The organism is Alteriqipengyuania sp. (assembly GCF_964222115.1).
Taxonomy (GTDB): Bacteria; Pseudomonadota; Alphaproteobacteria; order Sphingomonadales; family Sphingomonadaceae; genus Alteriqipengyuania.
Window position 1 is genome coordinate 1 of the sequence record NZ_CAXQBM010000081.1, and the last position, 56988, is coordinate 56988.

The window sequence follows — 56988 nt, forward strand, 5'->3', positions numbered from 1 at the left end:
CTACACGACGCTCTTCCGATCTGCTGGCGGCTGGTGACCGAGCTCGGCGCAGCAGACAAGGCACGCGACGCCTGCGATGCGGCGGTACTCGCCAATCCCCTCAACTGGGCCGTGTGGGACAGTCACGGCGCTATGAACCTTGCCCTGGGGGAGAACGGCAAGGCATGGCAGTCATACGAATTGGCGGTTCGGCTGGACGAGAAGGCAGCCAGTGCACTTTATGGTCGGGGTCTGGCGTGGGAGCGATATGGCAATCCCGAAAAGGCGCGGGAAGACAAGGCTGCGGCGCTGGCGATCGACCCGGATGTCGCGAAGGATTACGAGGGATACGGTATCTGACCGGATTGGCCGGCCAATTGCAGCTGCCTTCCCGGTTTGCCAACACGACCACCGCTCAGGATCCAGGCCCCGCCGACACCGAAAAAATCACGTGCTCGCCATGAACCGGAGAAGCGCTGGTTCCGAGCGTAAACCGGACCCACAAAAAAGGCCGCCGCGTCGCGAGACGCAGCGGCCTTTGTTTCATGCAATCGCGCGATGCGCGAAGGCTTATTCGCCCTTGGCTTCGACCTCGTCCGAGCTCGTTTCCGGCTCGGTCGCTTCGATCAGCGATTCTGTGGTCGACTGGTCTTCCGGGGTCGCCACACCTTCTTCCAGCAGCTCGGCGGGGATTTCACCCGGTTCGAGCGTCGGGTCGATCTTGTTCGCGGCGGCCGCTTCCTCGATTTCCTTCTGCTCGTCTTCGAACAGCTGGGCGAGGACGTCGACACCCTGCGACTGCAGCTCGGCTTCGTCGTCCGAACGGGCGACGTTGGCCTTCACCGTCACGTGCACCTCGGGGTGCAGGGCAACGGTCACATCGTGCATGCCGATCGACTTGATCGGGCCGCCCATGATGATCTGCTTCTTGTCGATGTCGTGGCCCTGTTCGGCCAGGCCCGCAGCGATATCGCGCACGTTGACCGAACCGTACAGCTGGCCCGCGTTCGACGAGGCGCGGATCAGGACGATCTCTGCACCGTCGACCTTCGAACCGGCCTTTTCGGCTTCGCCGCGACGTTCCGCGTTTTCCTTTTCAAGGCGTTCGCGGTTGGCTTCGAAGACCTTCTTGTTCGCGGCGTTGGCGCGCAGCGCCTTCTTCTGCGGCAGCAGGAAGTTGCGGGCGTAACCGTCTTTCACGGAAACGACGTCGCCGATGCTGCCCAGGTTGCCGATACGTTCGAGGAGGATGATATCCATGGTGTCTGCTCCTCTTACTTCACGACGTAGGGAAGAAGGCCGATGTGGCGGGCACGCTTGATCGCCTTGGCGAGTTCACGCTGCTTCTTCGCGCTCACGGCGGTGATGCGGCTGGGTACGATCTTGCCACGTTCGGACATGAAGCCCTGCAGCAGGCGCACGTCCTTGTAGTCGATGACCGGTGCATTCTTGCCCGAGAAGGGGCAGGTTTTGCGGCGGCGGAAAAACGGGCGGGCCATCAGTCGTCTCCACGATCCGAGCGCTCGCGGCGCTTCTTGCTGTCACGTTCGTTCTTGCGCATCATCGCCGAGGGGCCTTCCTCGTGCTCGTCCACGCGGATGGTCATGTAGCGGATGATGTCTTCGTTGATGCGGATCTGGCGCTCCAGCTCGGCAACCATGCTGCCGGGGCCTTCCACGTTCAGCATCACGAAGTGTGCCTTGCGGTTGCGGTCGATCTTGTAGGCGAGGTTCTTCAGCCCCCAGGTCTCCGTCTTGGTGACCTTGCCTTCGTTCGATTCGATGATTTCGGTAGCTTGCGCTGCCAGAGCGTCGACTTGCGACTGGCTCAAATCCTGGCGCGCAAGGAACACGTGCTCGTAAAGAGCCATGCCTTGTCCTTTCACGTTGCTGCCGATCGCTGGCTTGTCCGCACCGAATGCGCGGGGCCCCTCCGGCTTTCTTGTTTCCGGTTGTGGCTCACACCGCGCGCGGAAGCGGGCCACATAGCGGGATCGCCGGGGAATGCAAGGGGATTAGAGGCGCGGATCGCCGTCGGAGAGGTCTAGGCCGCACTTGGGGCAGGTCTTCCTCGGCCACATCCATGGCCAGCGAGACCACTCGTAATACCGAAAAATTGGGTGACCGCAGTCGGGGCATTTGAAACGATCATATAACCAGTAAAGTGGCGGCAATGCGATCCAAACAAGGAATAGCGAATACCCACCGAACGGGAAGCGCCCGATAAGAAAGAAAGTCGCGAGGATATATGCGATCGCCGCGATCGCGAAGACCAAGGCGGACACATACACCTTCACTCCAACCGCTCCAGCACTTCTATATTAGGGGTTATCGCCATCAGGAGCCCTGTGCAGCCGACTGGTCGAGTGCGTCGAGATCGGCCTTCAATATCACGCAGTCCTGTTGCGGTTGCCCTCGCATCCCCAGTGTCGTCCCATCGAAATCGATCATGCGCTGCTCGCTGGTCAACCGGGCTGCGACCTGGTCCAGCACGCGGCAACTGACGCCACCGAAATAGGTCTGCGTGCGCGGACTATCGACCACCGCCTGGTAGGCTGCCGAGTACCGCACATGCGCGTCCCTGAAATCCTCCGGCAGCTCGACAAAGCCTTGCGCGGTGCAGCCGTCCCAGTCGACCTGCCCGTCAACCGCCGGCCTGCCATAGGCGCACATCACCGCCTCGATGGCTTGCGGGTCCGTGCCCGCACTGAACAGCGCATCGATATCATCCTGGGAGAGTGCATCTGCGATCTGGCGATGGGCATACTCGGTGATCTGGAGCGAGTAGGGTGCGTAACCCCTACGGATCAGCGTATCCGATTCCTCTACGGTAAAGCCCGCATCGGCAATGGCATCGAGTGGTCCATCGGGTGCCATGACCATATCGGTAACGGTCCGCTGGGAGAGCTGCTCGAGCATGCGGGCCAGCGAGCTGTCGGACACTGCGCGTTCGAAATGCTGGGTCTTCTGCCAGTTCTCCAGCGGTTCCTGCGCGGTGCAGCCGGTCGCGCAGAGCATCGCGATCCCCGATACAAGCAAGATAACCGAATTGCGCATTTTTACTCCTAGACCGTCCGAATTCTGGAAGCTTGAGCGATCAGGGCAGCATTGTCGATGGCGAGGCCATGACAATTGCGGTTAGGGATTTCGCTTAGCCCAACCGCCCCAGCACATCGCGGGCAAACACGCTCAGCGTATCGTCGCGCGCGCCCATGATTGCGATGCGGTCGCCGGGCTTGGCGTTCGCCACCAGCCAGTCGCCGCAACCTTCGCGTGTGTTCATGCAGAGTGCTTTCCCGCCATGCTTCGCGATCAGGTCGACGATCCGCTCACTGCCCTCGCTACGATCGACTGTACCGCCGAAATAGACCGGGTCGCACAGCAGGGTCACATCCTTCGGGCCGAGTTCGCGGGCGAAGGTTTCGGCCAGCTCGGCGCCCATTTGCTTCAACGGCCCGTAGCCATGCGGCTGGAAGAACGCGAGCACGCGGCCCGGGTGCGCCTTCAGCGTGCGCAGCGTCGCTGCCGCCTTCTCCGGGTTGTGTCCGAAATCGTCGATCACGGTGACGCCTGAGGACGAAGTGCCGACGATATCGAACCGGCGTGCGAGCCCGGCAAACTCGCCCAGCGCCGCAACCCCATCGGCTACCGGCACGCCCGCCGCATTCGACCCGGCAATCGCGGCGAGCGCATTTGAGAGGTTGTGCCGCCCCGGCAGGTTAAGCGTCAGTGCGTGGTGCGAATCGTCGCGCTTGTCGTGGACCATGGCGGCCTGCCGCGTCGGCCCCTCGGCAATCGAGCCCTCGACGATGCCGAGCGCGGCGCAGGTATTCGTCACCCCGAAGGTCAGCGGTGCATTGGCCTGCGCGACCAGCCGGAAAGCCTCCTCGTCATCCGCATTCACCACGCCGCGTTCCGACGCCGCAAGGAAGTCTCCAAACAGCTGGCGCAACTCGTCCATGCTTTTGTGGTCGAGGCTGACGTTCAGCAGGATGCCGACCGCAGGCGTATATTGCGCGATCGATCCGTCGCTTTCGTCCACTTCGGACACATAGAGGTCCGCATCGCCGACCACCGCGCTGGCGAAGGGGCGGTCGTCGGACACGAAGTTCTTCATCACCGCGCCGTTCATGATCGTCGGCTGCTTCCCTGCATGATGCAGGATCCAGCCGAGCATGCCGGTGACGGTCGATTTGCCGCTGGTGCCCGCCACCGCGACGCCTGTCTCTGCCGCGTTAAAGAGTGCTGCGTTGAGGTCCGCGCGGGTCAGGCGGGGCACGCCCAGCTCCTTCGCGCGGACGACTTCGGGCACGGTGTCCTCAACGGCCGCGCTCGCCACCAGCACCTGTTCGGCGCGGTCGATCCCGCTGCCATCCTGCGGGAAGAGCCGGAAGCCCTGCCGCTCCAGCGCGGCGAATTTTTCGGGCGTGCGGCCCTGGTCGAAGCTGCGATCCGATCCGGCAACTTTCGCTCCGCGCCCCTTCAGGATCGCGGCAAGCGGCTGCATCCCCGATCCGCCGATCCCGCAAAAGAACCATGGGCGGGCGGTGAGATTGGCGGTGGGATCAGGAAGTTCACTCATAGGACACGCGAGTTACGCAGGCAGTGGCGCTTTGTGAAGCGGCTGAGTACACTCGCGGCATGACACGCATCGCCATCTGTGCCCCCGCGACCGCGATCACACCCGATCATGCCGAGGCGATCGAGCGCCTTGTCGCGGACGAATTCCCCGAACACAGCGTGTGGGTCCACCCCCAGTGCTTCGAGACTTATGGGCATTTCGCCGGTGACGACCTCACCCGGCTGACTGCGCTGCTCGATTGCGCGAACGATCCGCAATACGACGCGGTGTGGTTCGCCAAGGGCGGCTACGGGTCGAACCGGATCGCGCAGGCAGCAATTGCCCGGATGAACGATGCTGCGCGGCAGAAGACCTATGTGGGCTTCTCGGACATGGGATACATGCTCGCCGCGCTCTATCGCGCCGGGATCGGCCAGCCGGTGCATGGCTCGATGCCGGTCAGCGCGAGAAGCGAGCGCGGGCGCGAGGCGGTGCGCCGCGTGCTGCGTTGGTTTTCCGGCGATGGCAGCGGACTGGAGCCCAGCCTCGACGGAAAGACGCCCACGGTTGCGTTCAACCTCATCACCCTGGCGATGTTGGTCGATACTCCGCTTCTCCCCGATCTTTCCGGTCATGTCGTGATGGTGGAGGAGGTGAGCGAGCATCTCTACGCCGTGGATCGGCTGTTCTTCAGCCTTTCCAATACCTTGCCGCGGGTTGCGGGCCTGCGACTTGGCGCGGTGAACAACGTGCCGGAGAATGATCGCGAGTTCGGCCAGACGGCGGAAGAAATCGCGCAGTTCTGGTGCGCGCGCGCCGGAATTCCCTATCTCGGTCGCGCCGAGATCGGGCACACGGCCAGCAACCGGATCGTCCCCTTCGGCCTTGCCAGTCCTGCTCGCGGTTCCTAGGCCGCGGGCCGACAAGGAGAAATTATGCGAGCTTTCATCTTCCCCGGGCAGGGGAGCCAGAAGGTCGGCATGGGTGCCGATCTCGCCGAAGCCAGCGCCGCTGCGCGCGAGACTTTCCAGGAAGTCGACGATGCGCTGAACCAGAAGCTTTCCGCGCTGATGCGCGACGGGCCGGATGCCGAACTGACACTCACGTCTAACGCGCAGCCCGCGATCATGGCCAACGCCATCGCCACCCTTCGCGTGCTGGAAAAGGACTTCGGCGTGAAGCTGAAGGATGCCGCCAGCTGCGTCGCAGGCCACTCGCTTGGCGAATATACCGCGTTGTGTGCGGTCAATGCTTTCGCGCTGGGCGACACGGCCAAGCTGCTACGCCTGCGTGGGATCGCGATGCAGGATGCCGTGCCCATCGGCGTCGGCGGCATGGCGGCGCTGCTTGGCTCCGATATCGAAACCGCACAAAAGCTGGCCGATGCGGCGGCGCAGGGGCAGGTGTGCGAGATCGCGAACGACAATGATCCGTCGCAAGTCGTGCTCTCCGGTCACCTCGAAGCGATCGACCGGGCGATAGACATGGCCAAGGATCATGGCGTAAAACGCGCGGTGAAGATCCAGGTGTCCGCGCCGTTTCATTGTTCGCTGATGCAGCCGGCCGCGCAGCGCATGAAGCTGGCACTCGAAAATACGCCGCCTTCCGCGATGGACCTGCCGCTCTATGCCAATGTCACGGCAGCCAAGGTGGCCGACTCCGACGAAGAGAAGGGCTTGCTGGTCGACCAGATTACCGGCCGCGTGCGCTGGCGAGAGAGCGTGCTGGCCATGCGCGAGGACGGGGTGGAGCATTTCGTCGAACTGGGCGGTAAGGTGCTGGGCCCGATGGTCGGCCGCACCGACAAGGAAGCGAAGGTGGCGAGCTGCATCACGATGGAAGACCTGGAAGCGCTGGCCAAAGATATCGGCTGATGTGGGACGAGCGCTATGCCGCGGATGTCCCGGCCTATGGCGAGGAGCCGAACGGCTTCCTCGTGGAAGCGGCAGCGCGCCTTAAGCCGGGCAAGGTCCTCTGCCTCGCAGAAGGGCAGGGGCGCAACGCGGTATGGCTGGCAGGCCAGGGCTTCACGGTCACCGCGATGGATCAGTCGCCGGTCGGGCTGGGTTATGCCCGCGAGCTTGCTGCAAGGCGTGGGGTAGAACTCGAAACGCAAGTTGGCGATCTGGCCGACTACGATCTGAGCGAGGCGCAGTGGGACAATATCGTTTCGATCTTCGGCCATCTGCCGCCAGAATTACGCCGATCGGTCCATCAGCGCGTCGTTCGCGCGCTCAAGCCAGGCGGGATGTTCCTGCTCGAAGCCTATCGGCCTGCACAACTGGAAGCGGACGGCGTCGGCGGCCCGCCCGATGCCGCAATGATGCTCGATCTGCAGATCATTGCGCAGGAGCTACCAGAGCTTGAACCGGTCATCGCCCGCAAGGTATCGCGCGAGGTCGACGAGGGCGTTTATCACCACGGACTGAGCGAGACCGTGCAATATGTCGGGCGCAAGCCGGAATTAGAGAGAGGCAAGAAAACCGATGTTTTCACTTGAAGGAAAAACGGCACTGGTGACGGGCGCAAGCGGCGGCATCGGTTCGTCGATTGCGAAGGCGCTGGCAGCGCAGGGTGCTCGCCTCGCCCTGTCGGGCTCGAACGGCGACAAGCTGCGTGCCTTTCGCGACCAGCTCAACGACGAATACGCGCATGATAGCGGCGCGCATGTCGAGATTACGTGCGACCTGTCGAACCCCGAAAGCGTCGAGGAACTGGTGCCCGCCACGATCGACACGCTGGGCCGGATCGACATCCTGGTGAACAATGCGGGCATCACGCGCGACAATCTGGCGATGCGGATGAAGGACGAGGAGTGGGATCAGGTGATCCGCATTAACCTCGAAGCCGCATTCCGTCTGATGCGTGCCGCCGCGCGGCCGATGATGAAGGCACGGGGCGGGCGGATCATCTCCATCACCAGCGTGGTCGGTGCGACCGGCAACCCGGGCCAGATGAACTATTGCGCGGCCAAGGCCGGGCTGACGGGCATGTCCAAGAGCCTTGCGCAGGAACTCGCGAGCCGGGGCATCACCGTCAATTGCGTGGCACCCGGCTTCATCCGCACCGCGATGACCGACGCGCTGGACGACAAGCAGAAAGAAGCGATTAATGGCCGCATTCCGGCAGGCCGGATGGGCGAGGGCGAAGAGATCGGCGCTGCCGTGGCCTATCTCGCCAGCGACGAGGCGGCGTATGTCACGGGCCAAACCTTGCACGTGAATGGTGGGATGGCGATGCTGAGCTGATTCGACGTTTCGGGGGGTAGAACAATGCGATTCGGATTTCTCGCAGCTGCGGCAATCGCAGTGGCATCCTGTCCGACGGTTGCTGCTGCGCAGGCGGCATCGGGTGTCACCATCGATCAGTTGGCCGCCACGCTTGAAGCCCAAGGGCTAGAGGCAAAGCGCGACACCAATAATGATGGCGAGGTTTTCTTCACCACGCAGATGACCGCCACCGATGGCGCGCAGTATGGGGTAGTGATCGCACCGCGCGAATGCACCGGGTCGACGCCGCGCTGTTCAATCGTCACCCTGTATGCGAATTTCAGCTGGAACGGGGAACCTGACGCGGCCACGCTGGCCAAGCTCATCAATTACAACGACCGCCACTTCCGCGGCCGTGCCTATGCGTTTGGCGACAGCGTGGGCGTCGACCATCAGGTGCTCCTCGGGGATGGGGCCGGGGAAAGCTACCTCGCGGCACGCATCAGGGAATTCCCGCAGATACTGGCCGACTTCGTCGTGCAGATGAGGAATTGACCTCTTCGTGTTCGCCCGTCCTCCCCACGCAGGCCCGCGTAGTGCCCGGGCGGATGCGGCAAGACGGGACGGACTGGCGATGTCGGGCTAGCTTCGGCCATCTAAACTCCTTATCCCCAGCAATCCGGGCAGACTCGTGCTTGTCGCTTGCCCCCAAGTGCAGGCGCGATAAGGAAACCGGGTAAGATTTTCTCGCGCGAGGGCAGGCCCAAAGGGGGAGCCTTGCCGTTTCCACCGCGCACACGAGACGAGAGAAGGACCGATGAAGGCCACCATCGAACGCGCCACGCTGCTCCGCTGCCTGTCCCACGTGCAGTCGGTGGTGGAACGCCGCAACACCATCCCGATCCTCAGCAATGTGCTGATCGACGCCGACGAGGGTGGCGGGGTGAAGGTGATGGCGACCGACCTCGACCTGCAGGTTGTCGAGACCATGACCGCAGCGAATGTCGAAAGCGGCGGGGCGATCACAGTTTCCGCGCACCTGCTGTTCGATATTGCCCGCAAGCTGCCCGATGGCAGCCAGGTCAGCCTGGAAACCGCCGACAACCGGATGACGGTGAAGGCCGGTCGCAGCCGCTTCCAGCTGCCGACGCTGCCGAAGGACGATTTCCCGGTGATCGTCGAAGGCGAATTGCCGACCAGTTTCGAACTGCCCGCGCGCGAGCTAGCCGAACTGATCGACCGCACCCGTTTCGCGATCAGCACCGAGGAAACGCGGTATTACCTCAACGGCATCTTCCTGCACGTGTCGGACGAATCGCGCCCCGTGCTGAAAGCTGCTGCGACCGATGGCCACCGGCTGGCGCGCTACACGATCGACCGGCCCGAAGGCGCAGCGGGCATGCCCGATGTCATCGTGCCGCGAAAAGCCGTTGCCGAGCTGCGCAAGCTGCTGGAAGAGGCGCTTGATTCGAATGTCCAGATCGACCTGTCGGCTAGCAAGATCCGCTTCGCGCTGGGTGGCGAGGGCGGCGTGGTGCTGACCAGCAAGCTGATCGATGGGACTTTCCCCGATTACAGCCGCGTGATTCCTACGGGCAACGACAAGCTGCTCAAGCTCGATCCGAAAAGCTTCTACGAGGGCGTCGACCGTGTGGCGACCATCGCCACGGAGAAGACCCGCGCGGTGAAGATGGGCCTCGACGCAGACAAGGTGACACTGTCGGTGACCAGCCCGGACAACGGCACTGCGGCGGAAGAGATCGCGGCCGAATACAAGTCCGACGGGTTCGAGATCGGCTTCAACGCCAACTACCTGAAGGACATTCTCAGCCAGATCGATTCGGACATGGTTGAGCTGCACCTTGCCGATGCAGGGGCGCCCACGCTGATCCGCAAGGACGAGAACAGCCCGGCACTTTATGTCCTGATGCCGATGCGAGTGTGATATCGGCGCGGGCATGATGCTCGCTCGAATCGCTACCCTAGCAGTCGCCACGCTTGCGCTGGCGCACCAGCCTCTCGCCGCTCAACCCAAAGCTCCCGCGTGGTCGCTCGACACGCGCGGCGATCTGTCCGCCTTCCTCGATTGCATGGAGGCGGAGAAGCACACGATCATTTCCGCGCATCGCGGCGGCCCGACGCCCGGCTTGCCGGAAAATGCGATCGAAACGATGGATGCGCTGCTCCACGCCGCTCCCGCGATCATGGAGGTGGATGTCGCGCAAAGCAGCGATGGCGTGCTGTTCCTGTTGCACGACGACACGCTCGACCGGACCACGACGGGCACGGGCGAAGCTGCGGCGCAAGCATGGAAAGAACTCGAAGCGCTTCATCTGCGCGACCCGGCTGGCTGGACCACACCCTATCGCATTCCCACGCTCGATGCGGCTCTGGAGTGGGCGAAGGGCCGCACCATGCTGCAGATCGATTTCAAGCGTTCGGCTTCCTACGAGAAGACTGTCGCGGCCATCCGCGAAGCCGACATGGCGCACAGCGTGATTCTCATTGCCTATTCGCTCGACGGCGCGCGTCAACTGCACGCGCTGGCGCCGGAAATGATGATTTCGCTATCGATGGACAGCTTGGCTTCGCTGGAAGAGGCGGTCTCGGCCGGCATTCCGTCCGACCGGCTGGTCGCATTCACCGGCATACGCATGCCCCGCCCGGAACTCTACGCCGCGCTCGACGAGGCCGATGTCGAGGTCATTTTCGGCACGCTCGGCGGCAGGGATTCGATCGACAGCCTGATCGCCGATTTTGGGATGGAAGAGCGTTACGTCGAACTGGGCGCAGCGGGGGTCGATATCATCGCTACCGATCGCCCGCGCGAGGCTGCCGTGGCCTTGGCGCGGGCCGAGCGCCTGCCCGAGGATGGTACCTGCGGATTTACCCGGAGATCGCGCTAGCGCGTCTGCTCATCCAGGAAATCGCGCAGCAAGCGGATCGACTGGTCGGGGTGCGTCATCAGGAACAGGTGGCCTGCCCCCTCGAACACTTCCAGCTTTGCGCCCGGGATGACGCTCGCCAGCAGCTTGCCATTCGAGAGCGGCACGATGGGATCGTTCTCGCCCATCATGACCAGCACCGGCTTGTCGAGAAACGGCAGTGCCGGGAGCGATGTCCACCCGGCGATGGCCATCAGCTGATAGAAATAGCCGGTGCTGCTGGGCGGGGTGATGTTGCCAATGGAATTGCGCGCGCGCTTGCTTTCGTCGGCATTGTCCATCGCGGTCAAATATTCGCGCAGCAGCATCTCGTTGATCGCCGAATAGGGATCGGCCATCTGCGCCAGCATCTTGGGGTCGCCCGGGATCATCAGCATGCCGGGCGAGGTGGCCGCCAGCACCACGCGGCGGACATGGCCGGAATGCTGCAGGGCGAAGTGCTGCGCCATCGTGCCGCCCCAGCTCATCCCCATCACATCGACCTCTTCGAGCCCGAACCTTTCGAGCAGGGCAAGCGCGGTCCAGCTCATGGTGAAAGGATTATAGGGCAACACCGGGTCCGGGGATTCTCCAGTCCCCGGCATGTCGAACATGATGAACCCGCGCTCGGTCAGCGCTTCTGCGAGCGGGGCAACCGCCTCTATATTCGCGCCGATACCGTTAAAGAACAGCAGCGGCGGGTGCTCGGACGGCTCATCGAGTCGCCAGCGCGCTACGCGTAATTCGATCCCGTCGACATTTTCGAACGAAACCTCCGCGCTCAACGGTCCGCCGGGCTCGCCGCTACGAGGCTGGGCCACCCGATCTTCTCGCATTGCGCTGCCGAACAGGCCCCAGCCGGGCATGCGCAGGTCGAGATCGCCGAACCGGATCACTTGGCTTTGCTCCTGAAACTCATGGCTTTTCTGAAAAGCTGCAAGGTCTGCGCCGGGTTGTATCCATAGCCAGACACAGCGAGTTCGGTATCGTCCCCGTCCATCGCGCCCTGATGGACGCAGGCAGAGATGGACTCAAGTGGCGTGCCAAATCTTGATCATGAACACGGCTTTGCCCTAGGCCTTAACGCAGCGCTAACCACGTCATTTCATCAATTCCCATTCGTAGTTTGCCATAGGGCGTGGCATGGGCGTGAGTGGGCAGGTATCGAAACAGGCGGTGGCACAGCCATGCCTCGACGGGTCGCAAGACCCGGTGCGAGAGCGTCGCCGCGTGGCGAAGGCCACATCGAGCGTCCAGACTGGCAAGCCAGCACGCACCACCGGCAGGGACCCGGTAGAGGGTACGCCGGCACTTCCGTTGCAATGGCCCATGCTCGCGGCAGCGGCTCTCTTGGCGGCGGTAACCTGCGGAGTGATTGCGCAGTCATATCCCACAATCCCGGCCCTGATGGCCTTCCTTGCTGCCGGATTGCTTTTCTCGCTCTCGCGCACGGTAAGGAACGCGAGATCGATACCGCACTTATTGGTCACCACTGCCTTCGGGCTGGTTCCGCATTTGCTGGTCGGCTTCGGGTTTGCCGAATGGATGTATTCGGGGGGGCTCCCCGCCGGCCTTGGCTTCGCCGCGATCATCGCCGCTGGAAGCATGGCGGCGGTGTTCTTGGCTGGACGCCCCTTCCCGATGATGTTCACAAATCTCGGCCTTTGGTCGCCGATGGCGGCCTATTCGGCGTGGCAGGGCGATATGACTGTCTTGTATGCATTCGTGGCTGCGGTGCTCGCCGGCATCGGCATCGCGCTATTCCAAGCCCATTACGAACGCGATAACGAGGAAGATCGGCAAGCCGAGGAACGGCTGCGCAATCGCTCCATGGACATCATGCAGGATTACGAAGCGACCGGGCAGGGCTGGTTCTGGGAGACCGACCGCGAAGGGCGCATCGTTTATATCTCGCAGGAATTCGCCAATCGTTACGGGCTCGACCACGATGATCTGATCGGGCAGGTCTTCACGCAGGTTTTCGAGGTGGACCCTGACGAGCGCGATGCCGAGCGCACGATCAAGTTCCACTTTACCGCGCAGTCCGCCTTTCACGATATGCCCGTGCGTGGTTCGGATCGGGATGGTGAAGGGTCGTCGTGGTGGTCGGTCAATGGCCGCCCCATCTTCGACGGTTTCGACAATTTCTGTGGGTTCAGGGGTTCGGGCACGGACCTGACCGAGCGCCGCCGGTCGACCGAACGTGCATCGCGCCTCGCGATGTTCGATTCGCTCACCGGGCTCGCCAATCGCCACTCGCTGTCGCAAACCCTGTCCAAGCTGCTGACCAATCCCGACCAGAGCCGGCGCCAATGCGCGATCCTGATGCTCGATCTCGATCGGTTCAAGCACGTCAACGATACTTTCGGCCATCCCACGGGCGATGCCCTGCTGGTGCAGGTTGCCCGGCGTATCGAAAAGGTTGTCGGCGGGGCAGGCGTCGTGGGGCGTCTGGGCGGGGACGAATTCAAGATCATCATTCCGCGGGCGTGCGAAAAGCAGCAGTTGGAGCAGTTGTCCAGCGACATCATCCATGCCGTTTCGCAACCCTATTCCCTGGATGGCAAGCGGATGGTGATCGGCGTGTCGATCGGGATCGCGCTGGCACCGGAGCATGGGAGCTGCAGCGAACGCGTGATCCGCAGCGCCGACCTCGCGCTCTACGCAGCCAAGGATGCCGGGCGTGGGCGCTATCACCTTTTCAGCCCCGATCTCCATGCCGCCGCGCAGGAACGCAACCAGCTGGAAGAAGAGCTGCGGCATGCCATCGACAACGGTAGCCTGCAGCTGCACTACCAGCCCGTGGTCGATACCGTGAGCGAACAGATCAGCGGTTTCGAGGCGCTGCTGCGCTGGAATCACCCGACCCATGGATGGATCAGCCCGGAAAAATTCGTTCCGGTTGCAGAGGATGCGGGACTGATCGTCGCCATCGGTGAATGGGCGATCCGGCAGGCATGCTCGGACCTGGCGCGCTGGCCCGAGAAAGTGCGCTGCGCGGTCAATGTTTCACCGCTCCAGTTTGCCGATCCCAACCTGCCGGACATGATTGCAAAAACCATCGCGGCAGCTGGCATCAAGCCTTCGCGACTTGAGCTGGAAATCACCGAAAGCGTGTTCCTGGACGACGACGAAGGCACAGATGCTACCTTCGCCGCGCTCAAGAAAGTCGGCGTGCGGCTGGCCCTGGACGATTTCGGAACCGGGTACTCCTCGCTCGGCTATCTCAAGAACGCGCCGTTCGACAAGATCAAGATCGATCAGGGCTTCGTGCGTGGCGCGACCCTGCCGGGCAGTCGCAATGGCGCGATCATCGCCGCGATCAGCAGCCTTGCTACTGCCTTGGGCATGGATACCACCGCCGAGGGGGTCGAGAACCTCGACGAGCTGGATTTGATCCGCCGCCACGGGTGCAGCCATATCCAGGGCTATATCTATTCCAAGCCGCTCTCGCCCGACCAGGCCGACGCGCGGCTCGCCCAGGGTCTGGCGATCGAGCCTACGGGGCCGCGCATGTCGCGCGAACCGCGCCGGGCGATGCTGCGCCGGGTGGTGCTGCAGCATGGCGAGGATTTCTACAACGGGACGATCCGCAACATGTCCGCGCAGGGCGCGCTGGTCGAAGGGCTCTGGAACGTGCCCGAAGGCACCCGTTTCCGCATTGCCTTGTCCGACCAGCTGGCGGTGAATGCCGAAGTGCGCTGGTGCTGTGAAAACCGCGTGGGAGTGCGGTTCGATCAGAAACTGTGGCGAGACAAGAATGGGCAATTCGATCTTCCGGCGCCGCCTGTCGGCCGCAAGCGCCAGAACGGGGACTCGTCGCACCGTCGCACTGCCTGAGGTCGGGCAGGATCGCCACGCCGGAAACTATCGCGCAAAACTGCTGACAGCGCCGCCGAGCGTGTCTAATGCGGCGCGGCAATGACCGACCTTTCCAAGATCCGCAATTTTTCGATAATCGCCCATATCGATCACGGCAAGTCCACGCTCGCCGACCGGCTGATCCAGCTCACCGGCGGCCTGACCGAGCGCGAGATGAAAGAGCAACTGCTCGACAACATGGATATCGAGCGCGAGCGGGGCATCACCATCAAGGCGCAGACAGTGCGCCTCAACTACACCGCATCCGATGGCGAGACGTACCAGCTCAACCTGATGGACACGCCCGGCCACGTCGATTTCGCCTACGAAGTCAGCCGCAGCCTCGCCGCGTGCGAGGGCGCGCTGCTGGTGGTCGACGCGGCGCAGGGGGTGGAGGCGCAGACGCTCGCCAATGTCTACCAGTCGATCGAGCACGACCACGAAATCGTGCCCGTCATCAACAAGATCGACCTCCCCGCCGCGGAGCCGGACAAGGTCAAGGCGGAGATCGAGGACATCATCGGCCTCGACGCGTCGGACGCGGTGCTCACCTCCGCCAAGTCCGGCATCGGCGTCGAAGGCGTGCTTGAAGCAATCGTCGCGCGTATCCCCGCGCCCAGCGGAGACCGCACCGCGCCCCTGAAAGCCTCCCTCGTCGATTCCTGGTACGACCCCTATCTCGGCGTCGTCATCCTCGTGCGCGTGATCGACGGCGTCATCACCAAGGGGCTGAACGTCAGGTTCATGCAGGGCGGCACGCAGCACCTGATCGACCGGGTGGGCGCTTTCACCCCCAAGCGCGTCGACCTGCCGGAAATCGGCCCGGGCGAGATCGGCTTCATCACCGCGCAGATCAAGGAGGTGGAGCAGGCCCGCGTGGGTGACACGATCACCACAGTGAAGAACGGCGCGACCGAGCCACTCAAGGGCTACAAGGAAGTGCAGCCGGTGGTGTTCTGCGGGCTGTTCCCGGTCGACGCCGCCGATTTCGAGAAGCTGCGCGAATCCATCGGCAAGCTGCGCCTCAACGACGCCTCATTCTCCTACGAGATGGAAAGCTCCGCCGCGCTCGGCTTCGGCTTCCGCTGCGGCTTCCTCGGCCTGTTGCACCTCGAGATCATCCAGGAACGGCTCAGCCGCGAATACGACCTCGACCTGATCACCACCGCGCCATCGGTCGTCTACCGCATCCACCTCGGCAAATCGCGCAACGAGGATGCCAAGGTGATCGAGCTGCACAATCCCGCCGACTATCCCGACCCCAACCGGATCGAGGTGATCGAGGAACCGTGGCTCAAGGCGGTGATCTACACGCCCGACGAATATCTGGGCTCCATCCTCAAGCTGTGCCAGGACCGGCGCGGCATCCAGACCGACCTGACCTACGTGGGCGGACGCGCGCAGGTGACCTACGAGCTGCCGCTGAACGAGGTGGTGTTCGATTTCTACGACCGGCTGAAGAGCATCAGCCGCGGCTATGCCAGCTTCGATTACGAGCAGATCGGCCTGCGCGAAGGCGACCTCGTGAAGATGAACATCCTCGTCAACAACGAGCCGGTCGATGCGCTATCGCTGATCGTCCACCGCGGCGTGGCGGAGGAGCGCGGTCGCGGCATGTGCGAGCGGCTGAAAGACCTGATCCCGCGCCACCTGTTCAAGATCCCGATCCAGGCCGCGATCGGCGGCAAGGTGATCGCCCGCGAAACCATCGCCGCGCTGCGCAAGGACGTGACCGCTAAATGCTATGGCGGCGACATCACGCGCAAGAAGAAGCTGCTGGAGAAGCAGAAGAAGGGGAAGGCGCGGATGCGGGAGTATGGCAATGTGAGCATTCCACAGGAGGCGTTTATTGCCGCGCTGCGGATGGGGGAGGAGTAGACCTCACGGTATGGCGAGAAATCAAACACAATCGAATCAGAAATTGAGAGTTGGGGGCTGAATCCTCTCGTGGTACAAACAACACAAAGATTTGCCCCAGAATCTCCGCCGGTTCATTTCCTGATCGAGGAGATCGATCATGGAACACTTGGCCTGCCTGACTTGCAGCGACCATTCGTTTGGAAGCGATCGCGGATCAGGGACTTATTCGATTCTCTCTATCAAGGTTTCCCGGTCGGCTACCTCCTGTTCTGGAGCACGCCAAAGCAGGTGGACAGCCACTCGATTGGCACCAAGACTGACGCTCGCGAGAACCAGAAGATGATCGTCGACGGCCAACAGCGGCTGACCAGCCTCTATGCGGTGATGAAAGGCAAGCCGATCCTCAATGAATCGAACGAAGAACAGTTCATCCGCATTGCCTTCAACCCGCTGACTGAGGAATTCACGGTTGCCAACGCCTCGTCCGACAATAACCCCGCTTTTATTCCTAACATCTCGAAAATCTGGAACAGCCAGAAGGGGGCCTTCTTCTTCATCAACGAATTTATCGAGCAGTTAAAGGCACATCAGCAACTGGATGCCGAACTGGAACGCAAGGTGGCGCAGAACATCCAGCAGCTGGAGAACATTCGCAACTACCAGTTTTCGGTGCTGGTGCTGTCGGCAGACCTCGACGTCGATACGGTTGCCGAGGTTTTCCAGCGGATCAATGCCGGAGGCATCCCGCTCAATTCCGCGGACTTCATCCTGACCTTGATGTCGGTGCACTGGGTCGAGGGCCGCCACAGGTTGGAGGACTTTGCGCGGCTGGCGAAGGTGCCTTCGGCAAACCGCGAAGCCTCTCCCTACAACGTGTTTCACGCTCCATCGCCTGACCAGTTGCTTCGCGTGGCGGTCGGCCTGGGACTGAAGCGAGGTGTGCTCCAGAACGCCTACCAGATTCTGCGCGGGCGCGACCCGGTGGACAAAAAGGTGAAGGAAGGTCTGCGCGATGCTCGCTTCGACGAGCTCAAGCTGGCGCAGGCCAAGGTACTCGACCTCAACTCGTGGCACGAATTCATTAATTGCGTCAAAGGTGCCGGTTTCCGCTCAGGGGCGATGCTGACTTCGGCAAACAACTTCCTCTATGGCTACCTGTTCTTCCTGATCGGTAAGCACGAATTCGGTGTTGAACGACGCTCCTTGCGTGAAGTGATGAGTCGCTGGTTCTTCATGAGTGCACTGACCGGTCGCTATACCGGCAGCCCGGAAACCGTGCTGGAGGCCGACCTGCGACGGCTCGACCAAGTCGAAAAGACAGGCGAGGGCTTCGTCCAGCTCCTCAACACGCTGATCTCGCACCAATTGACCGACGACTACTGGAAGGTGACGCTGCCTGAAAAGCTGGACTCCTCCTCAGCCTACAGCCCTTACCTGTTCGGCTACTACGCGGCTTTGAATTTGCTCGGGGCGACGGCGCTGTTCTCGTCGATCCGCGTCAGCGAACTGCTAGATCCGGGCGTCGTCGGTAACAGGGCGTCGATCGAACGGCACCACCTGTTTCCCAAGGGATACCTGCGGGCACTCGGCATCACGGGGACTTATCGGCTCAATCAAATCGCCAATTATGCTTTCGTCGAGTGGGCCGACAATATGGACATCTCCGACGATCCGCCCGCGGAATATTTCCCGCCGCTGTTTGCCGGCCTCTCCGAGCAGGAGAAAGCCAATGCCAGCTATTGGCATGCACTCCCGCAGGACTGGCACGCGCTCGACTACACAGAATTCACCAAGGAGCGGCGGCAGTTGATCGCGGGCGTTATCCGCGACGGCTACGGCGTGCTGGTGGGCGACATCCCGCCGCAGCTTGCGCAGGGCAAGCCCGAGCCCTCGGTCGTTGAGCTGTTGACGGTGATGGAAACGCTGAAGGTCGAATTCAAGGCGACAGCCAGGGTGCCGCTGAGCTCCGATGTGCCAGAGAAAGTCATCAACGAAGGCGTGATTAAGACGGTCGCCGCCTTTATGAATACGGCTGGCGGGACGTTGGGCATCGGGATTTCAGACGAGGGAGACATCCTCGGCATCCAGCCCGATCTGGATTTCAAGAAGCAGGACCTAGATGGCTACATCAACTGGCTTTCGACGTTGCTTATCAACGCCCTAGGCAGCGCATTCGTCGCCAAGCTGGTAAGTATCAGGCCTGAACTTGTTGAGGATCAGGTGGTGTGTCTGGTCGACGTTTTGCCCGCAGCACGCCCGGTATATGCCGATACCGTCAAAGGCAATGAGACCTTCTACGTTCGAGTTGGCAATACTACCCGCATTCTATCAGGCGCGGAGCTGGTCGACTACGTCAACGATCACTTCTGAGAGGAAGCATTGATCCAACATGACCTTCGGCGTTTTCATGCACAAGGATGGGTCGATCTACGACGACATTCCTGAGGTGCATTACCAATTTCCGAAAAGGTATCTTAGCCGCGCTCAGCAGATGGTCGGCGACTGGATTGTATATCGTGAGCCGGTCAAACCCGCAGGTTCGAAGGGCTTCTTTGCGGTCGCCAAGGTCGAGCGGATCATACCCGACCCGGACGAGCCGGAGCGTTACCGCGCACTCATCGAAGAAGGTAGCTACCTGCCGTTCGAGCCAACCGTTCCACACATTGTAAACGGCCAACAGGTCGAGCGTGGTGTTCTCAACGAGGCAGGCAATGTATCCGGCCGGGCTCAGGCTGCGATCCGCCCGCTGTGGCCTTCGGACTTTGCGCGCATCATCGCGCTGGGCCTGCCCGACGAAGATTATCTGCCGCGTGTTGACGAACCCGGCGCAGGCGAAAACACTCTGCGCGAAGAAAGGATGCCGTTCGCGATCGAACGGCCTCTCGTCCAAACGCTTGTTTCAAAGCCCTTCCGGGAGCGCGCGTTTCGGCGCGCGGTGATGCATGCCTATGACGGGCGTTGCGCTGTGACCGGGTGGAAACTTATCAACGGCGGCGGTCGGCTCGAAGCGCAAGCAGCACATATCCGGCCGGTCGAACATGGCGGGCCGGACAGTGTGCGCAATGGGCTCGCGCTATCGGGCACGGCACACTGGATGTTTGACCGCGGGCTGATCTGCCTCTCGGACGATCACGACATCATGATCCATCGCAAGGTCAACGACCGCGACGGTGTGGCCGCGATCATCAATCCGAGCGGCAAGCTTATCCTACCGAAGCGCGAGGCGGATCGACCACATCCGAAGTTTCTCGGCTGGCACCGCGAGTTTCATTCCTACGCAGCTTAGATCGGCGCTGTCCTACACGCCTCACACCCGCTAACATCACAACCGCTTTTTCAATGCGTCGATCCTGCGCCTGCCGTCTCCATCGCGCGCGCAAGAAAAGGGGCGAGCCATGGCGGCCCGCCCCTGTTTGCCGTGTGCCCGAACCTCATTCCAAGAGGGCACGGTTTTTGGCCTTAAGACACTGTGTCAGGTGTGTCAGGGCCGCGTCTGGCCGCTGCCATGCACGAGGTACTTGAAGCTGGTCAGCTGTTCGAGGCCGACCGGCCCGCGCGCGTGCATCTTGCCGGTCGCGATGCCGATCTCTGCGCCCATGCCGAACTCGCCGCCGTCGGCGAACTGGGTGGAGGCGTTGTGCATCAGGATCGCGCTGTCGATCGCGGTCATGAACCTGGCGGCAGCGGCGTCATCCTCGGTGATGATCGCGTCGGTATGGTGACTGGAATAGGTGTCGACCCACGCGATCGCCTCGTCCAGCCCGTCGACCACCTTCACCGATGCGATGGGGTCGAGATATTCGGTGCCCCAGTCCTCGTCCGTGGCGGGCTTGATGCTGGGCGCGATGGAGAGGGCGGTCTCGTCGCCGCGCAGTTCGCAATCCTCGCCCATGATCGCGGCGATCTTGGGGATGGCCTGTTCGGCCACCGCGCGGTCGACTACGATGCTCTCGGTTGCCCCGCACACGCCGGTGCGGCGCAGCTTGGCATTGCGGATGACCTCGGCGGCCTTGTCCAAATCAGCCTTTTCATGGACGTAGGTGTGGCAGTTGCCATCGAGGTGGAGGAGCGTGGGGACCGACGCCTGGTCGCGCACCAGCTCGACGAGGCCTCGCCCGCCGCGCGGGATGACGAGGTCGACGAACTCGTCCGCCTTGAGCAGTTCGGCCACGGCGGCGCGGTCGGTCGTGCCGACGGTCTGCACCGCATGTTCGGGCAGGCCCGCAGCTTTCAGGCCGGCCTGCATGCAGCGGACAATGACCCGGGTTGAATGGCGGCTCTCGCTGCCGCCGCGCAAGATCACTGCATTGCCGCTCTTGAGGCACAGCGCCGATGCGTCCGCGCCGACATTGGGCCGCGATTCGTAGATCATGCCGATCACGCCGATGGGCACGGCCACGCGTTCGATCTTCAGCCCGTTGGGTCTGTCGAAAGTGGCGAGCTGGCGGCCCACAGGATCGGGCAGCTGCGCAATCTGTTCGAGCGCATCTGCCATGCCCTCAATCCGGTCGGGCGTGAGTTTCAGGCGGTCGATGAAACTGTCCGGCTTCTTGCCCGCGACGCTTTCGACATCCTTGGCATTGGCTTCGAGGATCTCGTCCTCGGCATCGCGCAGCGCCTTGGCGGCGGCGCGCAGCGCTTCGTTCTTCGCATCGGTGCTGGCGGTCAGCAGCCCCTTGGCCGCGGCGCGCGCATTCGAACCGAGTTCGTGGATATGGATTGCGGGGTCCAGTGTCTGGTCGTTCATGGTGGTCCTCTTCGGATCGTTGTTTTGGATGTCCTACTCAATAGACGGGTCGGGTGGGGCAGGGTTCCGAGCGTACGCTACCTCAGTTCGACAGCACGCTTGTACGCAGCCTCCAGCGTCGCCTCGAACTTGCGCGACATCGCCCCGTCGCCGTTCAGTGCATCGAGACCGGCGGCCGTGGTGCCACCCTTGCTGGTGACCGAATTGCGCAGGTCCTCCAGCGACTGGTCATCCTGGTCGATCGCCATGGCGATCGTGCCTTCCAGCGTACCGAGCACCAGTGCGCGGGCCTGTTGGTGCGAAAAGCCGATACCTTCGGCTGCCGCGACATAGGCGCGGGCGAGTTCGAACACATAGCCCGGGCCCGAGCCTGCGACGGCGGTGACGCGGTCGAGCTGGTCTTCATCGTCGACCTGCACCACCGTGCCGGTGCGCTCCATCATCGCGGTGGCGTGCTGGCGCTGCTCGTCGGTGACACCGGGACCGGCGACCAGCCCGTTGGTCGCCTTGCCCACGAAAGCGGGCAGGTTGGGCATGATGCGGATCACGGGCGCATCGTTCATAACCGAGGAAAGGCGCGCGATGGAGGCCCCCGCAGCCATCGATATCACATAGCCGTTGTCAGCCAGCATCGGTGCGTAGTCTGGAAGGATTTCGTCGATCATCTGCGGCTTGATCGCGACAATGACGACATCGAACTGGCGGTCTCCCAGTTCGGTCCTGTCCTTGCAGAGCTGCACACCATCGGGCGCGTTTTCAAGAAAAGGATCGACAATAGAAAACTGTTCGCCGCCACGCTTCCAGTATTCGAGTAGCGCGCCGCCCATTTTTCCACAGCCAATGAGAAGTACGTTCTGAAAAATAGTCTTCCTCCGTATCAAGTCGAATAAATCGGTCGACCTATGAAGGGCGTTAATGCCCCTCAATCGATCTAGACCGCTGTTTATTCTTTTATAACACAGCTGTGCAATTTTTTCCAGTGGGTTGTGCGTTGCAGCACCGCTCCCTATGTCGCACGCACTGTTTGAGTTGATATACGGGTAGAATATGTCGCAATCACAAACTGTTGTCGTCAAAATCGGCTCCACCCTGGTTGCGAATTCCGAACGCCTCACCCCCCGCTTCGGCTTCATCCAGCGCCTGCTGGAGGATGTCGCCAAGCTTCGCGAGCGGGGCATGAACGTAATCCTGTGTAGCTCCGGCGCGGTCGCGCTTGGGCTCAAGATCGTGGGCGAAAGGCCGGAGACTGCGGGTGTGAGCGACAAGCAGGCTGCTGCTGCGTGCGGCATGCCTCTGCTCACCAATGCCTACAAGCAGATCGGCCACGAATTCGATTTCGAAATTGCGCAGGTCCTGCTGACGCTGGGCGATTTCGAAGACCACCGGCGTTTCCTCAACACGCGCAATACGGTGTTCCGCCTGCTCGAGGCGGGTGTCGTGCCGATCGTCAACGAGAACGATTCGATCACAACCGAGGAAATCCGCGTGGGCGACAACGACCGGCTGGCAGCCAAGGTGGCGCAGATGGTCGATGCGGAGGATTTCATCATCCTGACCGAGGTCGATGGCCTGTACGATCGCCACCCGGACGAGGATGGCGCGGAATTCATCCACGAGGTCACCGATGTCGCGCCGTTCATGGAGGCGACAAAGGGCAAGAGCACGCTGGGCACCGGCGGGATGACGACCAAGCTGATGGCCGCCAACATCGCGCAGGAAGCGGGTTGCACCACCTATATCGCGCATGGCGAGGTCGATAATCCGCTCAGCACCGTGCTCGATGCAGAGCGACGCTGCACGCGCTTCCCCGCGCATGAATCGGCGGTGTCGGGCTGGAAGAGCTGGATCGCCAACCGCCTGCAGATGGCAGGCAGCATCGGCATATCGGATGAGTTGGCGGACGAGATTGCCAATGGAGACCGATCGATCCGGCGCGAGGATATTCTCTCGATCGACGGGGACTTCACGCGCGGCGATGTGCTGCACGTGTATGACCAGAACGGGCAGGAGCGGGCCCGGGGCCTCTCCGATTTCACATCCGAAGAACTGCGCGTGCTGGCGGTAAACCCGCATCTCGATGCCGAACAGCTGCTGGGCTACACGACCAAGGGCGAGGTTATCCGCGCCAAAAACCTTGTCAGTCTGGAAGGCAGGCACCTGCTGTGGGATGCGCCTGAGGGGAGCGAAGTGGCAGGCCATGGAGAGCGGCCGACCGCGTGATCGTGCCCGTCTCGTAACCTGTTCCGTTTCACTTGGCGTTCATGGCGCCCGGCGCTATACCGCCGCCCCATGACCAAGTTTCGCAAGCCCCTAGTCGCCGCAGCCATTCTCGGCACCCTTGCCACGCTGACCTCGGCATGTGCCGGAAGTGGGGGCAAGCCGTCCGATACCGCCTACGTCGCGCGCGACGTGGAGACGCTCTATGCGAGCGCAAAGGAACGGCTCGACCGCGGCAATGCGACTCTCGCTGCGCAGCTGTTCGATGAAGTGGAGCGCCAGCATCCTTATTCGCCGTGGGCGCGCCGCGCACAGTTGATGAGCGCGTTCAGCTATTACGTATCGCGCGATTACACCAAGGCGATCCAGAGCGCCCAGCGTTTCCTTTCGATCCACCCGGGTAACAAGGACGCGCCTTACGCCTATTACCTGATTGCTCTGAGCTATTACGAGCAGATCAGCGATGTGACGCGCGACCAGAAGACGACCGAGCAGGCACTTGCCGCACTGCAAGAGGTCGAGCGCCGTTTCCCGCAATCCGAATATGCGTCCGACGCGCGGCTGAAGATCGACCTGGTCAACGATCACCTTGCGGGCAAGGAGATGGAGATCGGCCGTTATTACGAACGTGCGGGCAACTGGACTGCGGCGCAGGTCCGCTTCCAGAACGTGGTCGAAAATTACCAGACCACCAGCCACGCGGCCGAAGCGCTCTATCGTCTCACGGAAACCAGCCTCGCGCTCGGCATTCCGGTCGAGGCAAAAAAGTATGCCGCCGTGCTGGGTGCGAACTATCCGGGCAGCAAGTGGTACGAAAAGGCGTTCGAGCTTGTGCAGGACCACGCGCCGGGCACGTCGGTTGCACTGGCGCAATAGCCACGCCGTAAATCGCTGAAACCACTCCTCCGCGTGGCGTTTATGCACATCCGCGAGGGGTAGGCCACGCTTGCGGCGGTGACGCGGCGTACGCTGCACGTTATCCTGATCCTTGCAATGCTGACTCAACTCGCCGTCCGGAACGTCGTGCTGATCGAGGCGCTCGATCTCGATTTCGGGCGTGCGCTGGGCGTGCTGACGGGTGAAACGGGGGCGGGTAAGTCCATCCTGCTCGATGCTCTCGGCCTCGTGCTGGGCAACCGTGCGGAGACGAGCCTCGTGCGCTCGGGTGCCACACAGGCAAGCGTTTCTGCCAGTTTCGAATTTGCGAGCCTTCCACCTGCGCTGGCCGAACTGCTGGACGAAGCGGGCCTTGCCATCGAGCCGGGAGAGCCGCTGATTATCCGGCGGCAAGTCAAGGCCGATGGCGGATCCAAGGCCTTCGTGAACGACCAGTCGGCAAGCGTAGGCCTGCTGCGCAATCTCGCGCCGTTGCTGGTGGAACTGCACGGCCAGCACGATGATCGCGGGCTCGTCAATCCGCGCGGACACAGGCAATTGCTCGATCGGTTTGCGGACGCCGACACCGCCAAGGTCGCCCGCAATTGGCGCGAATGGCAGCGCGCGGCAGAAGCTCTGGAAGAGGCGCGCGAGGCCATCGATGCGGCCAGCGCGGAGCAGGACCTGTTGCTCGCGCATCTGGCGGAACTGACCAAGATCGAACCGCAGGCGGGCGAAGAGGCGCGGCTGGCGGAAGCACGCGCGGCGATGCAGAAGGGAGAGCGGCTCTCCGGCGACCTGGAGGAACTGCGGCATATCTGGGAAGGTTCGGAATCGCCGCTCAGCGAGCTACGCACTGCGGCGCGCCGGCTCGACAGGATTGCGGGGGAGCACAAGCTGCTGGCCGAGGCGCTGGGTGCGCTCGACCGGGCGATCCTGGAGGCGACCGAGGCCGAGGAGAAGCTGGTGGAGGCTGCCGAGGCGCTGGTGCACGATCCTGCGGCGCTCGATGCGGCGGAGACCCGCCTGTTCGACCTGCGCGCGCTCGCCCGCAAGCATCGCTGCGAGGTGGACGAGCTGCCTGCCAAGATGCGCGAGCTGCGCGGCAAGCTCGACGCGATCGAAGGGGGCGAGGCCCAGCTCGATGCCCTGCGTCTGGCCGAGCGTGAGGCGTTCGATGCCTATGAAGGCGCGGCGATCCGCCTGCGCAAGGCCCGCAAGACCGCCGCGAAGAAGCTTGACGAGGCGGTGACGGGCGAATTGGCGCCGCTCAAGCTCGATGCCGCGCGCTTCCGCACCGATGTGCAGCCGCTGCCGCAGGAAAAGTGGGGCGCGAGCGGAATGGATTCGGTCGAATTCCTGATCTCGACCAATCCGGGCGCGGACTTCGCGCCGCTCAACAAGATTGCCAGCGGCGGTGAGCTATCGCGCTTCATCCTCGCGCTCAAGGTGGCCCTGGCCGAGAAGGGCGGCGCGGCGACGATGATCTTCGACGAGATCGATCGCGGCGTGGGCGGGGCGGTCGCTTCGGCCATCGGGGAGCGGCTGGCGCGCCTCGCGAGCGACGGGCAGGTGCTGGTGGTGACGCATTCCCCGCAGGTCGCGGCGCGCGGGCGCACGCACTACCGGATCGCCAAGGCGAGCAGCGGAACGGTGACCAAGACTTCGGTCGAACTGCTCGATGCCGAAGGGCGGCAGGAAGAGATCGCGCGGATGCTCTCGGGCGCGGAGGTCACTCCCGAGGCCCGCGCGCAGGCGGATCGGCTGCTGGAGGGGGTGTGATGAAGAACTCGATGACAACCAAACTTGCCTCAATCCCTGCGCTTTTCCTCGCGTGCATGGCCGCTGGGTGTGGCAGCCCGGACAAGGGATATGACGAGCGGTTCGCGATGCTTGAGGACGCAGACGCTTCGAACGCGGACAAATGTGCCCTGGTGACCGATGCCGCCGAGTGGGCGCTCGACAATCGGGACCGCGAAGCATTCCGCAAGTGGACACGGCTGAAGGAGCAGACCTGCGCAGCGTCCTCCGCCCCGGAAAAACCCGTGGTAGAAAAAGGGGTTATCGAAGGCGCCTACAGCTATCCGAGCGACTATATTCCCGAGGATATCGAGGCCTGCGTGTCGAATGTCGATACGAACGAGACGATCTGCGATTCAGAGCGCGAAGGCAACAATTTCAGCATCGAACTGCCGCCCGGCAGGTACCAGCTGTGGTCCCAGACGGCCGATATGCAGGGATACCGTTCCTATTACAGCAAGGCGGTTCCTTGCGGTCTCGGCGTCGAATGTTCGGACCACACCCCAATCGTGATCGAGCTTGAAAGCGGTGAGCGCTACCGGAATGCCGATCCGGCCGACTGGTACGCAGGCGGCTAACCCTCATCACCGATCGCATCGTTGAGGAACGTCACGATCTCGCGGTAGCTTTCGCGCAGCGCATCGGCGGTGCCCTCGGGTGAGCCGCCCAGCTGGCCGAGCTTGCCGAATGCTTCGTCATCCTCGTCCACCGGCGCGCCGAACCCGTAGTGCCCCGCATCATTATAGGCGAGCAGGCGCACGTCTTCCTTGCCCGCTTCGGCGGCGCGATCGGCGATGGCGCGGCCCATCGCGCATGATGGCCACAGGCTGTCCGATTCGCCGCAGATCATCAGCACCGGTGCGCCGACCTCGGCAATCGGGATCACCGCATCGGGGTTTTGTTTCGCGCGGCTGGCGATTTTGCGCTGGGCAGCGTCCATGTCTCCGCCTAGCAGCTGGACGCCTTCGAGGTCGAGGAAGGGCAGATCCTCACTGCGCCAGGTCCACGGACTGCCGAACTGGTTCCAGGGCTCGTCCCAACTGAAACCGGGCGTGACCACATTGCTCGGCTGGCCCAGTACAATTGCCTTCACCGAAGGATTGCGGATCGCGACCAGTTGCACGGCCTCTGTGCCGCGCGACCAGCCCATCATCGCGGTGCGGGAGGGATCGACCTCGGGCCGGGCGCGCAGCCACGCGAGCCCGCGCTGGAAGGTTTCGAGCCTGATGCCCTCAAGCCGTTCCGGCTGGCCGGGTGCCCGCCAATAGCTGACGTGCAACACCGAAAAGCCATCGTCCTGCAGTGCGCGTGCCAGCCGCGTCATATCGCTGCCGAGCCCGCCTTCGCTGCCGCCGATCAGCAGCACGCCGGGCCCGTTATTGGCTCCATCCGCGGGGTAGAAATTGCCCAGCACGTCGCCCGTGTCGACCCGCTCGCCAACCTCGGCCTCGGGTTCGATCATTTCGAGCGGGACGATGCTGGCCCAGGGTTTCCAGATCCAGATCGCCACTGCCGCCGCGGCGACCAGCAGCAACAGCCCGCCACAACCGCAGCCGATTTTCTTCGCCACACCCATGTCCAGTCCCCCCTTCGGACCCGCATCGAGCATATCATATCGCGCGCCCGAGAAAATCGCTTCCGTAATCTTGTGGGTGTCGCCTATCGGAACGGATGATGGATGACCCCGCCGACCTTACCGAAGCAGAGGCCGCGAACGAGCTGATGCGGCTTGCGCGCACGATCAGGAAGCATAACCGGCTGTATCACGCCGAGGATGCGCCCGAGATCACCGACCAGGAATATGACGCGCTGGTCCGCCGTAACGAGGTGCTGGAGGCGGCATTCCCGCAGCTTGTGCGCCCCGATTCGCCGTCGAAGGGCGTAGGGCACGAGGTGGCCGCATCACCATTGTCCAAGGTCACCCACGCGGTGCGCATGATGAGCCTCGACAATGCGTTCGATGCGGAAGAAGTCGGCGAATGGGTCGCGCGGGTGCGGCGCTTCCTCGATCTCGATGCGGATGCTCCGATTGCCTTTACTGCCGAAGACAAGATCGACGGTCTCTCGCTGTCCTTGCGTTATGAGGACGGCGAACTGGTGCGTGCGGCGACGCGCGGCGACGGGCAAGTGGGCGAGGATGTGACGCCCAATGTCGCGCATATCGCGGACATTCCCGCCAAACTGAATGGCGATGCGCCCGACGTGTTCGAGATTCGCGGCGAGGTTTACATGGAGCGTGCCGCCTTCGCAGACCTCAATACGCGCCTGATGGACGAGGCGCGGGCAGCGGCCGAGGCGAAGGGCGAAGATTTCGACCCGGCTAAGGTTCGCCAGTTCGCCAATCCGCGTAACGCGGCGGCGGGATCGCTGCGGCAGAAGGATGCCAGTGTCACCGCGAAACGTCCCCTGCGCTTCTGGGCGCACGGCTGGGGCGAAGCGTCGGAGGTACCGGGCAAGACGCAGCACGAGGTGATCCGCGCGATAGAAGCATTCGGCCTGCCGGTCTCGCCGCTGTTTGCGCAGGTCGAGGGGCTCGACGCGCTGATCGCCCATTACGAGAAAATCGCGTCGGCCAGGCCAGACCTGCCGTACGAGATCGATGGCGTGGTCTACAAGGTCGACCGGCTCGACTGGCAGGATCGGCTCGGCTTCGTCGCCAAGGCCCCGCGCTGGGCGCTGGCGCACAAGTTCCCTGCCGAACGCGCCGAAACCACGCTGGAGGCGATCGACATACAGGTCGGGCGCACGGGCAAGCTCACACCGGTGGGCCGCCTTGCGCCGGTGCTGGTCGGCGGGGTGACCGTCACCAACGTGACTTTGCACAACCGCGACGAGATTGCGCGGCTGGGCGTTCGGGTGGGTGACCGCGTCGTGATCCAGCGCGCGGGCGACGTGATCCCGCAAGTGGTCGAGAACCTGACGCGCGAGGTGGAGCGGGAGCCTTTCGTATTCCCGGATCACTGCCCCGATTGCGGCAGCGAAGCGGTGGCCGAGGAAGGCGAGGTCGACGTGCGATGCACCGGCGGGCTCATCTGCCCCGCGCAGCGGCTGGAGCGGCTCAAGCACTTCGTCAGCCGCGGGGCGCTCGACATCGAAGGGCTGGGCGAGAAGACCATTGCGCAGTTCATCGAGCATGGCTGGCTGACCGGCCCGGTCGATATTCTCCGCCTGCATGAAAAGCGCACGGATATCCTCGCGCTCGACGGGTGGCAGGAGAAGTCGGTCGATAACCTGCTGGCCGCCATCGAGGATAAGCGCACGCCCGACGCCGCGCGGCTGCTGTTCGGGCTCGGCATTCGCCACGTCGGCGCGGTGACCGCGCGCGACCTGCTGAAAGGCTTGGGCGACATCCGCAAATTGCCCGCCAAGGCAGCGGAGTTCCACGCCTATCGCACCGAGAACCCGCAGGGCGCGGACGAGAAGGTCAGCCCGTTCAATGCGCGCATGCTGGAGGCGGTGCGGCGTATCTACGAGGTGCAGGCCGATGGGATCGGCACGGCGGTTGGCCATGCGCTCGCCGATTTCTTTCACGAGGATCACAACCGGCAGGTCTGGGATGCGCTGATCGGCCCCGAACCCGGAGCGGGAGAAGTCGACCCGCCGGTCTATGAAGTGGAAACCGTCGCCAGCCCGGTCGCGGGCAAGACCGTGGTTTTCACCGGCAAGCTCGAAACCATGAGCCGCGACGAAGCCAAGGCGCAGGCCGAACGGCTAGGCGCCAAGGCTGCGGGCAGCGTATCGGCCAAGACCGACCTGCTCGTCGCGGGGCCGGGTGCGGGCAGCAAGCTGAAGAAGGCGGAAGAGCTCGGCATAGAAGTTATCGACGAAGCGGGCTGGGCCGAGATTGTCTCGAAAGCGAGCTGAACAAACCGCGTGAATGCAAAGCAGGATCGAAACGCCTATATTGCCCCTATGCGCACCCTGTTGCTTCTCGGCCTTTGTGCACTCGTCATCGCGGGCCTGTCGACCTGCCACCTGACCGAAGCGACGGGCGGGGTTTCGGGCGCGCCTTCTTTCGAAGAGCGCGTCAAGCAGGCGGCAGAGGATATCGCGGTGGAGCGTTCGCCCGAGGAAGAATGGCTGGACGACCAGCTGTTTGCACTCGGCAGCGACCTGCAGGGCAAGACGGGGATCGCGGTGTACGATCCGGCGCGGGCGCGGATGATCCACTTCAACGGCACCAATCTCTACCCGCAGCAGAGCGTCAGCAAGCTGTGGGTCGCGCTGACCGCGCTCGACATGGCGGATCGCGGGCTGCTGGACCTGGGGGAGGGCGGCACTGTCCGCGTCGAGGATCTGGCGGTGTTCCACAGTCCGATCCGCAGGTCCGTGGTCGCCAATGGCAGCTTCTCAACCAGCTATCGCGATTTTCTCAGCCGCGCGCTGACTGAAAGCGACAATACCGCCAACGATATGGTGCTGCGCCGCGTGGGCGGACCGGAGGCGGTCCGCGAAGTGCTATCGCGCAAAGGCTTTGCCGATATCCGCTTCGGGCCGGGCGAGCGGCCCATGCAGTCGCAGATCGCGGGGCTCGAATGGCAGCAGGCTTTCGCGCTGGGCAAGACGTTCTTCGATGTGCGCAAGACCGTGCCGCACGATGTTCGGCAAGCGGCCTTCGAGGAATATGTCACCAATCCGGTCGACGGCGCGACCCCGGTTGCCATCGCCGCAGCGCTGGCGCGGCTGCACGAAGGCGCCTTGCTCTCCGATTCCAGTACAGCGCAGTTCCTTGCGTGGCTCGATGCGGTCAAGAGCGGGCCCAACCGGCTGAAGGGCGGACTGCCGGAAGGCTGGCGGATCGCGCATAAGACCGGCACCGGGCAGGTGCTCGATATCGTCCCGAAGGGCGCTCCTGCTGACCAGTCAGGCTATAACGATGTGGGTATCCTCACCGCGCCCGACGGCAGTATCTATACCGTGGCAGTGATGATCGGTCGCACCAATGCACCTGTACCCGAACGGATGGACATGATGCATGGCGTGGTGCGGGCGATTGCCGGCTATCACCAGATGGTTGCAGGGCCGGGCGCCTCCGCTTCGGACGATCCCGGCTCCGATTGAAGTTTTTTCTCCCGAGCCGGTCGAATAGCGCGCTACTCCGGCGTCTCCGGTGTAGGGTATTGCCGATGTGGCCATGCCGGACTGGAGGAGTTGACCGTGCAATACATGCTGCTGATCCATGAGGACGAGAGCGTCTATGCGGGATACAATGGCGCTTCGATGCTGGAAGCGACGCTGGCGGGCCACATGAAGCTGATCGAGGAGCTGTCGGCAAAAGGCGTCGAATTCAGCGGCAATCGCCTGAAGGATGCCAGCACCGCGACCACGATACGGTATGAAAATGGCGGCGAGGGCAGCCTTCACGATGGGCCCTTTGCCGAAACACACGAAGAACTGGGCGGTTACTATGTGATCGAGGCTGCCGACCATGACGAAGCCGTGCGCTGGGCGCGCAGGATCCCCATTCCCGGCAAGGGCGCCGTCGAAATCCGCCCGGTATGGCAGGACTAGCGCAGGCACTGGCGGATGCGCGGCCGAGGGTGATTGCAGCCCTAGCTGCGCAACTGCGCGACCTCGATCTCGCCGAAGAAGCATTCTCGGCCGCGTGCGAGGCGGCACTGGGCGAACCTGCGCCGATCCGCGACCCGGCGGCGTGGACTTATGTGACCGCAAGACGTCGCGCGCTCGACCTGCTGCGCAAACGGGAACGCGAGGCGCGAGCGATCGCCAACCTGCCCGAGCCAGACATCATGGGCGACGTGATCTCCTTTCCCGAGCCGATCCCCGATGATCGTCTGCGGCTGCTGTTCACATGCTGCCATCCCGCGCTGGGGCAGGAGGCGCGGATCGCGCTGGCGCTGCGGGTGATTTGCGGCGTGTCGGTAGCGCGTATCGCGCGTGCCTTCCTTGTTACCGAGCCTGCAATGTTCCAGCGGGTCACGCGCGCCAAGGCGAAGATCAAGGCGGCCAATATCCCCTTCGAAACGCCGCCGCCCGGGGAATGGGAATCGCGGGTCGGAACCGTTCTGGAAACGATAGAGGTCGGGCTTGGCATCGCCTATCGCGACGCGGCAGGGGTAGGCGATACCGCGGGTCTCGCACCCGAGCTTGAGCGGCTGGCGGGCCTGCTTGCCGAATTGATGCCCGATGAGGCGGAGGCGCACGGACTGCTTGCGCTGGTGAGCCTCGTCCGGTCGCGCGAAGCTGCGCGCGTTGACGCTACAGGGACCATGGTGCCGCTATCGCAGCAGGATGTCGCCTTGTGGGATCGTGCCCGGATCGAGGTTGGCCGCGCAGCACTCGACCGGGCAAATGCGCTCGCGAAGCCGGGGCCCGTGCAGGTGCTCGCCGCAATCCACCTGACCCACGCCATGCGCTGCGAGACGGGGCGGACAGACTGGCGCGCGATTCGCCGGCTCTACGATGGGCTGCTTCAATTCCGGTCCAATCGCGTGGTCGCGATCAATCGCGCCGTCGCGATAGGCAGGGCGAAGTCGCCTTGCGATGGCCTCGCGGCGCTGGAAGAGCTGGATAGCGAAAAACTCGCTGGCTTCCTGCCATTTCACGCAGCCCGCGCCGATCTGCTTGCGCGGGCGGGGCGCCGCGAGGAAGCATGCGCAGAATATGACGCGGCTCTCGCGCTGGAGCCGGAGGCAGCAGAAGCGCGGTTTCTGTCGGCACGACGTGCCGCAGTGCAGGCCCCGGATTAGGGCTCGGCCCCGCTTTCGGGGATCCATTTCATCACGCCGCCCGCCAGCGGGGTCCACAGACCCATCTCGATTCCGGCTGTGGCCAGCGTATCGCCCACCCACTGGTTGCAGGTATTGCCAAGGGTGTAATGCCCGATGCTGTCGTAGACCCGGGCGGTCGGATCGAAGCTGTCATGGCTCCCGCGGTCGTGCGGATCCTCGACGAGCGGCAGGCCCGCCTCGATCCGCGCGACAAGCCGCGCATATTCCTCCTCGCGTAAAACAACCCAGCGATGATTCGGGCCGCCAGTGGGGCGATAGTAATGGCCAATCCGCATCACAGCAGGCCCGCCCTGTGTGGCGATCCTTACTGCAGTGCTCGCTTTCAGGTCCCCCCAGGTGGGCACGGTGAGAAAGACCTCGCGATCACCCCAGCCGACCGAGATATGTGTAGGCTTCATCCCTTCGCGCATGTGCTCGGATGCAGACGGGAATGTCTCGCGCCAGTCCTTCACCGACGTGACGACGGGCATGACGATCCCGGTGTGGACGCCGTTGGTTTCGACCATGATCGGAATACCGGTTTCCGCCTCTTTCCAGTCACCATTGCGAGGGATGCTGGACCCTACCCATGCGGAAAGGAAAAACCCGGCCACGATCAGCGCGAGCGCACCGGCCAGCCCCCAGACGATCCGGCCAAGGAGCTTCAGCACCCTCAACCCCACACGTCCCTGAGGCACAGGATCGACCAGTCGCCATTGACGATCCGGTGTTCGAGGCGCAGCCCCTCGCGCTGGTAGGCACGCGTGACACGTGCCTCCTGCGTGGTCAGCAGTCCGGCCAGGATCACCCGCGCCCCCTGTTGCAATGTGCGGGCGAAATCGGGCGCCAGTTCGACCAGCGGGCCTGCGAGGATGTTGGCGATCAGCAAATCATAAGGCGCGTGCGCCTTGAGCGCCGGGTGATCCATGCCCGGCGCTGTGAGATAATAGAGCGCGCCTGCCCGCTGGCCGAGCGCCACAGCATTCCCGGCAGCGTTCTCGCGCACGATTTCCTCGCACACAGGGTCGATATCGCTGGCGATCACATTTGCGGCAGGAAACAGTTTCAACGCGCCGATGGCCAACAGGCCGGTGCCGGTGCCGATATCCGCGATGTCTCGCGGGCGCATCCCGCGCGTCCGCAGCCAGCCGAGCATGGCGAGGCACCCCGCCGTGGTCTCGTGCTGCCCGGTGCCGAAGGCGCGGCTGGCGGGGATGACCAGATCGATAGCGTTCGGTTCGGGCGCATGATCGGGCGTTCGGATATGGAATGGCCCCGCGCGGACCGGCGCTACCGCATGCTGGCTGAGCGTGACCCAGTCTTCCGGCTCGACTTCTTCCAGCGCAAACTCGGGTGCGTTGCCATCGAACATGCGATCGAGCGTAGTCCGCAGTGCCTGGTCGGGGCGGCGCGGATACCAAGCCTCGATTCGCCACAGCCCCGCGTTCAATGGATCGTAGCGATCGGCCTCGACCTCGTGCGCGCTCATTACGAGCTCGCTGTCCCAATCCTCGTCATTGCTGGCCGCCAGCGCGGTTTCCGCGGCGGACCGTTCTACCAGCGCGGTCAGTTTCCAGCTCTTCAACTCGCAGCCTCCTCGGCCAGTCGGGCTTCGAATCGGTCGCCGATGGAAATGGCGTAATCGGCACAGGACATCCCGCCGAGCAGCTCCCCGCTCACCAGTCGCGGAAACATGCGGCTGGCCGATGGGTGCGGTGTGACCAGCAGATCGCAGCGCAGTTGCGCGACCTTGACGATGCTTGCCCTGAATGCGGTGAGGAGGGCGGGATGGTCGCTGAACCGGTACTCGTCCGCCGATACGGGAGAGAGGCTATCGACATAGGCCACGGTCCGGCACAGCGGCGGCTCCCACGGCAGGCTGCAGGCAGGCCACGTCCAGCTCATGGCACCGGGCGTGTGGCCGGGTGTCAGGTGGGCGGTGATGTCCTTGTCATCGATCCGCAGGACCTCGCCATCGGTAACAATCCTGTCGACCTTCACCGGCGTCATCGCAGGATGGATCGCCGACTGCGGATCATCCGGGGACACCGTTCCGCTCTCCAGCACCGTTGCCGCCTCGGGCGATGCGATCACCTTTGCGCCTGTCGCTTCCACCAGCGCCGCGTGCCCACCGACATGGTCGAAATGCTCGTGGCTCATCAGCAGGTAACCGACATCGCGCGGGTCGAGCCCAAGCGCGCGGATATTGTCGAGCACCAGCGGCACAGCGGCTTCCACGCCGCTGTCGATCAGCACGTGTTCGTCCTCGCCAATAATCAGGATCGCGGAGATACCGCAGGTGCCCACGTACCATGTGTCGCCAAGCAGCTGGAACGGCGGGGCCGGCTTGTCCCATTCGTCCCAGTCCTCGCAGGCTTCGATGAAGGCCGATTTAGATAAGCTCGTCCCCAGTTCGAGCGAGCTCGCAACACTGGCCTGCGGTTCGGCTGCCGGGACGGAAGACTGTTCTTCGGGCGGCATGCAGCCGGCCACGGTCATCGCGAGCGCAAGCAGCGCCCCAAGTCTAACGGACATAGCTGGCTCCATTGGCGTCGATGGTCGCGCCGGTCATTGAAGGAGGGGCATCGAGTGCGCACCAGGTGGCGATATCGGCGATCTCTTCCGGCTCGGCAACACGGCCCAGCGGGATATCGGCGAGCAGGCCGGGGCCACCGCGCGACTCCAGATAGTCCCCCGCCATCGCGGTATCGGTGAAACCCGGTGTGATCGCGAAACTGTAGATGCCTTCGCCGGCATAGGCGCGCGCGATGGTCTTGTGCAGCGCCAGCATCCCGCCTTTCGCTGCGGCATAGTGCCAGTGCGCGGGGGAATCGCCGCGATGGCCCGCGCGGCTGGCGACATGGACGATGCGCCCACTTCGACCCGTTTCCTGCCAGTGGCGCACGGCAAACCGGCTGAGCTGCGCAGTGGCGGTCAGGTTGATCCGCAGCGTTTCTTCCCATGCGTCGAGCCATTCGATGTCCGACCGATCAAGATCGCTTGCGTCGAACAGGCCTGCATTATTGACCAGCACATCGATCTGGCCGTCGGCCTGCCGCATCGCTTCTTCCCACAGCAATGATGGCGCCGGAGGATCGGAGAAATCGGCCGCAATCTCGGCTTCGTCATCGCCGCGCGTCGAATGGCCGATCACCTTCACGCACCGCGCCTCCAGCTGTTCGCGAATGGCGGCGCCGATCCCGCGGCTCGATCCGGTGACGAGAATGCAAGTCATGTGTTTTCGCGATAGGCCTTTCGCAGGCTTCAACCAAGCCCTGCGCGTAGCGGCCTGCGCGTATCGGGGCGTGGCACATCTGCTCACGCTGCCTTGAACCTCGTCGCGCTTCCGCTAAGTGGAGGCGCAAAGCCGCCTTTCCGTCCTGTCAGATTGGATCAAGCACCCGTCATGTCGAACAGACCACTCTCCCCCCATCTCCAGATATGGAAGTGGGGCCCGCACATGCTGACCTCGATCCTGCACCGCGTTACCGGCGACGGGCTGGCGCTGGTCGGTCTCGGTGTGCTGCTGTGGTGGCTGGGCGCTCTCGCTGCCGGTGAAGAGGCCTATGCGACGTTCTCTGCCGTGGCGACATCGATCCCCGGTTACATCGTGCTCGTCGGCCTGAGCTGGGCCTTCTTCAATCACATGATGAGCGGTTTGCGCCACTTCGTGATGGATATTGGCGCGGGTTACGAGCTGAACACCAACAAGCTGTGGTCCACGCTCAGCCCGATCTTCGCGATCCTGCTGACTGCCGCGTTCTGGTTCGTCATTCTTTCCAAGCAGGGGGTATTCGCCTGATGGGTAACGGAACCTCTATCGGCCGCGTGCGCGGCCTCGGCTCGGCGCATGAAGGTGCGCATCACTGGCTGCTCCAGCGGTTCACAGCGATCGGCAATCTCGGGCTGGTGCTGTGGCTGGTGGTCAGCTTCATGATGCTGCCCGCCTACGACTACGGCACGGTCACCGACTGGCTTGCCAAACCGATCAGCGCGGCAGCGATGATCCTGCTGATCCTCAGCACCTTCTGGCACGCGCGGCTGGGCCTGCAGGTGTTGATCGAAGACTACATCCACCAGGGCGGCAGCCGCTTTGCGCTGATCGCTCTTCTCAATCTCGCAGCGATTGCGGGGGGCGTCTTCGGCGTCTTCTGCATCGCCAGCATCGCCTTTGCAGGAGCTGCCTGATGGCAAGCCAGAACCCCAACGACACGGGGACCAGCCGTCCGAAGAATACCGGGCCCAAGAGTGTGGGCGAAGCCTACCCGATCATCGATCATACTTTCGACGTGGTCGTGGTGGGCGCAGGCGGATCGGGCCTGCGCGCCACGATGGGCGCGGCCGAAGCGGGCTTCAAGACCGCGAACATCTCCAAGGTCTTCCCCACGCGATCGCACACCGTGGCGGCACAGGGCGGCATCGCCGCATCGCTGGGCAACAACACACCAGACCACTGGACCTGGCACATGTACGACACCGTCAAGGGGTCGGACTGGCTGGGCGATCAGGACGCGATCGAATATCTCGCACGCGAAGCCCCGCAGGCGGTTTACGAGCTGGAGCATGCAGGAGTGCCCTTCAGCCGCAACAAGGACGGCACGATCTACCAGCGTCCGTTCGGCGGGCACATGCAGAACATGGGCGAAGGCCCGCCGGTGCAGCGCACCTGCGCTGCCGCCGACCGCACGGGGCATGCGATGCTCCACGCGCTCTACCAGCAGAGCCTGAAGTACGACGCCGACTTCTTCATTGAATATTTCGCGATCGACCTGATCATGGCGGGTGAGGGCGCGGATCGTCGCTGCGTCGGCGTGATCGCAATGTGCCTCGACGATGGCAGCATCCATCGCTTCAAGGCGCAGGCGGTGGTGCTCGCGACCGGCGGTTATGGCCGCTGCTATTACACCGCGACCTCCGCACACACCTGCACTGGCGATGGCGGCGGCATGGTGCTGCGCGCAGGCCTGCCCTTGCAGGACATGGAGTTCGTCCAGTTCCACCCGACCGGCATCTACGGCGCGGGCGTGCTGATTACTGAAGGCGCGCGCGGCGAGGGCGGCTATCTCACCAATTCCGAGGGCGAGCGCTTCATGGAACGCTATGCTCCGTCTGCGAAGGATCTCGCCAGCCGCGATGTCGTCTCCCGCTCGATGGCGCTCGAAATGCGCGAAGGGCGCGGCGTGGGTGCGGATAAGGACCACATCTACCTGCACCTCGACCATATCGATCCCAAGGTGCTGGCAGAGCGGCTTCCGGGCATCACCGAAAGCGGCAAGATCTTTGCCGGCGTGGACCTGACGCGCGAACCGCTGCCCGTGACGCCGACCGTGCATTACAACATGGGCGGCATCCCGTGTAATTATCACGGCCAGGTCGTGACCCACGGGCCGGACGGCAATCCCGATCATGTCGTGCCCGGCCTCTATGCCGTGGGCGAGGCAGCGTGTGTGTCGGTCCATGGCGCGAACCGCCTTGGCTCTAACTCGCTGATCGACCTCGTCGTGTTCGGTCGTGCGACGGGCCATCACCTGCGCGACAATTTGAAGCCCCATGCGAAGCAGGACGCGCTGCCTGCCGACAGCGCTGACCTCGCACTAACCCGGCTCGACCACTTCCGCCACGCGCGGGGCGGCTCGCCGACCGCGCGCATTCGCGAGGACATGCAGAAGACCATGCAGAAGCATGCCGCCGTGTTCCGGGACACCGAGACGCTGGCGGCGGGCAAGAAGCACCTTGCCGAAGTAAACACATCGATGGCCGATATCCACGTGTCGGACCGCTCGCTCATCTGGAACAGCGACCTGATCGAGACGCTGGAGCTCGACAACCTGATGGCGCAGGCGAGCGTGACCATGGCTTCGGCAGAGAACCGCAAGGAAAGCCGCGGCGCCCACGCGCACGAGGATTTCCCCGAGCGTGACGACAAGAACTGGATGAAGCACACGATCACGTGGTTCGATGGTTGGGGCGGCGGCGCCAAGGGATCGGGCAAGGGCGACATGAAGATCGACTACCGCCCGGTGCACGAATACACGCTGACCGACGATGTCGAGTACATCAAGCCGAAGAAGCGGGTGTATTAAGGAGGTCGCCGGGCCGTGGAGACCTACCTGCTCCTGAAAACGGTCCATATCATTTCCTCGACTATCCTGTTTGGCACAGGGATCGGGATTGCGTTCTTCTTCCTGATGGGCACGCGCAGCGGCGATCCTGCAGCGGCGTATTTCGCCGCGCGGACCACGGCGGTGGCGGACATGATCTTCACGCTCACGGCGGGGCTGGTGCAACCGATCAGCGGGTTTGCGCTGGTCCTTATGACCGGGGTGGACCCGTTCGCCCCGTGGCTGCTTGCGACCTATGCGATCTATCTGGTCGCGCTGGCGTGCTGGCTGCCGGTCGTGCGGCTGCAATTGCAGATCCGTGATGCGTATCGGGCCAGGCTGGACGGTGCGGCAATTGACGAGGGGCTGCTGGCGCGGCGTATTCGAACTTGGTTTGTGCTCGGCTGGCCCGCATTCGTCGGCTTGGCCCTGGTCTTCTGGCTGATGGTAGCCAAGCCCTCATGAGTTTCCGCGTCGCGATCCTTGGCGGTTACGGCAATTTCGGCGGCTATGTCGCGCGGGCGCTCGCGCCGAACCCGGATATCGAGCTGGTCATCTGTGGGCGGGACGAGGGCAAGGCAAATGCGTTTGCGGCGGAACTCGATGCCGCGAACCCGGCGCGCGGAGCCGTGGTCGATATTCGTGAGCCCGAGGCGGCGTTGCGCGCGATCGCGCCCGACCTCGTGATCCATACGGTCGGCCCCTTCCAGCAGCAGGACTACCGGGTCGCGCAAGCGGCGATTCGCTGCGGCGCGCATTATTGCGATCTTGCCGACGCGCGCGCCTTCGTGTGCGGGATCGGCACCCTCGATGCATCGGCGAGGCTAGCCGATGTCGCAGTGATCGCGGGCGCCAGTTCGGTACCGTGCCTGACCGCCGCCTACCTCGACCAAGCGTCCAAGGCGATGACGGTCGAGCACGTTGACTACGGCATCAGCGCGGCGCAGCAGACCAATCGCGGGCTCGGTACGGCGAGCGCCATCCTGTCCTACGTCGGCAGGCCCTTCACCATGCTGCGCGATGGTGCGATGCGGCGTGTATGGGGCTGGCAGGGCCTCCATTCGCGGACTTATCCCGAACTCGGGCGGCGCTGGTTTGGCTATTGCGACATTCCCGACCTCGATCTGTTTCCGCAGCGCTATCCCGACCTCAAGTCGATGCGTTTTTGTGCAGGGCACGAGATTGCTTCGCTCCACTGGGGAACTTGGCTGCTGAGCTGGGGGGTGCGAGCGGGCGTATTGCCGCGGCTCGATCGCTGGGCAGGCGCATTACTGCGCGCGAGCTTCCTGTTCGGCCCGCTCGGTAGCGACCGCAGCGGCTTTCACATGTTCATTCGCGGGCGGGGCGCAGACGGGCAGCCGGTCGAACGGCGGCACTGGATCATCGCCCGGAAGGGGCATGGGCCGAACATCCCCTGCATGCCCGCGATCCTGTTCGCGCGTAAACTTGCCGCGGGTGATGCCATTGCACCGGGAGCACGCCCCTGCCTCGACCTGATTGCACTCGACGAGTATCTTGCTGCTCTCGACGGGCTGGACATCACGGCGATCGACGAATGAGCATCACGACACAGACCGACTTCGCGAAATTCGCGCCTTACTCCTACCGCGATGACCCTGCCGTGCCCGATTTCGACGAGAGCCGGCCGGTATTCGTGTTCGATCACCACTGCGTTTTGTGCGGCACCGGGGTCGGCTTCATCATGCGGCATGACAAGCGTGGCATGATTGCCTTTACGTCCGCGCAGGAAGGGTTGGGCGAAGCACTCTGCCGCCATTACGGGGTCGACTGGGACGAGACCTATCTCTTCATCCGCAACGGGCGCCCCTTCATCAAGTTCGACGGCTATTTCGAAGTCGCGCGGGCGATGGGCGGGCTATGGAAGGCGCTTATCGTATTCCGGATCATCCCGAACTTCATCCTCGACCCGGTTTACAATCTCGTCGCCCGCAATCGCTACAAGTGGTTCGGAAAGACAGAGCAAGCCTGCCAGGTTCTGACCGAAGATCAGCGTGCGCGGTTGATCTGAATGCAGATGACGCCACGCCTGATCGCTGCCCTTGCCGGGATCGTCGCACTGGCGGCCTGCGCGACCGGCCCCGCCGCCCCGCCTCCGACGCTTGGCATTCCCGCCTTTTACACGCAGTACCGCGACGCGGACGGAATCCCGGTGGTGTCGTCGGCACGTGTCTCGCACGAAGCACTGGTCGCTGCCGAAGCTATGATCGAAGACATGCTCGCGTATCGCCCGGATCTCGCGGCGTGGCTAAAGCGCGAGGGGTATCGTGTCGCCATCATAGCGGAAACCGAAGCGCTGCTCGACCTGCCCGAGAATGCGCACTGGACCAGGCCCGCGCCCGACGACCCGCGCCTGACCCGGTGCGAGAAGAAGCATTACGAGGAGCGGGTCGGTTCGCTGACCGATCGCGCCTACTGGGATGCGCGCGCAAGGGGCATTGGCGGGCCGCGCACGGCCGGGTCGGAAGAGGATATCCTCGGCCTGCGGACTAGCCGCTATTACGGCGAAACGATCCTCGTCCATGAGTTCGCGCATAATATCCTGTTCGCGATCGAAGGTGCGGATCCGGCGCTCTACGCCGATGTCGAAGCGGCCTACGCGAATGCGCTCGCCAACGACCTTTGGCTTAACGAATATGCCGCGACGACCATGCACGAATATTGGGCGGAAGGGACGCAGTTCTGGTTCGAATCGAACCGGCTGACGGTGGTCGATGGAACGCGGATCCTCAATCGCGACGATCTGGAGGCCTACGACCCTGCGCTCCACGCCGTGCTGGCGCGTGCCTATGGCGATACGACGCGGCTGGCGGCCGACCCGTTCTGGCGCCACCCCGCGCGCGTGCCACCCGGGCCGATCCCGGAGAACACCGCCGAAGTCTGCTGAAGCCTAGGCTGCGGCAGGCTCGCCCATGAATGCCTCTGCCATCAGGGTCAGGCTGCGTTTGCGCTTCTCGTGATCGTAGATCGATCCAGCGACGATCAGCTCGTCAGCCTGTGTCCGCTCGACGAAGGCGTTCATCTGGTCGCGAACCTGCGACGGCGTTCCGATGGCTGTCGCGGAGAGCACCCCGTCGAGCATGGCCGAGGCCTGCGGGGGCAGGCTCTCGCGATAGCCCGCCACCGGCGGCGGAAGTTTGCCCGGCTTCCCGGTCCGTAGCCGCACGAAGCTCTGCTGCATCGAGGTCGCGAGCAATTGCGCTTCCTCTTCCGTGTCAGCTGCGAACACGTTGTACCCACAGATGGCATAGGGTTCGCTCAGGATGTCCGAGGGCTCGAACCGGTCGCGGTAGACTTGCAGCGCCTCGTCGAGCGCCTGTGGGGCGAAGTGGCTGGCAAAGGCGTAGGGCAGTCCCAGCATCGCGGCGACTTGCGCGCCGAACAGGCTGGAGCCGAGAATGTAGAGCGAAACATCTGCGCCCGCGCCGGGGGTCGCAACAATGCCGGTGCGCCCGTCATTTGCGAAATAGCTTTGCAGTTCCACCACGTCGCGCGGAAATACGTTGGGATCCGTGTTGAGGTTGCGGCGCAGCGCGGCGGCGACTCGCTGGTCGCTGCCCGGAGCGCGGCCCAGCCCCAGGTCGATGCGTCCGGGGAAAAGCGCGTCGAGAGTGCCGAATTGCTCTGCGATAACCAGCGGTGCGTGGTTGGGCAGCATGATGCCGCCCGCGCCCACGCGCATGCGGGTCGTCGCGGCGGCGACATGGCCGATCACGACGCTGGTCGCGGCGCTCGCAATGCCTTCCATCCCGTGATGCTCCGCGCACCAGTATCTCTCGAACCCCAGCGCTTCCACATGCCGCGCAATGTCGGCAGCATTGGCAAGGGCGTGTCGCACATCGCGGCCTTCGGCGACGTGAAGCAGATCGAGCAGGGAGAGTTTGGTCATGCCGGGTGAGATGGGGCGGGGGAGGGGCAATTCAAAGGTTGTCGGTACACGCATGGTGTGGCTCGACGAACTCCTTGAGGTGTTGGCTCCATTCATCCGTGCTTCATGTTTACATCCGTAGTCGGTATGGCTACAGTCGTAATCGACGAGTGCGGAGTCGAATACCGAGGGAGGGTGCGATGGCGAAGGCCGACAGCGAACGAAGCGAACGGATAAGCGAAGCCGAGCACGCGATCATGGAGGTGATCTGGGATCGCCATCCGGTCAGCGCCACCGAAGTGTGCGACGAGGTTTGCGAGGCGCGCGGCTGGTCCATGCCGACGGTAAAGACGCTCCTCTCTCGCTTGGTGACCAAGGGAGTTCTGGCGACCGAGCCGGACGGACGCAGGTTTCTCTACTCTCCCCGGGTCGAGCGTTCGGAATATGTCGGCACGGAATCGCGCCGCTTGGTCGATCGCCTGTTCGGGGGGCGCGCAGCATCGCTGTTCGCCCATCTCGCGGAGAGCGAGGCTTTGACCGACGAAGACCTCGGCGAGATCGAACGCCTGCTCAAGGAGATGCGCAAATGAGCATCGACCTGCAGAGCTTCGCTTTCGAGACCATTGCGTGGACCGGGGCGCTCATAGCGCTGGTGCTTGTCCTGCGGCGCCCGGTCTCCCGCCATTTCGGGGCACAGGCCGCCTATGCCCTGTGGGCATTGCCCTTCCTGCGCCTGCTGATGCCCCCGATCGTATTGCCTGCGGAGATTGCTCCGCCGGTTTCGCAGCTATCCACGGCGGCCGTTCCCGTTGCGCTCGGGCCATCGGCGGGTGTCGAGGTCGCCGGTGAGATCGCCCTGATGCAGCCGATGGTGACCAGCGCGCCAGCGATAGACTGGCTGCTTGTGGGGCTCGTTGTCTGGCTGGTTGGCACACTGACCTTCCTGACCGTGCGCTATCGCAATTATTTCGCGATGCGCCGCGATCTGCTGGCAGGGAGCAGCCAAGTCGGCACGCGCGGTCGGGTGCGCCTGATCGAAACACCGGCCACTGCATCGCCCGTCGCCTTCGGTGTGTTCGACAAGGTCGTCGCCTTGCCTGCCGGGTTCATGGCGCAGACCGACCCTATCCAGCGCGATCTGGCGCTGGAGCACGAGCTGGCACACCACCGCGCGCACGATCTGCTGGCCAATGCCCTCACGCAGCCGCTTTTCGCCATGCACTGGTTCAATCCGCTGGGCTGGGTTGGCTGGCGGGCGATGCGCCGCGACCAGGAAGCGGCCTGCGATGCCCGCGTGGTCGCACGATGCGATGCCCGGCTTCGCGCATCCTATGCCCACACAATCGCGTCATTCGTCACCGGCGCCAACGGCACTGCGCATTATGCGCTCGCCGCGCCGATGGCATGCCCGGTGCTGGGCGACAAATCGATCATCCATCGTCTGAGGAGCTTGACCATGTCCGATCATTCCCCCCGCCGCCGCCTGTTTGGCCGCGCACTGATCCTGTGTGCACTTGCAGCCCTGCCGCTGACCGCCACGATCTCGCACGCCGAGGCACAGACCGCCGAGCTGCCTCCTGCGCCGCCGTCGCCACCGCAGGCGCCTGCCGCACCTGGTGCATCCGCTGCGCCGGAAGCGCCGGATGTCGAAACCAACGTCTTCGTAATGCCCGAGGGCACTACGGTTGGGGAAGAAGGCGAACGGGTCGTCTGGGTTGAACGCAAGGTGGTGAAGGATGGCTCGGGCAAACCGGTCGAGCAGACCCGCTATACGGTCAATGGTCGCGAAGCCACGGCAGAAGAGCGCGCGGAGATCGAAGCCAAGGTCTTAAAACTTCGCAAAGTGGAATTCGATGCGGAGAAGCTGGGGGACGATTTACGCATCGTGGTCGACCTGGCGGGCGAAGAGAGTGAGTTTGCCGTAGAGATGAAGGCCCTGCGCGAACGCCTTGGCGAAAAAGGCGAGCTTGCCGAGGAGATGAAAGTCTTGCGCGAACGCCTTGGCGAAAATGGCGAATTTCACAAGGAAATGCGCGTAGCACTCGCCAAGGCGAATGCCGAAATGCCTGAGTTCAGGTTCGAGTGCGATGGCAGCGACCGGACCGTGCGTGAGACGACCAATGCCAATGGCAAGAAGGTCATGGTGATTTGCCGGACCGCCCAGCTCGCCAGTGCGCGCAGCGCGATTGCCAATGCCCGCCGTGCGGTTGAGCGCGAGAAGGGCCTGAGCGAGCGCGAGCGAGCCGAAGCACTTCGCTCGCTCGACCAGGCCATGCAGGAAATCGCACGCGCGAACTGATTAGCTGTAGCGTGCGAAAAAGGGCGGCGTACCTCATTCCCGGGTGCGCCGCCCTTGTTCTATCCTTGGGGTTATATGTCCGTGAGCGCCCTCAGCCGAAGCTGCCGCTGATGTCGAAGGTGAAGATCGTGCCATAGGTGCGATCTTCGGCCTCGCTGAAGGCGACCGGGCCGCCACGCCGATTGACGAAGACCGTCCGGCTGAAGACATCCCCCGCATTCAGCAGGTTGCCCACTGTCGCGCGCAGCTTAAGGCCAGCCACATCCTTGTGCTCCACGTATACGTAGCCATCGGCCCCATCCAGGGACCGCTGGCTAACCTGGTTGAGACGCACGCCCGGTTCGCTGTCGTAGGCATAGATGCCGCCGCCATAGGCCCAGTCGCTCGCAGGCACGTCATGCCGCAGGCTGGCGTCGAGCAGGCGCCGCTGCGAACCAGAAAAGGGGCGATAGATCCCGTCCAGCGGATCGTAGACACTGGTTTCGCGGATGAACGTGGTCAGGTCGATCTGCGCGCCGCGCCAGCCGATCGGATCGAGCTTGAAGGTACCACGCGCACGCAGGAAGTTGATGGTGGCCCTGTCCACGTTGCCGGGCGCTTCGTCGGTCGCGCCGATGGGAATCTGCGTAACCCGGTCGGATATGGCGCGATGAATGCCGGTAATCGTGAGCGAGCCCCACGGGCCGAGCGTCTTGGTAGCCTCCAGCTCGATATCCCAGCTCTGTTCGGGCACAAGGTCGGGATTGCCCGCCTGGTTGTTGCCCGATCCCAGATCGGTCGAGGCGACGAAATCGAAGAAGTTGAGCTGGCCGACCGCGCGCGAGACCTTGAGCCGCAGGTCGAGATCCGGTGTCGCCTTCCAAGCCGCCGAAACAAAGCCCTTGGGGCGCCAGAAACTGCGCATCTTGCCGCGCTGGCCGCTTTGCGAAAGCTCCGAATATTCCCCGCCGATGGAGGCTTGTAGCGAGAGATTGGCGGCCAGTTGGCGCCCCCAGGTAATCGCGGCCTCGGCGCGCTTTTCCTCCACCACGGTTTCGGGAGATGCGAAAGCTGGCACATGGCCGCCCGTTGTGGGATCGAGCCGCTGAACCTCGTTTGCGGTGGCAAGCGAATTGAGCGCGCCCTCCAGCGAAATCTGCCAGTCGTTCGCGCCAGCTTTCCAGGCGTATTCCGTGCGCAGGATACTCTCTGTCTCGTCGATATAGAGATCCTGCAGCGATCCGGTGTCGGGGCTTTGATCAGCGTATGTCGATCGCACGGTGTTCTGGAAATCGCTTGCCTCGAAGCGCCGCAACCCGATCAGCTTGAGCCTGCCGCTCCCCAGATCGAAGGCATAGTCGCCGCCGATCTCGTAATTATATTCGTCTTCCTTCTGCACCAGTTTGCGCGTGCCGAGATTGCCGTCGCGCAGCTCCAGATAGTCGAGCCGATAGAGCTGAAATGCGCCACTCAAGTTGCCGACGTCGCCACCGGCACCAGAGTACTTGATCGTACCGCTCAGCTTGGGGCGCTCTCGCTCGATAAACAGGTTTTCGTAGCGGGTTTCGACCAGATCGCCGTTGCCGTCATAGCGGAAGCCCGGCCCCTCGTTGCCCTGGTGGGCCGAGGTATTCTGGAGGCTGACCGTGTAGTCGACGCGGCCTGACGTTGCCGACCACGATATTTCGCCATTGGTCAGCAGCGGGTCCGTCCCGCTGGACCGGAATTGCGGCGACCATCGGAATTGGCCGCCACCACCGCCGCTTTCGTACACCACGTTGACGACCTGGCCGGAGAGCCCCGGGATATTGAGCGATGCCCCATCGAGCAGCTCGATCCGGACGACGTCTGCTGCGGGGATGCGGCCGAGAGCATCGGTGATGCTGACCGACTTGCCGGAAAAGCGCGTCCCATTGAGAAGCACGTTGGCGCCGCCCTGGCCAAGGCCGCGCGCATCGCTTTGTCCGGTAATGCCGAAGCCGGGAACCTGGCCAACCATATCGAGCGCGGTTTGCGGAGCAAAACGCTGGAAGAAAGCCGGCTGGTACACCTGCCCGTTCTCGATTGCGGCAACGGATGTCTCGGGGGCGGTAGATGTGGTGGCGGCGTCGTCCTGCGCTATCACGGGGGTGGTGAAGGCGGCCGAAGCCAGGCAGGCGGCGGTGAACCGGCGCGAAAACTGCATCCGTATGATCTCCCTCGTCCGGCGCGCTTCTTGGGGGGAATGGGGGCGCGCTCTGGAGAGGGGAGTAGCTTCGGCTCCTTGATTGTCGAGCAAACAGCGACAAGTGGCGCGACCCGTCGGTTGAATGCCCTGCAACAGATGGCTGAGGCTTAACGGCAGAGGCTCAAACGACCTCGGCGATCAACCCCATCGCCTTGGCCTCGCTGGCCGTGATGTACCAGTCGTGCGGGGCCTTCTCGCGCAGTTCCTGGATGCTGACGTTAGATCCTTCGGAGATGGCGCGATAATCCTCGTCTTCCTGCGCGATTTCGCGCTGGATTTCGCGCTGCGCATGTTCGAGCTGGCTGGCCACGCTGCGCAGCGAGCCGCCGGCCAGTTCGAGCGGCTGGGCACGCTTGTTCTCCGTCACCAGCACCTTGGTCGCCCGGGTAAGGTAGCGGTGGCTTACCGGGAAGGCGGCCATGAACAGCACGCCAGCGCCGTATACCGCCGTCTTGCCGAGGAAGATGATTTCGCGCCGCCCGCGATCGCGCAGCAGGCGAATGTCGTCGGCCATGCTGCGCGCGATTTCCGGGTCACCCTCCATCGTGGTCAGCGCGATCACGATCGGGCCTCCGGGCGTCTGCTCGGCCAGCATTTCGGTGAATTCGGCGTACATCTTCGCGTCGAGCGTGCCGTAGAGCCGGATGCCGGGGTTGGCGAGGGTTTGCGAGGCTGGCTGGGTTGCAGGATTGCGCGGATCGGCAGGGATGATCTCCACCGGGTGCGGGCGGCGCGGCTGCGCGGGCGCCGTTTGCTGGGATGCATCCTCGTTATTCGCGCCGGTGGCGGGCATCGCCGCTGCGGCAGCCAGCGGAGCAGTGGCGGCGGTCGCAGCAGTCCAGCCGGCAGCGCCATCCTGATCGTCTTCAAAAACGGCTTCGTCACCCTGGCCGAGCGGGATGGCAGGTTTTTCTGCATCGCCATCATCCTCGTCGTCACCGTCGAAGAAGCGATCCTTGATAGCCATCGCCCCGGCAGCCGTGGCCGCTGCAGCGGCGCCCACCCCGGCAACTTTCAGGGCGGTCTCCTGCCAATTGTCGAGGTCGAACATGTTGTCGTCCTCTTCGTCGTCGCCATCGGCAGGTGCTGGTGCCTCGCTCGCAGGCTCGGGCGTCTCGGGCAAGGCTGGTTCGGGAGAGGCTTTTGCCGGAGAAGATTCGTCGGCGGCATCTTCTGCAACCGCCTCTCCGCCATCCGACTCATCGTCCCACGCGACTGCGGCAGAGGCGGTAACGGGCTCTTCGATAGCGGGGCTGCCCGATGCGCTCGCGGGCTCGAAAGCGGGCTCTGCGGGCTCGTCTGCAGGGTCGGCCGAGGCAGGCTGGTAGTCGTAGTCTTCGCGCTGGAGGGGCGTGGCCGAAGCAGGCTCGGGAAAACGTTCGTCCCTGTCGTCCGCATTGCGCGCCGGTGCACGCGCCGACTCGAGCCCGGCTAGCGGATCGGCCCCATCGGCGCTGCGATAAACGGCAGGTTGCGGCAGGTCGTCATTGCGCGAGGCCTTGTTGCGGGCGGTGGCACGCGATGCCATCTCGGGCTTCGATTGATCGGCCTGCGCGCGTGCACCCTGGTAAACTGCGGGACCTTCGCCCTGTCCGTCCGCATCGTTCCCGCCGCCGAAGGTTTCGCCAAACAGCGCCATCACCATGCCCGGCAGGTCCCGGCGCTTCTGGCCGTCGCGAACGATCGCCTGCAATCGCTGGAACAGCGTGAAAAGGTTCCGGATGAAGTCCATCGCGTGTCCGGCTCAGCCCCCCAAAACGATAGCGCGCCTAAAACGAGTCGGGCGCGAAATAGCGGTCGCACACGGTATCGTTGCCGCTGTTCATGCCCAGCCGCAATGCTTCCATGCGTTGTGCGCTGGTACCGTGGGTGAAGCTTTCGGGCGAGACCCTACCTCCCATGCGTTCCGAAATGGCATCGTCTCCGATTGCGGCGGCAGCGCGCATGCCTTCCTCGAAATCACCGGGTTCGATGCGATTCTTGTTCTTGCCGGCCCACACGCCAGCGTAGCAATCGGCCTGCAGCTCCATGCGCACATTGAGTTCGTTTGCGCGGCGCTGGTCCTGCTGCTGCGCGCTGCGCACCTGCCCCGCCAGCCCGGTCAGGTTCTGGATATGGTGGCCGTATTCGTGCGCCACGACATAGAGCCGGGCGAAGTCGCCGTTCGCACCCAGTTCGCGCTGCATCAGGTCGTAAAAGCTGGTGTCGATATAGATGCCGCCATCGGCAGGGCAGTAGAACGGGCCGACCGCGGATGACGCGCTGCCGCATCCCTGCGTGTTCACGCCGCCGCTGAAAATGTGAAGAAAGGGCTGCTGGAATTCGATTCCCGCACGCTCGAATTCCGGCTGCCAGGTCTCGTTGAGCGATTGCAGGGCGTTGCACGCCTCGGTCGCGTATTCGTTCTGCGTGCAGACCTCCTGCTCGCTCATGGTGCCATTAGGATTTGCGGTCTGCCCAATATTCGTAGCCTGGTCGACGGTTTCGAACACGGCGATCGTCTGGCCCAGATCGGTGCCGAACAGCAGCGAGACGACACCTGCAAGGATCAGCGTGCCGCAGCCCAATTGCCCTGCACCACCGCCTGGGAAGCGGCTGCTGCTGCCGCGCACATCGATATTGTCGGTGTCGAATGGATTGAGCCGCATTGCGCTATTCCCCTTGTTCTTTCCCCTGCGCGCATGTGAAGGGACGCCCTGCAATGCACACACCTGCCAGCGGTACCTGCTCGCCTTCGCGCAAGTTGGCCCCACACGGCTTGGTTAATCCTCGAAAGGCTAGCGATGTTCCTTAAAGGTAAGAAGGCTCTTGTCACCGGTTCGACTTCGGGGATCGGCCTCGCCGTCGCCCGCGCGCTCCATGCGGAAGGGGCAGACATCGTCCTCAACGGCTTCGGTGATGAGGGCGAGATCGCAAAACTGCGCGAAGAACTGGGCGGCGCGGCTTATTTCAACAGCGACCTGACCGATGTTGCCGCGATCGAGGAAATGATGTCGGCGGCAGGAGGGATCGATATCCTGGTCAATAATGCAGGCATGCAGCACGTGAGCCCGGTCGATGAATTCCCTGTCGACAAGTGGGACAAGATCATCGCGCTCAACATGTCGGCAGCGTTCCACACGATCCGGCTGGCCGTACCGCACATGAAGGCGCGGGGCTGGGGTCGCATCATCAACACCGCAAGCGCGCATTCGCTGGTCGCATCGCCTTACAAGAGCGCCTATGTGGCCGCGAAGCACGGCATTGCGGGTCTTACCAAGACGGTCGCGCTGGAACTGGCGACCAGCGGGGTTACGGCCAACTGCATCAGTCCGGGCTATGTCTGGACGCCGTTGGTCGAAAACCAGATTCCCGACACCATGAAGGCGCGTAACATGAGCCGCGACGAGGTGATCGACCAGGTGCTGCTTGCCAAGCAGCCGACCAAGAAATTCGTCCAGCCGGAAGACATCGGCGAAATGGCGGTGTTCCTGTGTCGCGATTCGATGGCCAATGTGAATGGCGCGAACTGGAGCGTCGATGGCGGTTGGACCGCCGACTAGGGAAGCGGGACACGTGGGGGTGACAATGCGCAATATTCTGGCAGGCATGGCGGCATTGCTTGTGGGTGCGTGCGCAAGCGTGCCCTCAGCGCCACCGCCGCCGTCGCTCGACATGATCGAGGCGAGCCTATCACGCGATATCGAGGTGCTGGCCGACGATAGCTTCGGCGGTCGCTATCCCGGAGCCTATGGAGAGGAAAAAACGCGGTCCTGGCTGATCGGACGCTATGCCGAACTGGGCCTTCGTCCGGGGTTGGGGCAGGATGAGAGCGGTGCTGCTGACTGGACCCAGGACTTCACCCTTGTCCGCCGCAGTGCCAAGCCGGACTCCTCGTCGAGCGAGGCCTCTATCCGCAAGGGCAGCCGCACAGTCCGTTTTGCAGAAGGCGTAATCGGGTCGCATGCAGGTGTCGACAATCCGTCGCTTGCCGATGTCCCCATGGTTGGTGTCAATGCCGATCTGGCAGCGCTCAAGGCAGGGTCGCTGGTCAACCGCGCACTGGTGATCCCCGCTTCGGAATTGCTCAAGCGCGCATCCCAGCTGGAACAGGCCGATCCCAAGGCTGTGGTCATCACCACCGCCGACCGGGCGACGTTCGATCAGGTCGCCGGCTTCGTAGCTCGCGGCCGCTGGCGGCTTGAAAGCGAAACGAAAGCGCCCGCCATTTTCCTGCTCTCGCCCGAAAACAGTACCAGCCTGATGGAACTGATCGGCAAGAATGCGGAGCGGCAGCCCGACGGGCTGGGTGTCATCGCTTACGACACGCTTCTCCAAGGCAGCATCGCACAGGATGTCAGCCGCATCGAAACCGCGAATATCATCGGCATCCTGCCGGGGCAGGTGGAGGATGCAGGCGCGTTGATCGTCCTCGCGCACTGGGATCACCTAGGGGATGAATGCAGGTCGGCCGATGCGCCGGACAGGCTGTGCAACGGCGCGGTCGACAATGCGAGCGGACTGGCTGTGATGGTCGAGGCAGTGCGGTTGGCCGCGCGTGAAGGCCCGATGGATCGCGATCTGATCGTGCTGGCGACAAGCGCCGAAGAGCTGGGGCTGCTGGGCGCCGAAGCCTTCGTCGCCGATCCGCCAGTACCGCTTCCCACCATCGTCGCAGGCTTCAACATCGATACGGTCGCCATCGCGCCACGCGGGGCGCCGGTCGTCATCCTGGGGGCAGGGGAGACACCGCTCGACTACGGGATATCGGAGGTTGCACGCTCGCTTGGACGCGAGATTCTGCCATCGGAACTGCAGGCGCAATTTATCCGCAGGCAGGATGGCTGGGTTTTCCTGCGCGAAGGTGTGTCCACGGTAATGGTCGGGGGCACCCTGGCCGATGAAGAGGTTTTCCAAGCATTCCTGAATGGCCCCTATCATGGGCCGGAAGACGAGTTTTCGGCAGCGATGGAACTGGGAGGAGCGGCAGAAGATACTTTGCTCCACGCCGAACTCATCCGCTATTTCGGCAGCACGACGACCTATCCGGGCCTGGGCGACTGATTGTTTCCTCTTTCGCGTTGCAATTTGCAGCGCTCCGGCCTATCTCACCGCCATCCCGACATTGCTGGCACCAAGTTGGGCCGGGCCGAAAGGCACCGGCGCCAAGCTGCATGCTATGTCGATTGGACATGAAAACGGAGACTTATGGCGGATATCGCGCGACTGACACAGATCATCGAGCCCGAGGCAAAGGCCCTCGGCTTCGAACTCGTGCGCGTGAAAATGATGCCGTCCGAAGCCGGTGACGGCACGCAGGCGCTCCAGATCATGGCGGAAGACCCTGCGACGGGGCAGCTGGTGATCGAGCAGTGCGCCGCGCTGAGCCGTGCAGTCTCCGCCAGGATCGACGCGCTGGAAGAGCAGGGCGACGTGCTGATCGAAGGGGCCTACCACCTCGAAGTCAGCTCGCCCGGCATCGACCGCCCGCTGACCCGCGCGAAGGATTTTTCCGACTGGGCCGGGCACGAAGCGAAGATCAGCATGGCCAAGGGCTATGACGGCCAGCGCAATTATCGCGGCGAGCTCAAGGGCATTGCCAATGGTCCGGGGGGTGACACCGTCACCCTCACTGACCGCAAGGCGGGCGAGGTCTCTCTCCCGCGCGACCAGATCCACTCGGCGCAGCTCGTCCTGACGGATGCGTTGATTGCCGCGACCAGACCGCTCGACACGACAGGTGCCGACGAAGTACAAGAAGACCAACCAGAAAAGGCTGACGACTGATGGCCACTGCCATTTCCGCAAACCGCGCGGAGCTCCTCGCGATCGCAAACTCGGTCGCTTCGGAAAAGATGATCGACAAGTCGATCGTGATCGAAGCGATGGAAGAAGCGATCCAGAAATCCGCCCGTAACCGTTACGGCGCGGAGAACGACATTCGCGCGAAGCTGGATCCGAACACCGGCGACCTGCGCCTGTGGCGCGTGGTCGAGGTGGTCGAAGAGGTCGAGGACTACTTCAAGCAGGTGAACCTGGAACAGGCGCAGAAGCTGCAGGATGGCGCGTCGCTGGGCGACTTCATCGTCGACCCGCTGCCTCCGGTCGACCTTGGCCGTATCGATGCGCAGTCCGCGAAGCAGGTGATCTTTCAGAAGGTCCGCGATGCCGAGCGTGAGCGCCAGTACGAGGAATTCAAGGATCGTGCCGGCGAAATCATCACCGGCGTGATCAAGTCGGTCGAATTCGGCCACGTGATCGTGAACCTTGGCCGCGCCGAGGGCGTGATCCGCCGCGACCAGCAGATCCCGCGCGAAGCGGCCCGTGTGGGCGAACGCATTCGCGCGCTGATCAGCAAGGTCGAGCGTAACAACCGCGGCCAGCAGATCTTCCTGACCCGCGCGCACCCCGATTTCATGCGCAAGCTGTTTGCGCAGGAAGTGCCGGAAATCTACGACGGCATCATCGAGATCAAGGCCGCCGCCCGCGATCCGGGCAGCCGCGCCAAGATTGGCGTCATCAGCCATGACAGCTCCATCGACCCGGTCGGTGCCTGCGTCGGCATGAAGGGCAGCCGCGTGCAGGCCGTCGTGCAGGAACTGCAGGGCGAGAAGATCGACATCATCCCGTGGAGCGAGGACCAGGCGACCTTCATCGTCAACGCGCTCCAGCCCGCCACCGTCAGCCGCGTGGTGCTGGACGAGGACGAGAGCCGCATCGAAGTGGTCGTCCCCGACGACCAACTCTCGCTCGCGATCGGGCGTCGCGGCCAGAACGTGCGTCTTGCCAGCCAGCTGACGGGCAACCAGATCGACATTATGACCGAGGAAGAAGCCTCGGAAAAGCAGAGCAAGGAATTTGCCGCGCGCTCCAAGATGTTCGAGGAAGAGCTGGACGTCGACGAGACGCTTTCGCAGCTGCTCGTTGCCGAAGGTTTCGCCGAGCTGGAAGAAGTCGCCTACGTCCAGCTGGACGAACTGGCGATGATCGAAGGTTTCGACGAAGAACTGGCCGAAGAATTGCAGAGCCGTGCATCCGAAGCGCTCGAACGCCAGGAAGCTGCGCATCGCGAAACGCGCCGTGAACTCGGTGTGGAAGACGATCTGGCAGACCTGCCGATCCTGACCGAGGCAATGCTCGTCACGCTGGGCAAGGCCGGGATCAAGACCCGCGACGACCTGGCCGATCTTGCCACCGACGAGCTGATCGCCAAGAAACGCGAAGCCCCGCGCCGCCGGAACAACACCGACGGTCCGCCGATGCGCCGCGATCGCCCAATGCGAGAGCAGGACAAGGGCGGCGTGCTGGGTGAATACGGCTTGAGCGAAGAGCAGGGCAACGAAATCATCATGGCTGCCCGCGCGCATTGGTTCGAAGACGAGGAAGACAGCGCACCGGCAGCAGCCGAAGCGCCAGCCGAACAGGAGGCCGCCGATGCGGACTCCGAACAATGAGAGCCTGAGCCCGACAATCGAGCGCACGCGCCCCGGCGGGAAATCGCCGGAGCGCAAGTGCATCCTGACCGGACGCCATGGTGAGCGGGCCGCGCTGATCCGGCTCGCCATCTCGCCCGAAGGACACGTCCTGCCCGATCCGCGTGCGCGTGCACCGGGTCGCGGGGCATGGCTGGGCGTTTCTCGCGCCGAGCTGGAAAAGGCGATGGAGAAGGGCAGGCTCAAGGGCGCGCTCGCCCGCGCGTTCAAATCGTTCCCGCCCCAAGTCCCCGACGACCTGCCCGAACAGATCGATGGGGGCCTGCTGCGCACCCTGACCGACCGGCTGGGTCTCGAAATGCGCGGCGGAAACCTTATCTTGGGGTCGGAGCGTATTGCCGAGCATGCGCGCGGCGGGGTGCTCGCCGCACTCTATCATGCCAGCGATGCGAGCGAGGGCGGTTCTGGCAAGCTCGACCAGGCATGGCGCGTCGGAATGGATCGCGAAGGTTCGGGTGAGGGCGGAACGCGCTTGCCACTGGACCGCGCGGCGCTGTCTGTGGCATTGGGCCGCGACAATGTCGTCCATCTGGCGCTCTCCGACCACGCGGCGGCGGAGCGGGTCGATCAGGCCCTGCAGCGCCTGCTGCATTACCGGAATGCGTCTGAAGACGTGAGCGAAGGGGAGGAGGCCACCTAGACGGCGGTCTCTCTTTTTCGCGACGATGTGATTTGAAGGAAGAAACGAGTTTTATGAGCGACGACGAAAACAAGCCCCGGGAACGCAAGCCGCTTGGCCTCAAGCGCAGCGTGGAATCGGGCGAGGTCAAGCAGACCTTCAGCCACGGCCGCACCAACAAGGTGGCGGTCGAGGTGAAGCGTCGTCGCAAGATCCTTAAGCCCGGCGAAGCCGCTCCGCCGCCGCCTCCTCCTGCCGAAGAGGCCAAGGCTCCCGAGCCGGCACCGGCGCCCGCGCCCAAGCCCGCAACCAAGAAGCCTGCGGCCAAGAACGCTGCGCCTGCCGGGGAAACCCCGAAGGAACGTGTCGCGCGTCTGCAGCGCGAGGCCGAGGAAGAGCGCCTGCGGCTGGCAGAAGAAGCGCGCAAGCGTGACGATCAGCAGGCCAAGAAGGCGGCCGAGGACGAGAAGAAGCGCGCCGAGGAGAACGCCAAGGCTCGCGAAGAGGCTGAAAAGCGCGCCGCGGAAGAGGCGAAGGCCGCAGCCGAGGCTCCCGCTGCGGAGCCGGAAGGCGAGACGAGCGGAAGCGACGATGGCAAGGCTGCGCGCCCTGCCGCGCGCAAGTTCACGCCTGTCGCGCGGCCCGAACCCAAGAAGCCCGAGAAGAAAGCCAAGAAGGAAGAGAAGCCTGCACGCGGGGCCGAACGCCCCGACAAGCGTCGCTCTGGCAAGCTCACCGTTACCAAGGCGCTCAACGAGGACGAGGGCCGCCGTGCGCGCAGCCTCGCCGCGCTCAAGCGTGCGCGCGAGAAGGAACGTCGCCTGCAGGGTGGTGGGTCCTCCAAGCCGCGCGAGAAGCAGGTGCGCGATGTGATCGTGCCCGAGGCGATCACCGTGCAGGAACTTGCCAACCGCATGGCCGAAAAGGGCGCGGACCTGGTGAAGGAGCTGTTCAGCCTGGGCATGGCGGTCACCGTCAACCAGACGATCGACCAGGATACGGCAGAGCTGCTGGTCGAACAGTTCGGCCACAACATCCAGAAGGTTTCGGAAGCCGATATCGACCTCAAGAGCGAGGAAGATGTCGACCCGGAAGAAACGCTGCAGCCGCGCCCGGCGGTGGTCACCATCATGGGCCACGTCGATCACGGCAAGACCAGCCTGCTCGACGCGCTGCGAGGCACGAATGTGACCAAGGGCGAAGCCGGTGGCATCACCCAGCACATCGGCAGCTACCAGGTGGAAACCAAGGACGGCAGCAAGATCACCTTCCTCGATACGCCGGGCCACGCCGCCTTCACGGAAATGCGCGCACGCGGTGCCAATGTCACCGATATCGTGGTGCTGGTGGTTGCTGCCGACGACGGCATCATGCCGCAGACGATCGAGGCCATCAATCACACCAAGGCCGCGGGCGTGCCGATGATTGTCGCCATCAACAAGATGGACAAGCCGGAAGCGAACCCGGACAATGTCCGTACCCGCCTGCTCGAACATGAAGTCATCGTGGAATCGATGTCGGGTGATGTGCAGGATGTCGAAATCTCGGCCAAGGCCAAGACTGGTCTCGACGAACTGCTCGAGAAGATCGCGCTTCAGGCCTAACTGCTAGAACTCAAGGCGAACCCCGACCGCATGGCCG

51 protein-coding genes and 1 pseudogene (1 of these 52 only partly in view) are annotated in these 56988 nt (G+C 63.5%); 35 read left to right on the plus strand and 17 right to left on the minus strand.

What is annotated here, in order from left to right; translation table 11 throughout:
- A partial coding sequence (locus ACEQXE_RS12715; protein ID WP_372524240.1) for a hypothetical protein occupies positions 1-339 on the plus strand: 339 nt, incomplete at its 5' end.
- 210 nt (positions 340-549) lie between these two features.
- Here ACEQXE_RS12715 and rplI read toward each other — a convergent pair.
- The 5 genes from rplI to ACEQXE_RS12740 form a co-directional block, all read right to left on the minus strand.
- Complete coding sequence (rplI, locus tag ACEQXE_RS12720; RefSeq protein ID WP_370179838.1) at positions 550-1239, minus strand: 50S ribosomal protein L9; 690 nt, start codon at positions 1237-1239, stop codon at positions 550-552.
- 14 nt (positions 1240-1253) lie between these two features.
- On the minus strand, positions 1254-1478 hold the full coding sequence (gene rpsR / locus ACEQXE_RS12725) for a 30S ribosomal protein S18 (protein WP_010240048.1): 225 nt from the start codon (positions 1476-1478) through the stop codon (positions 1254-1256).
- A complete protein-coding gene (rpsF, locus tag ACEQXE_RS12730) occupies positions 1478-1849 on the minus strand; it encodes a 30S ribosomal protein S6 (protein WP_370179840.1) in 372 nt (123 codons plus the stop codon). The genes rpsR and rpsF overlap by 1 nt, the downstream gene beginning before the upstream one ends.
- 466 nt (positions 1850-2315) lie before the next feature.
- Positions 2316-3035 (minus strand): hypothetical protein, encoded by a 720-nt coding sequence (locus ACEQXE_RS12735; RefSeq protein WP_370179842.1) that lies wholly within the window; start codon positions 3033-3035, stop codon positions 2316-2318.
- A gap of 94 nt (positions 3036-3129) precedes the next feature.
- Positions 3130-4560 (minus strand): glutamate ligase domain-containing protein, encoded by a 1431-nt coding sequence (locus tag ACEQXE_RS12740; RefSeq protein ID WP_370179844.1) that lies wholly within the window; start codon positions 4558-4560, stop codon positions 3130-3132.
- A gap of 59 nt (positions 4561-4619) precedes the next feature.
- Between ACEQXE_RS12740 and ACEQXE_RS12745 the strand changes: the two genes are divergently transcribed.
- The 7 genes from ACEQXE_RS12745 (at position 4620) to ACEQXE_RS12775 (ending at position 10654) form a co-directional block, all read left to right on the plus strand.
- Positions 4620-5450, plus strand: a complete 831-nt coding sequence (locus tag ACEQXE_RS12745) for an LD-carboxypeptidase (RefSeq protein WP_370179846.1) — start codon at positions 4620-4622, stop codon at positions 5448-5450.
- Positions 5451-5474: 24 nt separating this feature from the next.
- Positions 5475-6413: an ACP S-malonyltransferase gene (fabD, locus tag ACEQXE_RS12750; RefSeq protein ID WP_370179848.1), complete on the plus strand. Its 939-nt coding sequence runs from the start codon at positions 5475-5477 to the stop codon at positions 6411-6413.
- Positions 6413-7039 carry a cyclopropane-fatty-acyl-phospholipid synthase family protein gene (locus ACEQXE_RS12755; RefSeq protein ID WP_370179850.1) on the plus strand — a complete coding sequence of 209 codons (627 nt, stop codon included), beginning with the start codon at positions 6413-6415 and terminating at the stop codon, positions 7037-7039. The genes fabD and ACEQXE_RS12755 overlap by 1 nt, the downstream gene beginning before the upstream one ends.
- The gene (gene fabG / locus ACEQXE_RS12760; RefSeq protein ID WP_370179852.1) at positions 7026-7787 is read left to right on the plus strand and encodes a 3-oxoacyl-[acyl-carrier-protein] reductase; all 762 of its coding nucleotides are present in this window, start codon (positions 7026-7028) and stop codon (positions 7785-7787) included. Before ACEQXE_RS12755 ends, fabG begins: the two co-directional genes overlap by 14 nt.
- 24 nt (positions 7788-7811) lie before the next feature.
- Positions 7812-8303 (plus strand): YbjN domain-containing protein, encoded by a 492-nt coding sequence (locus ACEQXE_RS12765; protein WP_370179854.1) that lies wholly within the window; start codon positions 7812-7814, stop codon positions 8301-8303.
- A 262-nt stretch (positions 8304-8565) separates the two neighbouring features.
- Positions 8566-9693, plus strand: a complete 1128-nt coding sequence (gene dnaN, locus ACEQXE_RS12770; protein WP_370179855.1) for a DNA polymerase III subunit beta — start codon at positions 8566-8568, stop codon at positions 9691-9693.
- A gap of 13 nt (positions 9694-9706) precedes the next feature.
- Positions 9707-10654, plus strand: coding sequence for a glycerophosphodiester phosphodiesterase family protein (locus ACEQXE_RS12775; protein ID WP_370179857.1), 948 nt, complete (start codon positions 9707-9709; stop codon positions 10652-10654).
- Here ACEQXE_RS12775 and ACEQXE_RS12780 read toward each other — a convergent pair.
- Positions 10651-11568, minus strand: a complete 918-nt coding sequence (locus tag ACEQXE_RS12780; protein ID WP_370179859.1) for an alpha/beta fold hydrolase — start codon at positions 11566-11568, stop codon at positions 10651-10653. The genes ACEQXE_RS12775 and ACEQXE_RS12780 overlap by 4 nt on opposite strands.
- Before the next feature lie 247 nt (positions 11569-11815).
- Between ACEQXE_RS12780 and ACEQXE_RS12785 the strand changes: the two genes are divergently transcribed.
- The 4 genes from ACEQXE_RS12785 to ACEQXE_RS12800 all read left to right on the plus strand — a co-directional run bounded on the left by ACEQXE_RS12785 (position 11816) and on the right by ACEQXE_RS12800 (position 19679).
- A complete protein-coding gene (locus ACEQXE_RS12785) occupies positions 11816-14512 on the plus strand; it encodes an EAL domain-containing protein (RefSeq protein ID WP_372524241.1) in 2697 nt (898 codons plus the stop codon).
- Positions 14513-14593: 81 nt separating this feature from the next.
- The gene (gene lepA, locus ACEQXE_RS12790) at positions 14594-16411 is read left to right on the plus strand and encodes a translation elongation factor 4 (protein ID WP_370179863.1); all 1818 of its coding nucleotides are present in this window, start codon (positions 14594-14596) and stop codon (positions 16409-16411) included.
- A 69-nt stretch (positions 16412-16480) separates the two neighbouring features.
- Positions 16481-18763 (plus strand): DUF262 domain-containing protein, encoded by a 2283-nt coding sequence (locus tag ACEQXE_RS12795; RefSeq protein WP_370179864.1) that lies wholly within the window; start codon positions 16481-16483, stop codon positions 18761-18763.
- Between the two features lie 19 nt (positions 18764-18782).
- On the plus strand, positions 18783-19679 hold the full coding sequence (locus ACEQXE_RS12800; RefSeq protein WP_370179865.1) for an HNH endonuclease: 897 nt from the start codon (positions 18783-18785) through the stop codon (positions 19677-19679).
- Between the two features lie 195 nt (positions 19680-19874).
- Here ACEQXE_RS12800 and ACEQXE_RS12805 read toward each other — a convergent pair whose 3' ends face one another.
- Positions 19875-21140 carry a glutamate-5-semialdehyde dehydrogenase gene (locus ACEQXE_RS12805; protein WP_370179866.1) on the minus strand — a complete coding sequence of 422 codons (1266 nt, stop codon included), beginning with the start codon at positions 21138-21140 and terminating at the stop codon, positions 19875-19877.
- 77 nt (positions 21141-21217) lie between these two features.
- A complete protein-coding gene (locus ACEQXE_RS12810) occupies positions 21218-22273 on the minus strand; it encodes a pyrroline-5-carboxylate reductase family protein (protein ID WP_370179867.1) in 1056 nt (351 codons plus the stop codon).
- Here ACEQXE_RS12810 and proB point away from each other — a divergent pair.
- The 4 genes from proB (at position 22188) to ACEQXE_RS12830 (ending at position 26611) form a co-directional block, all read left to right on the plus strand.
- A complete protein-coding gene (proB, locus tag ACEQXE_RS12815; protein WP_370179869.1) occupies positions 22188-23360 on the plus strand; it encodes a glutamate 5-kinase in 1173 nt (390 codons plus the stop codon). The two genes, ACEQXE_RS12810 and proB, sit on opposite strands and share 86 nt — an antisense overlap.
- A 69-nt stretch (positions 23361-23429) precedes the next feature.
- Positions 23430-24233: an outer membrane protein assembly factor BamD gene (locus ACEQXE_RS12820; RefSeq protein ID WP_370179871.1), complete on the plus strand. Its 804-nt coding sequence runs from the start codon at positions 23430-23432 to the stop codon at positions 24231-24233.
- Between the two features lie 117 nt (positions 24234-24350).
- Positions 24351-26015 carry a DNA repair protein RecN gene (gene recN, locus ACEQXE_RS12825; RefSeq protein ID WP_370179910.1) on the plus strand — a complete coding sequence of 555 codons (1665 nt, stop codon included), beginning with the start codon at positions 24351-24353 and terminating at the stop codon, positions 26013-26015.
- 56 nt (positions 26016-26071) lie between these two features.
- A complete protein-coding gene (locus tag ACEQXE_RS12830) occupies positions 26072-26611 on the plus strand; it encodes a hypothetical protein (RefSeq protein WP_372520157.1) in 540 nt (179 codons plus the stop codon).
- Here ACEQXE_RS12830 and ACEQXE_RS12835 read toward each other — a convergent pair.
- The gene (locus ACEQXE_RS12835; protein ID WP_370182646.1) at positions 26608-27642 is read right to left on the minus strand and encodes an acyl-CoA thioester hydrolase/BAAT C-terminal domain-containing protein; all 1035 of its coding nucleotides are present in this window, start codon (positions 27640-27642) and stop codon (positions 26608-26610) included. The two genes, ACEQXE_RS12830 and ACEQXE_RS12835, sit on opposite strands and share 4 nt — an antisense overlap.
- A 65-nt stretch (positions 27643-27707) precedes the next feature.
- On the opposite strand from ACEQXE_RS12835, the gene ligA reads away from it, so the two are divergent.
- The 4 genes from ligA to ACEQXE_RS12855 all read left to right on the plus strand — a co-directional run bounded on the left by ligA (position 27708) and on the right by ACEQXE_RS12855 (position 32743).
- On the plus strand, positions 27708-29897 hold the full coding sequence (gene ligA / locus ACEQXE_RS12840) for an NAD-dependent DNA ligase LigA (protein WP_370179911.1): 2190 nt from the start codon (positions 27708-27710) through the stop codon (positions 29895-29897).
- Positions 29898-29945: 48 nt separating this feature from the next.
- Positions 29946-31094 (plus strand): serine hydrolase, encoded by a 1149-nt coding sequence (locus tag ACEQXE_RS12845; protein ID WP_370179875.1) that lies wholly within the window; start codon positions 29946-29948, stop codon positions 31092-31094.
- 105 nt (positions 31095-31199) lie between these two features.
- Positions 31200-31544 carry a YciI family protein gene (locus tag ACEQXE_RS12850; RefSeq protein ID WP_370179913.1) on the plus strand — a complete coding sequence of 115 codons (345 nt, stop codon included), beginning with the start codon at positions 31200-31202 and terminating at the stop codon, positions 31542-31544.
- Complete coding sequence (locus tag ACEQXE_RS12855) at positions 31532-32743, plus strand: RNA polymerase sigma factor (RefSeq protein WP_370179876.1); 1212 nt, start codon at positions 31532-31534, stop codon at positions 32741-32743. Before ACEQXE_RS12850 ends, ACEQXE_RS12855 begins: the two co-directional genes overlap by 13 nt.
- Here ACEQXE_RS12855 and ACEQXE_RS12860 read toward each other — a convergent pair.
- The 4 genes from ACEQXE_RS12860 to ACEQXE_RS12875 are packed head-to-tail and all read right to left on the minus strand — an operon-like array spanning position 32740 to position 35999.
- Positions 32740-33435: a DUF2459 domain-containing protein gene (locus tag ACEQXE_RS12860; protein ID WP_370179878.1), complete on the minus strand. Its 696-nt coding sequence runs from the start codon at positions 33433-33435 to the stop codon at positions 32740-32742. The two genes, ACEQXE_RS12855 and ACEQXE_RS12860, sit on opposite strands and share 4 nt — an antisense overlap.
- Before the next feature lie 2 nt (positions 33436-33437).
- Positions 33438-34349: a 50S ribosomal protein L11 methyltransferase gene (locus tag ACEQXE_RS12865; RefSeq protein ID WP_370179880.1), complete on the minus strand. Its 912-nt coding sequence runs from the start codon at positions 34347-34349 to the stop codon at positions 33438-33440.
- Positions 34346-35299, minus strand: coding sequence for a subclass B3 metallo-beta-lactamase (gene bla / locus ACEQXE_RS12870; RefSeq protein WP_370179882.1), 954 nt, complete (start codon positions 35297-35299; stop codon positions 34346-34348). Before bla ends, ACEQXE_RS12865 begins: the two co-directional genes overlap by 4 nt.
- A complete protein-coding gene (locus tag ACEQXE_RS12875; protein WP_370179883.1) occupies positions 35289-35999 on the minus strand; it encodes an SDR family NAD(P)-dependent oxidoreductase in 711 nt (236 codons plus the stop codon). The genes bla and ACEQXE_RS12875 overlap by 11 nt, the downstream gene beginning before the upstream one ends.
- Positions 36000-36170: 171 nt before the next feature.
- Here ACEQXE_RS12875 and sdhC point away from each other — a divergent pair, with 171 nt between their 5' ends.
- The 7 genes from sdhC to ACEQXE_RS12910 all read left to right on the plus strand — a co-directional run bounded on the left by sdhC (position 36171) and on the right by ACEQXE_RS12910 (position 41770).
- Entirely contained in the window at positions 36171-36566 is a 396-nt protein-coding gene (gene sdhC, locus ACEQXE_RS12880; RefSeq protein ID WP_370179885.1) for a succinate dehydrogenase, cytochrome b556 subunit, read from the plus strand.
- Entirely contained in the window at positions 36566-36952 is a 387-nt protein-coding gene (gene sdhD, locus ACEQXE_RS12885) for a succinate dehydrogenase, hydrophobic membrane anchor protein (protein ID WP_370179887.1), read from the plus strand. The genes sdhC and sdhD overlap by 1 nt, the downstream gene beginning before the upstream one ends.
- Positions 36953-37014: 62 nt before the next feature.
- Positions 37015-38847 carry a succinate dehydrogenase flavoprotein subunit gene (gene sdhA / locus ACEQXE_RS12890; RefSeq protein WP_370179915.1) on the plus strand — a complete coding sequence of 611 codons (1833 nt, stop codon included), beginning with the start codon at positions 37015-37017 and terminating at the stop codon, positions 38845-38847.
- A 15-nt stretch (positions 38848-38862) separates the two neighbouring features.
- Positions 38863-39330: a DUF2269 family protein gene (locus tag ACEQXE_RS12895; RefSeq protein WP_370179888.1), complete on the plus strand. Its 468-nt coding sequence runs from the start codon at positions 38863-38865 to the stop codon at positions 39328-39330.
- Positions 39327-40424, plus strand: a complete 1098-nt coding sequence (locus ACEQXE_RS12900; protein WP_370179889.1) for a saccharopine dehydrogenase NADP-binding domain-containing protein — start codon at positions 39327-39329, stop codon at positions 40422-40424. Before ACEQXE_RS12895 ends, ACEQXE_RS12900 begins: the two co-directional genes overlap by 4 nt.
- Positions 40421-40894, plus strand: coding sequence for a thiol-disulfide oxidoreductase DCC family protein (locus tag ACEQXE_RS12905; RefSeq protein WP_370179891.1), 474 nt, complete (start codon positions 40421-40423; stop codon positions 40892-40894). Before ACEQXE_RS12900 ends, ACEQXE_RS12905 begins: the two co-directional genes overlap by 4 nt.
- Complete coding sequence (locus ACEQXE_RS12910) at positions 40895-41770, plus strand: glycoside hydrolase (RefSeq protein ID WP_370179892.1); 876 nt, start codon at positions 40895-40897, stop codon at positions 41768-41770.
- A 3-nt stretch (positions 41771-41773) separates the two neighbouring features.
- Here the strand turns inward: ACEQXE_RS12910 and ACEQXE_RS12915 are convergent, their stop codons facing one another.
- The gene (locus ACEQXE_RS12915; protein WP_370179893.1) at positions 41774-42772 is read right to left on the minus strand and encodes an LLM class flavin-dependent oxidoreductase; all 999 of its coding nucleotides are present in this window, start codon (positions 42770-42772) and stop codon (positions 41774-41776) included.
- 179 nt (positions 42773-42951) lie between these two features.
- On the opposite strand from ACEQXE_RS12915, the gene ACEQXE_RS12920 reads away from it, so the two are divergent.
- Together ACEQXE_RS12920 and ACEQXE_RS12925 are read left to right on the plus strand one after the other, a co-directional pair.
- Positions 42952-43341, plus strand: coding sequence for a BlaI/MecI/CopY family transcriptional regulator (locus ACEQXE_RS12920; protein WP_370179894.1), 390 nt, complete (start codon positions 42952-42954; stop codon positions 43339-43341).
- Positions 43338-45050, plus strand: a complete 1713-nt coding sequence (locus ACEQXE_RS12925) for a M56 family metallopeptidase (RefSeq protein WP_370179895.1) — start codon at positions 43338-43340, stop codon at positions 45048-45050. The genes ACEQXE_RS12920 and ACEQXE_RS12925 overlap by 4 nt, the downstream gene beginning before the upstream one ends.
- A 91-nt stretch (positions 45051-45141) precedes the next feature.
- Here ACEQXE_RS12925 and ACEQXE_RS12930 read toward each other — a convergent pair whose 3' ends face one another.
- The 3 genes from ACEQXE_RS12930 to ACEQXE_RS12940 form a co-directional block, all read right to left on the minus strand.
- Entirely contained in the window at positions 45142-47214 is a 2073-nt protein-coding gene (locus tag ACEQXE_RS12930) for a TonB-dependent receptor plug domain-containing protein (RefSeq protein ID WP_370179897.1), read from the minus strand.
- Positions 47215-47377: 163 nt separating this feature from the next.
- Positions 47378-48988, minus strand: coding sequence for an ATP-dependent Clp protease proteolytic subunit (locus tag ACEQXE_RS12935; protein WP_370179898.1), 1611 nt, complete (start codon positions 48986-48988; stop codon positions 47378-47380).
- Between the two features lie 37 nt (positions 48989-49025).
- On the minus strand, positions 49026-49904 hold the full coding sequence (locus ACEQXE_RS12940) for a neutral zinc metallopeptidase (protein ID WP_370179900.1): 879 nt from the start codon (positions 49902-49904) through the stop codon (positions 49026-49028).
- Positions 49905-50039: 135 nt separating this feature from the next.
- Here ACEQXE_RS12940 and ACEQXE_RS12945 point away from each other — a divergent pair, with 135 nt between their 5' ends.
- From ACEQXE_RS12945 to infB, 6 genes and pseudogenes are all read left to right on the plus strand, one after another.
- Positions 50040-50798: a 3-hydroxybutyrate dehydrogenase gene (locus tag ACEQXE_RS12945; RefSeq protein WP_370179901.1), complete on the plus strand. Its 759-nt coding sequence runs from the start codon at positions 50040-50042 to the stop codon at positions 50796-50798.
- A gap of 25 nt (positions 50799-50823) precedes the next feature.
- Positions 50824-52299, plus strand: coding sequence for a M28 family peptidase (locus tag ACEQXE_RS12950; protein WP_370179903.1), 1476 nt, complete (start codon positions 50824-50826; stop codon positions 52297-52299).
- Between the two features lie 144 nt (positions 52300-52443).
- The gene (gene rimP / locus ACEQXE_RS12955) at positions 52444-53022 is read left to right on the plus strand and encodes a ribosome maturation protein RimP (protein WP_370179904.1); all 579 of its coding nucleotides are present in this window, start codon (positions 52444-52446) and stop codon (positions 53020-53022) included.
- Positions 53022-54689 (plus strand): transcription termination factor NusA, encoded by a 1668-nt coding sequence (nusA, locus tag ACEQXE_RS12960; RefSeq protein WP_370179906.1) that lies wholly within the window; start codon positions 53022-53024, stop codon positions 54687-54689. The genes rimP and nusA overlap by 1 nt, the downstream gene beginning before the upstream one ends.
- The gene (locus ACEQXE_RS12965) at positions 54670-55368 is read left to right on the plus strand and encodes a DUF448 domain-containing protein (protein ID WP_370179908.1); all 699 of its coding nucleotides are present in this window, start codon (positions 54670-54672) and stop codon (positions 55366-55368) included. The genes nusA and ACEQXE_RS12965 overlap by 20 nt, the downstream gene beginning before the upstream one ends.
- Before the next feature lie 53 nt (positions 55369-55421).
- Positions 55422-56988, plus strand: a pseudogene (gene infB / locus ACEQXE_RS12970) (translation initiation factor IF-2) (its annotated part continues 303 nt past the right edge of the window); the annotation flags it as partial.

What these genes read in the sequence shown, in the direction of transcription:
- ACEQXE_RS12855 (WP_370179876.1), top strand. Translation starts at nt 31,532, where the DNA reads ATGGCAGGACTAGCGCAGGCACTGGCGGATGCGCGGCCGAGGGTGATT.
- rpsR (WP_010240048.1), bottom strand. Translation starts at nt 1,478, where the DNA reads ATGGCCCGCCCGTTTTTCCGCCGCCGCAAAACCTGCCCCTTCTCGGGC.
- ACEQXE_RS12910 (WP_370179892.1), top strand. Translation starts at nt 40,895, where the DNA reads ATGCAGATGACGCCACGCCTGATCGCTGCCCTTGCCGGGATCGTCGCA.
- dnaN (WP_370179855.1), top strand. Translation starts at nt 8,566, where the DNA reads ATGAAGGCCACCATCGAACGCGCCACGCTGCTCCGCTGCCTGTCCCAC.
- ligA (WP_370179911.1), top strand. Translation starts at nt 27,708, where the DNA reads ATGGATGACCCCGCCGACCTTACCGAAGCAGAGGCCGCGAACGAGCTG.
- ACEQXE_RS12810 (WP_370179867.1), bottom strand. Translation starts at nt 22,273, where the DNA reads ATGAAGCCGAAGCGGGGGGTGAGGCGTTCGGAATTCGCAACCAGGGTG.
- ACEQXE_RS12915 (WP_370179893.1), bottom strand. Translation starts at nt 42,772, where the DNA reads ATGACCAAACTCTCCCTGCTCGATCTGCTTCACGTCGCCGAAGGCCGC.
- ACEQXE_RS12800 (WP_370179865.1), top strand. Translation starts at nt 18,783, where the DNA reads ATGACCTTCGGCGTTTTCATGCACAAGGATGGGTCGATCTACGACGAC.
- fabG (WP_370179852.1), top strand. Translation starts at nt 7,026, where the DNA reads ATGTTTTCACTTGAAGGAAAAACGGCACTGGTGACGGGCGCAAGCGGC.
- fabD (WP_370179848.1), top strand. Translation starts at nt 5,475, where the DNA reads ATGCGAGCTTTCATCTTCCCCGGGCAGGGGAGCCAGAAGGTCGGCATG.
- ACEQXE_RS12920 (WP_370179894.1), top strand. Translation starts at nt 42,952, where the DNA reads ATGGCGAAGGCCGACAGCGAACGAAGCGAACGGATAAGCGAAGCCGAG.
- rplI (WP_370179838.1), bottom strand. Translation starts at nt 1,239, where the DNA reads ATGGATATCATCCTCCTCGAACGTATCGGCAACCTGGGCAGCATCGGC.
- rimP (WP_370179904.1), top strand. Translation starts at nt 52,444, where the DNA reads ATGGCGGATATCGCGCGACTGACACAGATCATCGAGCCCGAGGCAAAG.
- sdhD (WP_370179887.1), top strand. Translation starts at nt 36,566, where the DNA reads ATGGGTAACGGAACCTCTATCGGCCGCGTGCGCGGCCTCGGCTCGGCG.
- ACEQXE_RS12830 (WP_372520157.1), top strand. Translation starts at nt 26,072, where the DNA reads ATGGCCGCTGGGTGTGGCAGCCCGGACAAGGGATATGACGAGCGGTTC.
- ACEQXE_RS12785 (WP_372524241.1), top strand. Translation starts at nt 11,816, where the DNA reads ATGGGCGTGAGTGGGCAGGTATCGAAACAGGCGGTGGCACAGCCATGC.
- ACEQXE_RS12775 (WP_370179857.1), top strand. Translation starts at nt 9,707, where the DNA reads ATGATGCTCGCTCGAATCGCTACCCTAGCAGTCGCCACGCTTGCGCTG.
- ACEQXE_RS12805 (WP_370179866.1), bottom strand. Translation starts at nt 21,140, where the DNA reads ATGAACGACCAGACACTGGACCCCGCAATCCATATCCACGAACTCGGT.
- ACEQXE_RS12945 (WP_370179901.1), top strand. Translation starts at nt 50,040, where the DNA reads ATGTTCCTTAAAGGTAAGAAGGCTCTTGTCACCGGTTCGACTTCGGGG.
- ACEQXE_RS12755 (WP_370179850.1), top strand. Translation starts at nt 6,413, where the DNA reads ATGTGGGACGAGCGCTATGCCGCGGATGTCCCGGCCTATGGCGAGGAG.
- ACEQXE_RS12845 (WP_370179875.1), top strand. Translation starts at nt 29,946, where the DNA reads ATGCGCACCCTGTTGCTTCTCGGCCTTTGTGCACTCGTCATCGCGGGC.
- ACEQXE_RS12820 (WP_370179871.1), top strand. Translation starts at nt 23,430, where the DNA reads ATGACCAAGTTTCGCAAGCCCCTAGTCGCCGCAGCCATTCTCGGCACC.
- ACEQXE_RS12745 (WP_370179846.1), top strand. Translation starts at nt 4,620, where the DNA reads ATGACACGCATCGCCATCTGTGCCCCCGCGACCGCGATCACACCCGAT.
- ACEQXE_RS12900 (WP_370179889.1), top strand. Translation starts at nt 39,327, where the DNA reads ATGAGTTTCCGCGTCGCGATCCTTGGCGGTTACGGCAATTTCGGCGGC.
- bla (WP_370179882.1), bottom strand. Translation starts at nt 35,299, where the DNA reads ATGTCCGTTAGACTTGGGGCGCTGCTTGCGCTCGCGATGACCGTGGCC.
- ACEQXE_RS12835 (WP_370182646.1), bottom strand. Translation starts at nt 27,642, where the DNA reads ATGCTCGATGCGGGTCCGAAGGGGGGACTGGACATGGGTGTGGCGAAG.
- ACEQXE_RS12930 (WP_370179897.1), bottom strand. Translation starts at nt 47,214, where the DNA reads ATGCAGTTTTCGCGCCGGTTCACCGCCGCCTGCCTGGCTTCGGCCGCC.
- ACEQXE_RS12905 (WP_370179891.1), top strand. Translation starts at nt 40,421, where the DNA reads ATGAGCATCACGACACAGACCGACTTCGCGAAATTCGCGCCTTACTCC.
- ACEQXE_RS12740 (WP_370179844.1), bottom strand. Translation starts at nt 4,560, where the DNA reads ATGAGTGAACTTCCTGATCCCACCGCCAATCTCACCGCCCGCCCATGG.
- ACEQXE_RS12875 (WP_370179883.1), bottom strand. Translation starts at nt 35,999, where the DNA reads ATGACTTGCATTCTCGTCACCGGATCGAGCCGCGGGATCGGCGCCGCC.
- sdhC (WP_370179885.1), top strand. Translation starts at nt 36,171, where the DNA reads ATGTCGAACAGACCACTCTCCCCCCATCTCCAGATATGGAAGTGGGGC.
- ACEQXE_RS12935 (WP_370179898.1), bottom strand. Translation starts at nt 48,988, where the DNA reads ATGGACTTCATCCGGAACCTTTTCACGCTGTTCCAGCGATTGCAGGCG.
- ACEQXE_RS12965 (WP_370179908.1), top strand. Translation starts at nt 54,670, where the DNA reads ATGCGGACTCCGAACAATGAGAGCCTGAGCCCGACAATCGAGCGCACG.
- proB (WP_370179869.1), top strand. Translation starts at nt 22,188, where the DNA reads ATGTCGCAATCACAAACTGTTGTCGTCAAAATCGGCTCCACCCTGGTT.
- ACEQXE_RS12735 (WP_370179842.1), bottom strand. Translation starts at nt 3,035, where the DNA reads ATGCGCAATTCGGTTATCTTGCTTGTATCGGGGATCGCGATGCTCTGC.
- ACEQXE_RS12850 (WP_370179913.1), top strand. Translation starts at nt 31,200, where the DNA reads ATGCTGCTGATCCATGAGGACGAGAGCGTCTATGCGGGATACAATGGC.
- ACEQXE_RS12925 (WP_370179895.1), top strand. Translation starts at nt 43,338, where the DNA reads ATGAGCATCGACCTGCAGAGCTTCGCTTTCGAGACCATTGCGTGGACC.
- ACEQXE_RS12950 (WP_370179903.1), top strand. Translation starts at nt 50,824, where the DNA reads ATGCGCAATATTCTGGCAGGCATGGCGGCATTGCTTGTGGGTGCGTGC.
- lepA (WP_370179863.1), top strand. Translation starts at nt 14,594, where the DNA reads ATGACCGACCTTTCCAAGATCCGCAATTTTTCGATAATCGCCCATATC.
- nusA (WP_370179906.1), top strand. Translation starts at nt 53,022, where the DNA reads ATGGCCACTGCCATTTCCGCAAACCGCGCGGAGCTCCTCGCGATCGCA.
- recN (WP_370179910.1), top strand. Translation starts at nt 24,351, where the DNA reads ATGCTGACTCAACTCGCCGTCCGGAACGTCGTGCTGATCGAGGCGCTC.
- rpsF (WP_370179840.1), bottom strand. Translation starts at nt 1,849, where the DNA reads ATGGCTCTTTACGAGCACGTGTTCCTTGCGCGCCAGGATTTGAGCCAG.
- ACEQXE_RS12765 (WP_370179854.1), top strand. Translation starts at nt 7,812, where the DNA reads ATGCGATTCGGATTTCTCGCAGCTGCGGCAATCGCAGTGGCATCCTGT.
- ACEQXE_RS12940 (WP_370179900.1), bottom strand. Translation starts at nt 49,904, where the DNA reads ATGCGGCTCAATCCATTCGACACCGACAATATCGATGTGCGCGGCAGC.